The 57,671-nt window shown below is 62.2% G+C and carries 49 protein-coding genes (2 of these 49 cut by a window edge); 34 read left to right on the top strand and 15 right to left on the bottom strand.

The window, feature by feature from the left end; genetic code table 11:
* The 3 genes in view from eutC to doeB are tightly spaced (at most 34 nt apart) and all read left to right on the top strand, a layout consistent with a single transcriptional unit that may run on beyond the window.
* Positions 1–31 carry the 3' end of an ectoine utilization protein EutC gene (gene eutC / locus IB277_RS35115; protein ID WP_192373011.1) on the top strand. The gene continues 962 nt to the left of window position 1, outside the view, so only the last 31 of its 993 coding nucleotides appear in the window; its start codon lies beyond the left edge, outside the window; the stop codon is at positions 29–31.
* Positions 32–65: 34 nt separating this feature from the next.
* Positions 66–1,247, top strand: a complete 1,182-nt coding sequence (doeA, locus tag IB277_RS35120) for an ectoine hydrolase DoeA (protein WP_034794791.1) — start codon at positions 66–68, stop codon at positions 1,245–1,247.
* A gap of 3 nt (positions 1,248–1,250) precedes the next feature.
* Positions 1,251–2,261: a N(2)-acetyl-L-2,4-diaminobutanoate deacetylase DoeB gene (gene doeB / locus IB277_RS35125; RefSeq protein WP_192373013.1), complete on the top strand. Its 1,011-nt coding sequence runs from the start codon at positions 1,251–1,253 to the stop codon at positions 2,259–2,261.
* A gap of 92 nt (positions 2,262–2,353) precedes the next feature.
* Here the strand turns inward: doeB and IB277_RS39065 are convergent, their stop codons facing one another.
* The 3 genes from IB277_RS39065 to IB277_RS35135 all read right to left on the bottom strand — a co-directional run bounded on the left by IB277_RS39065 (position 2,354) and on the right by IB277_RS35135 (position 5,227).
* Positions 2,354–2,653, bottom strand: a complete 300-nt coding sequence (locus IB277_RS39065; protein WP_034794785.1) for a hypothetical protein — start codon at positions 2,651–2,653, stop codon at positions 2,354–2,356.
* Positions 2,654–2,903: 250 nt separating this feature from the next.
* Positions 2,904–3,968, bottom strand: a complete 1,065-nt coding sequence (locus IB277_RS35130) for a LacI family DNA-binding transcriptional regulator (RefSeq protein ID WP_192358054.1) — start codon at positions 3,966–3,968, stop codon at positions 2,904–2,906.
* A gap of 68 nt (positions 3,969–4,036) precedes the next feature.
* A complete protein-coding gene (locus tag IB277_RS35135; RefSeq protein WP_192373015.1) occupies positions 4,037–5,227 on the bottom strand; it encodes a glycoside hydrolase family 88 protein in 1,191 nt (396 codons plus the stop codon).
* A 143-nt stretch (positions 5,228–5,370) separates the two neighbouring features.
* On the opposite strand from IB277_RS35135, the gene IB277_RS35140 reads away from it, so the two are divergent.
* The 7 genes from IB277_RS35140 to kduD all read left to right on the top strand — a co-directional run bounded on the left by IB277_RS35140 (position 5,371) and on the right by kduD (position 13,204).
* Positions 5,371–6,297, top strand: a complete 927-nt coding sequence (locus IB277_RS35140; RefSeq protein WP_034794779.1) for a carbohydrate ABC transporter permease — start codon at positions 5,371–5,373, stop codon at positions 6,295–6,297.
* Positions 6,290–7,183: a carbohydrate ABC transporter permease gene (locus IB277_RS35145; protein WP_034794776.1), complete on the top strand. Its 894-nt coding sequence runs from the start codon at positions 6,290–6,292 to the stop codon at positions 7,181–7,183. The genes IB277_RS35140 and IB277_RS35145 overlap by 8 nt, the downstream gene beginning before the upstream one ends.
* A gap of 34 nt (positions 7,184–7,217) precedes the next feature.
* Positions 7,218–8,300 carry an ABC transporter ATP-binding protein gene (locus IB277_RS35150; protein WP_034794772.1) on the top strand — a complete coding sequence of 361 codons (1,083 nt, stop codon included), beginning with the start codon at positions 7,218–7,220 and terminating at the stop codon, positions 8,298–8,300.
* A gap of 44 nt (positions 8,301–8,344) precedes the next feature.
* The gene (locus tag IB277_RS35155) at positions 8,345–9,628 is read left to right on the top strand and encodes an ABC transporter substrate-binding protein (protein ID WP_063894955.1); all 1,284 of its coding nucleotides are present in this window, start codon (positions 8,345–8,347) and stop codon (positions 9,626–9,628) included.
* Positions 9,629–9,711: 83 nt separating this feature from the next.
* Complete coding sequence (locus IB277_RS35160) at positions 9,712–11,568, top strand: DUF2264 domain-containing protein (protein ID WP_371813761.1); 1,857 nt, start codon at positions 9,712–9,714, stop codon at positions 11,566–11,568.
* Between the two features lie 38 nt (positions 11,569–11,606).
* A complete protein-coding gene (gene kduI / locus IB277_RS35165) occupies positions 11,607–12,443 on the top strand; it encodes a 5-dehydro-4-deoxy-D-glucuronate isomerase (protein WP_192373019.1) in 837 nt (278 codons plus the stop codon).
* Positions 12,440–13,204 (top strand): 2-dehydro-3-deoxy-D-gluconate 5-dehydrogenase KduD, encoded by a 765-nt coding sequence (gene kduD / locus IB277_RS35170; protein WP_034794766.1) that lies wholly within the window; start codon positions 12,440–12,442, stop codon positions 13,202–13,204. The genes kduI and kduD overlap by 4 nt, the downstream gene beginning before the upstream one ends.
* 27 nt (positions 13,205–13,231) lie before the next feature.
* Here kduD and IB277_RS35175 read toward each other — a convergent pair whose 3' ends face one another.
* Positions 13,232–14,107, bottom strand: a complete 876-nt coding sequence (locus tag IB277_RS35175) for a LysR substrate-binding domain-containing protein (RefSeq protein WP_034794762.1) — start codon at positions 14,105–14,107, stop codon at positions 13,232–13,234.
* Between the two features lie 117 nt (positions 14,108–14,224).
* Here IB277_RS35175 and IB277_RS35180 point away from each other — a divergent pair, with 117 nt between their 5' ends.
* The 4 genes from IB277_RS35180 to phnY all read left to right on the top strand — a co-directional run bounded on the left by IB277_RS35180 (position 14,225) and on the right by phnY (position 19,925).
* Positions 14,225–15,877: a Na/Pi cotransporter family protein gene (locus IB277_RS35180; protein WP_034794759.1), complete on the top strand. Its 1,653-nt coding sequence runs from the start codon at positions 14,225–14,227 to the stop codon at positions 15,875–15,877.
* 102 nt (positions 15,878–15,979) lie between these two features.
* Positions 15,980–17,182, top strand: coding sequence for a 2-aminoethylphosphonate--pyruvate transaminase (locus IB277_RS35185; RefSeq protein WP_060516642.1), 1,203 nt, complete (start codon positions 15,980–15,982; stop codon positions 17,180–17,182).
* 15 nt (positions 17,183–17,197) lie between these two features.
* Positions 17,198–18,460, top strand: a complete 1,263-nt coding sequence (phnA, locus tag IB277_RS35190; RefSeq protein WP_034794753.1) for a phosphonoacetate hydrolase — start codon at positions 17,198–17,200, stop codon at positions 18,458–18,460.
* A gap of 10 nt (positions 18,461–18,470) precedes the next feature.
* Positions 18,471–19,925, top strand: coding sequence for a phosphonoacetaldehyde dehydrogenase (gene phnY, locus IB277_RS35195; RefSeq protein WP_034794751.1), 1,455 nt, complete (start codon positions 18,471–18,473; stop codon positions 19,923–19,925).
* Positions 19,926–19,948: 23 nt separating this feature from the next.
* Here phnY and IB277_RS35200 read toward each other — a convergent pair whose 3' ends face one another.
* On the bottom strand, positions 19,949–20,134 hold the full coding sequence (locus tag IB277_RS35200; RefSeq protein ID WP_060516634.1) for a hypothetical protein: 186 nt from the start codon (positions 20,132–20,134) through the stop codon (positions 19,949–19,951).
* Positions 20,135–20,287: 153 nt separating this feature from the next.
* Between IB277_RS35200 and IB277_RS35205 the strand changes: the two genes are divergently transcribed.
* The 3 genes from IB277_RS35205 to IB277_RS35215 all read left to right on the top strand — a co-directional run bounded on the left by IB277_RS35205 (position 20,288) and on the right by IB277_RS35215 (position 24,590).
* On the top strand, positions 20,288–21,310 hold the full coding sequence (locus tag IB277_RS35205) for a putative 2-aminoethylphosphonate ABC transporter substrate-binding protein (RefSeq protein ID WP_034794747.1): 1,023 nt from the start codon (positions 20,288–20,290) through the stop codon (positions 21,308–21,310).
* 86 nt (positions 21,311–21,396) lie between these two features.
* Positions 21,397–22,578, top strand: coding sequence for a putative 2-aminoethylphosphonate ABC transporter ATP-binding protein (locus tag IB277_RS35210; RefSeq protein WP_034794744.1), 1,182 nt, complete (start codon positions 21,397–21,399; stop codon positions 22,576–22,578).
* Positions 22,579–22,580: 2 nt separating this feature from the next.
* Positions 22,581–24,590 (top strand): putative 2-aminoethylphosphonate ABC transporter permease subunit, encoded by a 2,010-nt coding sequence (locus IB277_RS35215; RefSeq protein WP_112984763.1) that lies wholly within the window; start codon positions 22,581–22,583, stop codon positions 24,588–24,590.
* Between the two features lie 73 nt (positions 24,591–24,663).
* On the opposite strand, the gene IB277_RS35220 is transcribed toward IB277_RS35215, so the two are convergent.
* Complete coding sequence (locus tag IB277_RS35220; protein ID WP_034794738.1) at positions 24,664–25,701, bottom strand: GlxA family transcriptional regulator; 1,038 nt, start codon at positions 25,699–25,701, stop codon at positions 24,664–24,666.
* 204 nt (positions 25,702–25,905) lie between these two features.
* On the opposite strand from IB277_RS35220, the gene IB277_RS35225 reads away from it, so the two are divergent.
* Positions 25,906–26,697: a DeoR/GlpR family DNA-binding transcription regulator gene (locus IB277_RS35225; RefSeq protein WP_192373021.1), complete on the top strand. Its 792-nt coding sequence runs from the start codon at positions 25,906–25,908 to the stop codon at positions 26,695–26,697.
* Positions 26,698–26,775: 78 nt separating this feature from the next.
* Positions 26,776–29,226, top strand: a complete 2,451-nt coding sequence (locus IB277_RS35230) for an FAD-dependent oxidoreductase (RefSeq protein ID WP_112975319.1) — start codon at positions 26,776–26,778, stop codon at positions 29,224–29,226.
* Positions 29,227–29,280: 54 nt separating this feature from the next.
* On the opposite strand, the gene IB277_RS35235 is transcribed toward IB277_RS35230, so the two are convergent.
* Positions 29,281–30,222, bottom strand: coding sequence for a LysR family transcriptional regulator (locus tag IB277_RS35235; RefSeq protein WP_192373023.1), 942 nt, complete (start codon positions 30,220–30,222; stop codon positions 29,281–29,283).
* A gap of 204 nt (positions 30,223–30,426) precedes the next feature.
* Between IB277_RS35235 and IB277_RS35240 the strand changes: the two genes are divergently transcribed.
* From IB277_RS35240 to IB277_RS35275, 8 genes are all read left to right on the top strand, one after another.
* Positions 30,427–32,052, top strand: a complete 1,626-nt coding sequence (locus tag IB277_RS35240) for an amidohydrolase (protein WP_112975320.1) — start codon at positions 30,427–30,429, stop codon at positions 32,050–32,052.
* Positions 32,053–32,107: 55 nt separating this feature from the next.
* Positions 32,108–33,700, top strand: a complete 1,593-nt coding sequence (locus IB277_RS35245; RefSeq protein WP_060516616.1) for an ABC transporter substrate-binding protein — start codon at positions 32,108–32,110, stop codon at positions 33,698–33,700.
* A gap of 81 nt (positions 33,701–33,781) precedes the next feature.
* Positions 33,782–34,717 carry an ABC transporter permease gene (locus tag IB277_RS35250; protein ID WP_034794719.1) on the top strand — a complete coding sequence of 312 codons (936 nt, stop codon included), beginning with the start codon at positions 33,782–33,784 and terminating at the stop codon, positions 34,715–34,717.
* Between the two features lie 5 nt (positions 34,718–34,722).
* Complete coding sequence (locus tag IB277_RS35255) at positions 34,723–35,544, top strand: ABC transporter permease (RefSeq protein WP_034794912.1); 822 nt, start codon at positions 34,723–34,725, stop codon at positions 35,542–35,544.
* Positions 35,541–36,452: an ABC transporter ATP-binding protein gene (locus tag IB277_RS35260; RefSeq protein WP_134887035.1), complete on the top strand. Its 912-nt coding sequence runs from the start codon at positions 35,541–35,543 to the stop codon at positions 36,450–36,452. The genes IB277_RS35255 and IB277_RS35260 overlap by 4 nt, the downstream gene beginning before the upstream one ends.
* A complete protein-coding gene (locus IB277_RS35265; RefSeq protein ID WP_110819397.1) occupies positions 36,449–37,411 on the top strand; it encodes an ATP-binding cassette domain-containing protein in 963 nt (320 codons plus the stop codon). Before IB277_RS35260 ends, IB277_RS35265 begins: the two co-directional genes overlap by 4 nt.
* Positions 37,412–37,514: 103 nt before the next feature.
* The gene (locus IB277_RS35270) at positions 37,515–38,219 is read left to right on the top strand and encodes a gamma-glutamyl-gamma-aminobutyrate hydrolase family protein (protein WP_192373025.1); all 705 of its coding nucleotides are present in this window, start codon (positions 37,515–37,517) and stop codon (positions 38,217–38,219) included.
* Positions 38,220–38,349: 130 nt separating this feature from the next.
* A complete protein-coding gene (locus tag IB277_RS35275) occupies positions 38,350–38,583 on the top strand; it encodes a hypothetical protein (RefSeq protein WP_034794697.1) in 234 nt (77 codons plus the stop codon).
* A 228-nt stretch (positions 38,584–38,811) separates the two neighbouring features.
* Here IB277_RS35275 and IB277_RS35280 read toward each other — a convergent pair whose 3' ends face one another.
* The 5 genes from IB277_RS35280 to IB277_RS35300 all read right to left on the bottom strand — a co-directional run bounded on the left by IB277_RS35280 (position 38,812) and on the right by IB277_RS35300 (position 45,255).
* A complete protein-coding gene (locus tag IB277_RS35280) occupies positions 38,812–39,420 on the bottom strand; it encodes a DsbA family protein (RefSeq protein ID WP_192373027.1) in 609 nt (202 codons plus the stop codon).
* 109 nt (positions 39,421–39,529) lie between these two features.
* Positions 39,530–40,354, bottom strand: coding sequence for a TlpA disulfide reductase family protein (locus tag IB277_RS35285; RefSeq protein ID WP_192373029.1), 825 nt, complete (start codon positions 40,352–40,354; stop codon positions 39,530–39,532).
* Entirely contained in the window at positions 40,351–42,159 is a 1,809-nt protein-coding gene (gene dsbD / locus IB277_RS35290) for a protein-disulfide reductase DsbD (RefSeq protein WP_192373031.1), read from the bottom strand. The genes IB277_RS35285 and dsbD overlap by 4 nt, the downstream gene beginning before the upstream one ends.
* 253 nt (positions 42,160–42,412) lie before the next feature.
* Entirely contained in the window at positions 42,413–43,645 is a 1,233-nt protein-coding gene (aztD, locus tag IB277_RS35295) for a zinc metallochaperone AztD (RefSeq protein WP_192373032.1), read from the bottom strand.
* Positions 43,646–44,022: 377 nt separating this feature from the next.
* The gene (locus IB277_RS35300; RefSeq protein WP_060607973.1) at positions 44,023–45,255 is read right to left on the bottom strand and encodes a benzoate/H(+) symporter BenE family transporter; all 1,233 of its coding nucleotides are present in this window, start codon (positions 45,253–45,255) and stop codon (positions 44,023–44,025) included.
* Positions 45,256–45,364: 109 nt separating this feature from the next.
* Between IB277_RS35300 and IB277_RS35305 the strand changes: the two genes are divergently transcribed.
* Complete coding sequence (locus IB277_RS35305; protein ID WP_192373033.1) at positions 45,365–46,855, top strand: PLP-dependent aminotransferase family protein; 1,491 nt, start codon at positions 45,365–45,367, stop codon at positions 46,853–46,855.
* A 31-nt stretch (positions 46,856–46,886) separates the two neighbouring features.
* Here IB277_RS35305 and IB277_RS35310 read toward each other — a convergent pair whose 3' ends face one another.
* The 3 genes from IB277_RS35310 to IB277_RS35320 are packed head-to-tail and all read right to left on the bottom strand — an operon-like array spanning position 46,887 to position 49,949.
* A complete protein-coding gene (locus tag IB277_RS35310) occupies positions 46,887–47,888 on the bottom strand; it encodes an ABC transporter substrate-binding protein (protein WP_192373034.1) in 1,002 nt (333 codons plus the stop codon).
* On the bottom strand, positions 47,885–49,267 hold the full coding sequence (locus IB277_RS35315; protein WP_371813756.1) for a sensor histidine kinase N-terminal domain-containing protein: 1,383 nt from the start codon (positions 49,265–49,267) through the stop codon (positions 47,885–47,887). Before IB277_RS35315 ends, IB277_RS35310 begins: the two co-directional genes overlap by 4 nt.
* A complete protein-coding gene (locus IB277_RS35320; RefSeq protein WP_089045773.1) occupies positions 49,257–49,949 on the bottom strand; it encodes a response regulator transcription factor in 693 nt (230 codons plus the stop codon). Before IB277_RS35320 ends, IB277_RS35315 begins: the two co-directional genes overlap by 11 nt.
* Before the next feature lie 111 nt (positions 49,950–50,060).
* Here IB277_RS35320 and phnD point away from each other — a divergent pair, with 111 nt between their 5' ends.
* The 6 genes from phnD to IB277_RS35350 all read left to right on the top strand — a co-directional run.
* Positions 50,061–51,023, top strand: a complete 963-nt coding sequence (phnD, locus tag IB277_RS35325) for a phosphate/phosphite/phosphonate ABC transporter substrate-binding protein (protein ID WP_112975329.1) — start codon at positions 50,061–50,063, stop codon at positions 51,021–51,023.
* A 133-nt stretch (positions 51,024–51,156) separates the two neighbouring features.
* Positions 51,157–52,953: an iron ABC transporter permease gene (locus IB277_RS35330; protein WP_089045775.1), complete on the top strand. Its 1,797-nt coding sequence runs from the start codon at positions 51,157–51,159 to the stop codon at positions 52,951–52,953.
* Positions 52,953–54,035, top strand: coding sequence for an ABC transporter ATP-binding protein (locus IB277_RS35335; RefSeq protein WP_112975331.1), 1,083 nt, complete (start codon positions 52,953–52,955; stop codon positions 54,033–54,035). Before IB277_RS35330 ends, IB277_RS35335 begins: the two co-directional genes overlap by 1 nt.
* A gap of 49 nt (positions 54,036–54,084) precedes the next feature.
* Positions 54,085–55,251 (top strand): ABC transporter substrate-binding protein, encoded by a 1,167-nt coding sequence (locus IB277_RS35340; RefSeq protein WP_112975332.1) that lies wholly within the window; start codon positions 54,085–54,087, stop codon positions 55,249–55,251.
* A 247-nt stretch (positions 55,252–55,498) separates the two neighbouring features.
* On the top strand, positions 55,499–56,260 hold the full coding sequence (locus IB277_RS35345; RefSeq protein WP_089045778.1) for a GGDEF domain-containing protein: 762 nt from the start codon (positions 55,499–55,501) through the stop codon (positions 56,258–56,260).
* A 448-nt stretch (positions 56,261–56,708) separates the two neighbouring features.
* On the top strand, positions 56,709–57,671 hold the 5' portion of the coding sequence (locus IB277_RS35350; protein ID WP_082566420.1) for a TolC family outer membrane protein. 399 nt of this gene lie beyond the right edge of the window; the window shows 963 of its 1,362 coding nt (coding positions 1–963); it begins with the start codon at positions 56,709–56,711; its stop codon lies beyond the right edge, outside the window.

A 57,671-nucleotide genomic window follows, 5' to 3' on the forward strand; every position in this document is an offset into this window, starting at 1 on the left:
GGCGGGCGCCGGCACGATCTTCGAGAGTTGAGACCGGCTTTTCGCCGGGTATAGAGGAAAAACCGATGAAACAAGCGAACCTGAAGTTCTCGCTTCCGGAGTATGAAACGCGTCTTCAAAAAACGCGAAAAGCGATGGAAGCCAAGGGCATCGACGTGCTGATCGTCAGCGATCCGTCGAACATGAACTGGCTGACCGGCTATGACGGCTGGTCTTTCTACGTGCACCAATGCGTCGTCGTGCCGCCGACGGGCGAGCCCATCTGGTATGGCCGCGGCCAGGATGCCAACGGCGCCAAATTCACCGCCTACCTCAAACACGAGAACATCGTCGGCTATCCGGACCACTATGTGCAGTCCACCGAGCGCCACCCGATGGATTACCTCTCGGCCAAGCTCGCCGAACGGGGCCTCGACAAGCTGACGATCGGCGTGGAGATGGACAATTACTGGTTCTCCGCCGCCGCCTTCGCTTCACTTGTGAAGCACCTGCCGAATGCGCGTTTCATCGATGCGACCGCACTCGTCAACTGGCAGCGCGCGGTCAAGAGCGAGGCCGAAATCCGCTACATGCGCAACGCCGCAAGGATCGTCGAAAAGATGCATGAACGCATCTTCGACAAGATCGCGGTCGGCATGCGCAAATGCGATCTGGTCGCGGAGATTTACGATGCCGGTACCCGAGGGGTCGATGGCATCGGCGGCGATTATCCAGCAATCGTCCCGCTGTTACCTTCGGGCGTGGAGGCTTCCGCGCCGCACCTGACCTGGGACGACCGGCCGATGAAGAGAGGCGAAGGTACGTTCTTCGAGATTGCCGGCTGCTACCACCGTTATCACGTGCCGCTGTCGCGCACCGTCTTTCTCGGCAAGCCGACACAGGCGTTCCTCGATGCCGAGAAGGCGACGCTGGAAGGCATGGAGGCAGGCCTCGAAAAGGCCCGGCCCGGCAATACCTGCGAGGATATCGCAAACGCTTTCTTCGCCGTGCTGAAGAAGTACGGCATCGTGAAGGACAATCGCACAGGCTACGGCATCGGCGTTTCCTATCCGCCGGACTGGGGCGAGCGCACGATGAGCCTGCGTCCAGGTGACCGCAGCGAACTCAAACCCGGCATGACTTTCCACTTCATGACGGGCCTCTGGCTCGAGGACATGGGCTTTGAGACCACGGAAAGCATCCTGATCACCGAGAGCGGTGTCGAGTGCCTCGCCAACGTGCCGCGCAAACTGCTCGTGAAGGATTGAGCCATGCGGGAAATCAACCTTCGTCCTTCGCCGATCAGTTCTACGGTCGATTTTTCGGCCGAGGGCGTTCAGCATGGTTTCCTGCGTCTGCCTCACAGCCGCGACGATTCCGCCTGGGGCTCGGTGATGATCCCGGTGACAGTCGTGAAGAACGGGGAGGGCCCGACGGCCCTTCTCACCGGCGGCAACCACGGCGATGAGTATGAGGGCCCGATTGCGCTCTTCGATCTCGCCCGCACGCTGAAGGCCGATGACGTCACGGGCCGCGTCATCATCGTGCCGGCGATGAACTATCCGGCCTTTTTGGCCGGCACCCGCACCTCGCCGATCGACAAGGGCAACATGAACCGAAGCTTTCCAGGCACGCCGGACGGCACGGTCACCCAGAAGATCGCGGACTATTTCCAGCGCACGCTGTTACCGCTTGCCGAGATCGTGCTCGACTTTCATTCAGGCGGAAAGACGCTCGACTTTCTGCCTTTCTGCGCCGCCCATGTGCTGCCAGACAAGGCACAGGAGGAAAAATCCTTCGAACTCGTCAGGGCCTTCGGCGCCCCATGGTCGATGAAGATGCTGGAGATCGATGCCGTCGGCATGTACGACACGGCGGCGGAGGAGATGGGCAAGGTCTTCATCACCACCGAGCTCGGCGGTGGCGGCACGGCGACGGCCAGGAGCGCGCGTATCGCCAAGGCGGGCGTTTCCAACGTGCTGAAGGCGGCAGGTATCTTGAAAGGGGCAGTCGAAAGCGGTGAAACCACGTGGCTCGACATGCCCGACGGCAACTGCTTTTGCTTTGCCGAGAACGGCGGCCTTGTTGAACCGTTCGTCGATCTCGGCGACCAGGTGAGGAGCGGGGAAATCGTCGCCCGCATCTATCCGATCGGCCGTACAGGCGACGAACCGCTGAACATACGGGCAAAGATGGACGGCATCCTCGTCGCTCGCCATTTCCCCGGGCTCGTCAAATCCGGTGATTGCGTCAGCGTGCTCGCAACTATTGTCGCGGCATAGGGCTTAAGGACCACCGGCGACCGTTGCGTGCGAGCCATCCCCTAACCGAAAGGGGACGCCTCGCTGACGTCAATAAAACAGGGCCAGGATTTCTAACGCGCCCTGCGGAATTGGCTAACGTCAAGGTCGGACAGTTCTCTCCAAGCGTGTTCGAATTTCGAACTCGCAGATTGCCAGGGTGGCATTGCCCTCCTGGCAGTCACGCGGGCCAGAACAACGCCGCCGGCTCGTTCGACAGTCACGATGACGCTACGGTGCCTGTCGTCTTCAGCGATCTTGTCGGCGATCGACCTGCCATTGGTCACCGCCTGACTGTCATTGGCGTGAAACGCTCCATGGTCATCGCGACTGATCCTGCCGGACAGGTGAATATGAAAGAGGTATCGGGGCATGTTGCCACTCGAGCAATGATAACTTTTCTACTTCTTAGCAGTCTCGTTGATCTATTGCGCGTGACAGTTGCGTGACATGGCTTGTGGGGCGTGACGCAGCCATCCATCGATGGCAGGTGAGGTGCGGCCACGCGTGAGAGTGGCCGTGTGGTTGACCGCATCATTTTACGGCTCCGGGCTCCCGACACACGGGTCTCGTCCGTCGAACGTGGTGCGCGCCAGGCAGAGGCGCTTTCGTTCCTGCTACCCCTTACGCTCTTTTCGCGTGAGGGCTGCTCCTTGGTACGGCGACTGTGGAGCGTTCAACCAAGCGGACGCCGAGATTCACCCGGCGCACATTGATTTCGGGGTCGTTGATCCGTTCCAGCAGGAGTTGGATGCCGGCACGGCCAAGCTCACCCCGGTCGATCCGCATCGTCGTCAGCGGCGGGCGGCTGTGCCGGGCGATCGCGATATCGTCGACCCCGATGATCGAGAAGTCTTCCGGAACCGAGTGACTACTCGCTTCGAGAGCTTGCATGACGTTGATCGCGATCAGATCGGTGCTGCAGAAGAACGCGGTTGTGTCGGTGAAACGCCCCTGCTTTATGGCCTGCCGTATCGCCGGAGTGGTGTCGGGCTCTTGCAGGCCCATGCGACCGAGATCAAAGACGTGTCTGTTTTCGTCGAAGGCAATTCCGGCCTCCTCCAGCGCGATCCGGAAGCCTTCAAGGCGCCGGCGTAGCGACAGGCGGTGGGGAATTGTCACGTGCACGATCTCGCGGTGGCCGGCCGCAAGTAATCTTTGTGCAGCGAGCCAGCCGGCAGACCAGTTGTCGGGCAGCACGCATGAGAGCCGCATCGTCCGGTCCATGCCGTTGATGATGACGGCCGGGATGCCGCTATCGACGATCCTGTCGATCATGACGGGATGGTCCATGCCGAGCACGACAAGGGCGCCCGGGCGGATGTCGCGCAGAATGTCAGAGATTTCGCTGATCGCGATCTCCGCATCCAGCGAGACAAGCCTGACGTCGATCCTGAGCGAGCTTGTGCTGGCCTCTGCAAGCACGCCCTGGATCACGTCCTCGTAGAAAGCCGAACTGGCATAAAACTGTGCCGGCATCACCAGCACAGTGCTCTCGACGCCGGCGCGGATCAGCGAGCGGGCCGCCCGGACCTGGTAGCCCAGGCGCTCCGCATGATCGAGGATCTTGCGCCGGCTTTCGTCGCCGACGCCACCGCGATTGTTGAGCACCTTCGATACGGACGCGACCGAAACGCCCGCGGCGTCGGCGATGTCCTTGAGTGTCGGGGCGTTCGATTCGTCATCCATTTCGACGAAGGTTCCTATCTGGCCGGAGTGGGCGAGATTGATCGCGGCTGCATGGTCATGATCGTCCACTACCAGAAGAAGCGCGTGTGCCCAAGCGAACGCATCAGCGCCTCCATGAAATAATAGTCGCCGTAGGGCAGCATCGCATCGGAATAGCCGGCGCTGGCATGGGCTGCGCCATGGGCGAGCAGCCCTTCGGCCTTGGGGTCGCCCGTCAGATCGCAAGTGTCGAGCAGGCCGCCGATCAGGCGATCGCCAAATGCGTACCAGCGTTGTGCCTCCTCCGGTTCACAAAGCCCCGCGAGGATGAAGATGCCGGCCGCCATGATCGCGCCGGCGGAACTGTCGCGGGGCGCTGACTTGGCATCAGGAACCGAATAGTCCCAGACGGGGACGCCGTCGTCGCCCATCAGAGCTTCGGCCTTGGCAGCCAGACGTCTGGCGGCGTCGGCGAAGTGAGGGTTGCCGGTGGTTGCCGCACACTGCGCATAGCCATGGATCAGCCAGGCCTGGCCGCGTGACCAGCAGGAATCGTCCGCATATCCTTGATGGGTCTCCCCGCGCAGGGGCTTACCGCTTGAAGGGTCGAACAGGAAGGTGTGGAAGCTTGTGTCGTCGGCGCGAACCAGGTGCTTCAGGGTTGTTTCGGCGTGGCCATCGGCGGCTTCGGCAAAATCGCCGCGGCCGGTCTCGCGGTGGGCCCAGTGTAGCAGCGCGAGGTTTTGCATCGTATCGACGATGACGCGCCCATTGACGAATTCGGAGCGAATGCCACCGTGGATCGAGCGAGCATTCCAGGCCTGGATATATCGTGCATCCGGGCGATAGCGCTCAAGCAGCCTCGCCGCAGCTTCAAGAGCGAGGTCGCGAGCCTCCCGGTCGCCTGTCAGCAGCCACTCCGCAACGCAGCTCAAAGAAAACTGGAAGCCGAGATCGTGGTCTTGCGCATCGCGATGGCGCAAGATGTCGCGAAAAATGGCGCGGCGGCCCCGGGCGGCGTTCAGGAAGCTGGGATCGCCCGTGAGTTCCAGCGCAAGCCAGAGCTGGCCGGCGTGAAAGCTCACGACCCAGTCAAAGGGCCCGCAATAGCTCCACGTCTGATCCGGCAGGCCAATCTTCGGATTGCGCAGACCGATTGTCGGCATGGTCTGGCGCAATTTGGCAATGCAGCGTTCCAAAGCCTGCTGGTGACGTTCGCGATTGGGGCGATTGCCAACCATTTCGACCGCGTTGAAGTAGCTGTTTCGTTCGATGCGCATGATAAGCCTCACGTTGGTTTCGTGAAGTTTTCGCACAAATACGATAATTTCGTCAACTACGAAACTTTCTGTTGACGGGAAAATTTCTAGCCGCTAGGAGTCGGATGCTCGGGAGGAGCCGGGCATCGCTGGAGAGAGATACAATGTCCACATTAGGGACAACTGAAAGGCCGGCTGCCGGCAGCGGGTTCAGGCTCGCAGAGAGCCTGGCCGGGTACGGCTTTATCACCCCGTGGCTTATTGGCTTTTTTCTGCTGACGCTCGGGCCTGCTGTCGCCTCGTTCTATTTGTCTCTGACCGACTACAGCGGCCTTGGCGCAGCAAACTGGGTTGGCGCGGAGAACTACGTGCGCATCGCGACCGATGATCCGCGCTTCTGGACGGCGATGAACGTGACCTTCACCTTCGTGCTGCTGTCGGTTCCCTTGAAGTTGCTTTTTGCGCTTGCCGTGGCAGTGGCGCTGAACCGGGGGCTTGAAGGCCTGTCGCTCTTTCGTGCGATCTTCTATCTGCCGTCACTGGTCGGCGGCAGCGTCGCCGTGGCGGTCCTGTGGCGACAGGTGTTTGCCGGCGACGGATTACTCAATCAGGCGCTTAACGCGTTGTTCGGTTTCGAAGGGCCAAGCTGGATCTCGAACCCTTCGACGTCGCTTTATACGCTCGTTCTCCTGGCGGTTTGGCAGTTTGGATCCTCGATGATCATCTTTCTTGCCGGTCTGCGTCAGATCCCGCAGGACATGTACGAGGCGGCAAGCATAGATGGCGCCAGCAAGGCCCGGCAGTTCTTCAAGATCACCTTACCGCTTTTGACGCCAGTGATCTTCTTTAATGCCGTGATCCTGACGATCGATGCCTTCAAGGCCTTCACCTCGGCCTTTGTCATCAGCGACGGAACCGGCGGTCCGATCGACTCCACGCTGTTTTACACGCTCTACCTCTACCAGGAGGCCTTCACCAATTTCCGCTTCGGCTATGCCTCGGCGCTGGCCTGGGTCCTGGTGCTCATCATCGCCTTCTTCACCGCCATGTCATTCCTGACAGCCAGGTACTGGGTTCACTACGATGACTGATGCCGCTCTTTCGACGACCACCATCGCTTCGCGCGCCGACGCCGGCGTATCTGGCACATCCCCGTGGAAACGTGCTCTGCTTTATGCGCTGCTCGTCGCGGTCAGCTTTCTCATGCTCTATCCGCTGCTCTGGATGGTCGCGAGCTCGTTCAAGCCGGACAGCGAGATCTTCACCTCGACGGGGCTGATCCCGACTGACCCGACAGTCGATGCCTATCGCCGCGGCTGGACCGGCTTGAGTATCGGCTTTGGCTGGATGTTCTTCAATTCGCTGGTGATTTCGCTGCTCGTCGTCATCGGCAACCTCATTTCCTGCTCGATGGCGGCCTATGCCTTCACGCGCCTGCGTTTCAAGGGGCGCGGTTTCTGGTTCACACTGATGCTCGGCACCTTGATGATGCCGCAGCATGCGGTGCTGATCCCGCAATATGTGATGTTCCTGAAGCTTGGCTGGGTGAACTCCATCCTGCCACTGGTGGTGCCGAAATTCCTGGCGATCGACGCCTTCTTCATCTTCCTGATGGTGCAGTTTTTCCGGGGCATCCCGCGCGAGCTCGACGAGGCGGCCATCATGGATGGTTGCGGCCCGCTGCGCATCTTCCTGAAGGTGATCCTGCCGCTCTCAACGCCGGTGTTGGCGACGGCAGCGGTCTTCTCATTCATCTGGACCTGGGACGATTTCTTTGCGCCGCTCATCTACCTGAATGACATCGAAAAATACACCGCCCAGCTCGGTCTGCGCACCTTCGTCGACTCCACCGGGACGTCGGACTGGGGCTCGCTCTTTGCCATGTCGACGCTGACGGTGCTGCCAATCTTCATCCTCTTCATGCTGTTCCAGCGACTGCTGATCGAAGGCATCGCGACAACCGGCATGAAGCGCTGACACCAACTGGAATTGAGAGATAGGGACGGAAACGATGACGACGCTGGCTTTGAGCAAGATCAAGAAGAGCTTTGGCAATCTCGACATCATCCGCGGCGTCGATCTGGCGATCGGCTCCGGAGAGTTCGTGGTTTTCGTCGGCCCATCGGGGTGCGGCAAGTCGACCCTTTTGCGCATGATTGCGGGGCTCGAGCCGATCAGCGGCGGCGAACTTTCCATCGGCGGCGAGCGCATGAACGAGAAGGAGGCGAGCCAGCGCGGCATCGCCATGGTCTTCCAGTCCTATGCGCTCTACCCGCATATGAGCGTCTACAAGAACATGTCCTTCGGTCTCGAAACGGCAAAGATGCCGAAGCCGGAGATCGACAAGCGGGTCCGCAAGGCCGCCGACATCCTGCAGATTACCCATCTGCTCGACCGCAAGCCGAAGCAACTCTCTGGCGGCCAGCGGCAGCGCGTAGCGATCGGCAGGGCAATCGTGCGCGACCCGAAGATCTTCCTATTCGACGAGCCGCTGTCCAATCTCGATGCGGAGCTTCGCGTCCAGACGCGCGTCGAGATAGCCAAGCTGCACAAGGATATCGGCGCGACGATGATCTACGTCACCCATGACCAGGTGGAGGCAATGACGCTTGCAGACCGCATCGTCGTCTTGCGCGCCGGGGTCATCGAACAGCACGGCACGCCGCTCGAGATCTATAACCGGCCCGCCAACCGCTTCGTCGCCGGCTTCATCGGCTCGCCCAAGATGAATTTCCTCGATGCCGTCGCACGCGACATCCGCGACGGCGGTATCTCGATCGATGTTGCCGGCAGAATTGCGCGGCTCCCGATCGAGGAGCGCATCGCGGTTGGCACAAAGGTCAGCCTCGGCCTGCGGCCCGAACATATCGGTATCGACGCGACCGGCGGGCTCGAACTTGGCGCGCTGACGGTCGTCCATGTCGAGCATCTCGGCGGTCAGACCATCGTTTACGGGCGGCTCACCGACGGGCAGTCGCTGACGGTTGCTCTCGATGGCCAACGCCCGATCACTGCCGGCTCAACGCTGGACGTCCGGATTGCCGCGGAAAACTGCCACCTGTTCGACGGGGCCGGCGACCGCATCGGCCATTGATCGCAAAGAGAGATCTCAAGGAACAAATCATGGAGGAGGAGAACATGATCAACAGACGCCATTTTTTGCGTAACGCCGCGCTTTTCGGGGCCGGCGCCACACTCGCGACGATGCCCGCGTTCCGCGCCTTTGCGGAGGATTCCATGCGCCTTTATTGGTGGGGTACACCCAGCCGCGCCGAGCGCACGCTTGGCGTTGCCAAGCTCTTCGAGGCGGCGCATTCCGGCGCCAAGATCGTCGGCGAAGTGGGCGGGAGCGATTACTGGGCCAAACTGACGACGATGATCGCCGGTGGGAACGCCCCGGACATTTTCCAGCTCGAGCCCAGCCGCTTTGCCGATTATAGCCGCCGGTCCACCAACCTGCCGCTCAACGACTATCTCGGCAAGGTCATCCGCACGGACAAGCTGGTGCCAGGTGTGCTCGATCTTGGAACGGTCGACGGCAAGGTGACCGGTATGCCGTTGTCGCTGAACGCCTTTGCCATGATCTACGACGCTGATGCGGTCACGAAAGCCGGGCTTATCCCGCCTTCGGCCAAAACCACCTGGGACGACTTCGCCAAGTTCTCGATCGACCTTACCAAGGCAATAGGCAAGAAGAACGTCTGGGCGGTTGGAAACGCGTCGCGCTACACATACGCCTTCGAGGCGTTTTTGCATCAGCGCGGCAAGAAGCTCTACACGGAAGCCGGAAAGCTCGGCTATGAGGCCAGCGATGCGGCCGATTGGTTCGGCTATTGGGAGAGCCTCACCAAGAACGGCGGCTGCGTCTCCGCCGAGATACAAGCGCTCGACAAGGTGCTGGTCGACAGCAACCCGCTGGCGACCGGCAACGCGGCCATCGCGATTGCCTTCTCAAACCAGCTCCCTGCCTTCCAGAAGATTTCCAAGAGCACGCTCGATATCACGTCGCTGCCGGTCAGCAGTGCGGATGGTCCCTCCGGACTTTTCTATCGCCCCGGCTTGCACTGGTCGATCGCAAGCACCGCGAAGAACCCGGAACTCGCAGCGCAATTCATCGACTTTTTCGTCAACGACCTGGAGGCCGGCAAGATCCTTCAGGTCGAGCGCGGCGTGCCTGTAAACACCGACGTGCAGACCGCCGTTCTTCCCTCGATCGACGCCACGGCGAAAAAGACGGTCGACTATGTCAACGGCATTGCGGATCGCGTCGGCACCTACCCGCCGGCCGTGCCGCTCGGTGCTGGTGAACTTGACGAGCGCGTCTTCCGGCCGCTCGCCGACAAGGTCGCCTTCGGCCAGCTGACGCCGGCGGAAGCAGGCAACGAACTCGTCTCATCGGCCGACCGCATTCTCAAGGCCTGAGCATCCGCTCCACTTTGCCGGGCCGCGCGGGAAGTCATCCCCCGCGCGGCAATGTTCGAACGGAAACCTTTGGCATGACCGACATGATCTTCCCCGAAACCCTGTTTAAACCGTGGGCGGGCAATCCGCTCAAAAGCCGCGCCGATGTCGAGGCCGCGCTCAAGGCGCTGGTGGAGCCGGTTGAACAATATCGGTCTGCCGGCGGCGCTCGCATCCGGCTGGATGCGCATGCGGCACATTTCGACCAGGCGTCCGCCGACTTGGAGGGCTATTCCCGCCTGCTCTGGGGCCTGGCACCGGCCGAGGTCGGCGGCGCAACGTGGATCGATTGGACGCCGATCGCGCGCGGTCTTGCCAATGGCTGTGATCCGGCCCATCCGGAATACTGGGGCGACCCGTTCGACCGCAGCCAGCGCCTCGTGGAACTCGCAGCGATCGGATTTGCACTGAGGCTCGTTCCAGACAAGCTCTGGGCGCCCCTGTCTACGGCCGAACGGCGAGACGTTGTTGCCTATCTGCTCAAAGGCCATGCCTGCGAATATGGCGACAACAATTGGAAGTTCTTCCGGTTGCTCGTCAGCATGGGTTTGAGACATGTCGGGGTCGATTGTGATCGAGAACTCGACGTCCAGTACCGGCAGGAACTCGACGCGTTCTACCTCGGCGATGGCTGGTATCACGATGGGGATACGCGCCGCGCCGACCACTACATTCCCTTCGCCTTTCACTTCTATGGCCTGATCTTGGCGGCCCTCGATGGCGGCGACTGGACGAAAAGGTATCGGGAGCGGGCCCGACTGATCGCCGGAGACATGGCGAGATGGTTTGCCGATGACGGACCGGCGCTCTGCTTCGGTCGCTCGATGACCTATCGTTTTGCCATTGCCGGCCTCTTCGGCGCCATGGCGCTCGCAGGCGACGAGGAGATCCCCTTCGGACAACAGAAGGGTTACTTCCTGCGTCATCTGCGCTGGTGGGCGAAGCACCCCTTCGCCGCGCGCGATGGCGTGATGCCCGTCGGCTACGCCTATCCCAACCTCATCATGTCGGAACCGTACAATTCCGCGCAATCGCCCTATTGGGCGCTGAAGGCCTTCCTTCCGCTGATGCTGCCGGCGGACCATCCGTTCTGGGCGAGCGATGAGGACGCCTGCCCACAGCGATCCGCCGTCTCCACGCAGCGCCATATCGGATTCCTGATCGCCAATCCGGCAGGGGATGCCATTGCGCTCTCCTGTGGCCAGCACACGAGCGCCGAGAACACCTTCATCCGCTTCGCGCCTGAGAAATACGCGAAGTTCGCCTATTCGGGGCGATACGGCTTCAGCATCGAGAACGATCTCTGGCGGTTCGACAATTCCGTGCTCGAATCCATGATCGGTTTCAGCGATGACGGCGTGCATTTCCGCGTGCGCGAAACCAACGAAGAGGCGCTCGTCGCCGACAACCTTCTCTATGCGCGTTGGCGACCCTTCGCCGATGTCTTGGTCGAGACCTGGCTTTACTGGGACGGCGATTTCCAGGTTCGGCTTCACCGCATCGACACGCCGCGGACGCTCGCCACGATCGAAGGCGGCTTTGCAGTCGGGCGAGACGCCGGCGAAGTTTGCAAACAGGGTGCCGGCCGCGCTGTCGTTGCCACGGCGACGGACCTGTCAGCCATCCTCGACATCGGTTCGACGAACCCTCGTGAGGGCCGTTGCCATATCGCTGCCCCAAACACCAACCTGGTTTCCGCAAAAACCTTGGTTCCGCAATTGCGCGGTACTGTTCCAGTCGGCGTCAGCACGCTCGCCGTCGCCGTGCTTGCGCAGGCCGATGCGACAGAGGGGACAAGGAAACTATCCCGCTTGCCTGCAGCACCCGACGTCGGAGCGCTGCGACGGCGCGTGTCCGAGACGGGGACAACCGTAACGCTGATGCGCGGCGTACCGCTCTGACATCCCTCGATCCTGCCACAACGACCGAAAGACTTGATATGACGATCCCCGATTTTACATCCCGCCACGCGATCGATCCGCTTGCTGCCGCAGCGATGGGAACCGACGAGCTGCGTCACAATTTCCACATTGGCAGTCTGTTTGCGAGCGATCGCGTCAACCTCACCTATACCCATTACGACCGCATGGTGATCGGTGGGGCGATGCCGGTCGAGGCGGAGCTGACGCTCGAAGCCATCAAGCCGATGGGAACGAAGACGTTTCTCGAGCGCCGCGAGCTGATTGCCGTCAACATCGGCGGGCCGGGGCGGGCCGTCGTTTCCGGAAAGAACCATGTGCTCGGTCCCCGTGACATGATCTATGTCGGCATGGGGTCGGACGTGGTGTTCTCGTCGGACGACCGGTCGAAGCCGGCAAAGTTCTATCTGTTGTCAGCCCCCGCGCACCGTACTTACCCGACAGCGCTTTTGACGATCGCGGGCGCGAAACGTCTCAATCTCGGCAGCCTGGAAACATCGAACGAACGATCGATCTTTCAGTTCACCAATGGGATCGAGACCTGCCAGCTGGTCGTCGGAATGACGGAACTGAAAGAAGGGTCGGTGTGGAACACGATGCCGGCGCACATCCATGATCGACGCATGGAGGTCTATCTTTATTTCGACCTTCCGGAGCCGGCGCGGGTTTTCCATTTTCTCGGAGAGCCTTCCGAAACCCGCCATATCGTGATGGCGAACGAAGAGGCGGTGCTGTCGCCGGTGTGGTCTATACATTCCGGTTGCGGCACCTCCAGCTATGCCTTCATCTGGGCGATGGCGGGGGACAATGTCGACTACACCGACGCCGACCCGGTCCCGATGGAGACGTTGCGATGAGCGATCTCTCGGCCTTCAGCCTCGACGGCAAGCGCGTGCTGGTTACGGGTGCCAACACCGGGATCGGCCAAGGCATCGCGGTATCGGTCGCCCGGGCTGGCGGCGAAGTGGTCGCGGTCGGACGCTCGTCCATGGCCGAAACAGTCGAAAAGGTCGAAGCGGCGGGCGGCCGGATCCAGCCGTTTGCCTGCGATCTTAGCGATGGAGAGGCGGTCAAAACGTTGCTTGACCGCGTCTGGGGACAGTGCGGCCCATTGGATGGACTGGTCAACAATGCCGGCATCATTCGTCGGTCGGCCTCCACCGAGCTCTCGGAGGCCGACTGGGATGACGTGATCGACCTCAATCTCAAGGCGGCGTTTCTTCTTTGCCAGGCCTATGGCCGAAAACTCCTGGACGAAAAGCGAGCCGGGCGGATCGTCAATATTGCCTCGTTGTTGTCCTTCCAGGGCGGCATTCGTGTCGCATCCTATACCGCCTCAAAACATGGAGTGCTGGGCATTACCCGCATCCTTGCCAACGAATGGGCAAGCAAGGGCATCAACGTCAATGCGATCGCGCCTGGCTACATCGTCTCCAACAACACCGAGGCGCTGCGCGCGGATGCGAACCGCTCAGCGGCAATCCTTGACCGCATCCCGGCCGGTCGCTGGGGCACGCCCGATGATATCGGCGAGGCTGCCGTTTTTCTCTTGGCGCCGGCATCCCGCTACATGCATGGCGCGGTCGTCCCGGTTGATGGCGGCTGGTTGGCGCGGTGAATTGCGTTGCTGCCGTCCGGGTAGCGATCAGGCCGGCGCAGAGGTTAGCCTGCGGGCAATGTCGAAAAAGGCGCTGACCAGTTTCCCGTTGCTGCGCTCGCGCAAACAGATGAGTGCTTCGTCCATCAGCATCTCGGGCGCTTCGATCTCGATGGGAATGAGGCGGCTGTCCTGCCCGAACTCCGCCGACGAAACGAAGCCGACCCCGCCGCCGGCGGCGACGATCTCGCGCACCGCCTCACGACCTTCGGCTTCGATGAGCGGCGTCAGTTGCACGCCACATTGCTGCGACATCGTTTCGAGCTTTTGGCGGGTCTTGGAGCCTTGCTCGCGCATGACCAAGGGGTGCTTCACGAGTTCAGCGAAAGTCACCTTTTTCTTGCCTTGCAGCGGATAGTCACGGCTCGCAAAGGCTATGATCGGCGTGGAGTTGAGTTTCAGGATGTCGAAGTCGCTCGATTGCGGGATCTCGCCGAGAACGCCGATGTCTGCCTCATAGGCGTGCAGGCTGGTGATGACGGTTTCGGTGTTGCCGGAATCGATCGACACCTGGACGGTCGGATAGGTGCGCCGGAAAGCGGCAAGGATATGCAGCAGGTGATGGGCGGCATCGGCAACGATCCGTAGTTTTCCCGCTCTCAGCGCCCGTGATTCCGACAAAAGATCCAGGGCCTGCTGCTCGACGTCGAACATGCGGCGGGTGACTTCCAGGAGCTGTTGGCCCGCCTGGGTCAGCGTCACCTGCTTCTTGTTCCGGTTGAAGAGGAGGACATCATATTCCTCCTCGAGCTTGCGCACCTGATCCGAGACTGCCGGCTGAGTAAGGAAGAGCGCTTCGGCGGCACGCGAGAAACCGCCGTGGATGGCCACGTTATGAAAGGCGCGGAGCTGGACATAGCGCATGCGTACGACGCCTTCTTGAATAGATTTGAACGATAGTTTGATTAAAACGAACGATTTGATTTATGTAAAGCGGGCGCGGATAGTTTTCGGATTCCACCTCTATCCGGAGCGCGCCTCATGAACCTCCCGGCCGTCGTCCTCGAGCTTGCCGCCGCCACCGTCCTCTTGCTCTACGCCGTCAGCCTCGTGAAGAAAGGTGTTGAGGCGGCGGCAGGCGACATCGTCGCGCGTACCGTCGGTGGCGCCGGTGGACGACCGCGTGCGGCCATCTGCGGCTGCGCGGTTGCCATTGCGCTGCAAAGCTCGACGGCGGTCGCCATGCTTGCCGCCGGTTTTGCCGTCAGCGGCGCGCTGGCGCTTGATACCGGCCTGGCGGTGCTGCTTGGTGCCGATCTCGGCTCGGCGCTTGTCGTCAAGATCCTGTCCTTCGACTTGCATTGGCTGGCGCCGCTTCTGATCGCCGCTGGCGGTCTTGCGCATCTGAAGGCATCGACCCGCAAGTCCGTCGAGACCGGGCGTGCAGTGCTCGGCATCGGTCTGCTGCTGCTCTCGCTGCAGATGATCGGCCATGCGACGCAGCCGCTCTCTCAGAGCCCGATGCTGCCTTCCGTCGTCGCTTTCGTCGGCAAGGATGCCTTGAGCGTGATGATCCTTGCCGCCTTCTTCACTTGGGCGCTGCACTCCAGCGTGGCAGCGATCCTGCTGATCCTGACCTTTGCCGTGAAGGGCATCGTGCCCCTGGACGTCGGCATTCCCCTGGTGCTCGGCGTCAACATCGGCGGCGGGCTCATCGCGCTGTGGCTGACCCGCGGTCTGCCGGTCGAAGGCCGACGCCTGCCGCTTGGTAATCTCCTCTTCCGCGCCCTGTTCGCCGCAGCGATCTTCGGACTCTTTTCGCTGCATTCCCCGTTCGACTGGCTTCCTGGGGAGACTGTGGCCGGCAAGCTGGTCAATCTGCATGTGCTCTTCAACGCTGCCCTGGTTCTCGTCGGGGTGATTTTCTGCGGCCCGATGGCGCGCCTCGTTCGGTTGCTCATGCCGGAGGCCGCCGGTGCCAATGATCGTGCGGCTCATGTCAGCGCGCTTGACCCGGCGCTGATCGACAAACCGGCGCAGGCGCTGGCGGCCGCGGCACGCGAGGTGTTGCACATGGGCAATCTTATCGCCCGGATGCTGGAGCCCGTCATGACCGTCATTCACGCGCCGACACCGCAGGCGGTCAAGGCGCTCAGAAGCATCGATGGCGACATCCACGTGGCCCATAGCGCAATCAAGCTCTACATCGCCGCCGTCAACCGCGGCATCCTGACCGAAGAGCAATCGCGGCGCGGCATCGAACTCACCGAGGCGGCGATCCATCTCGAATATGCCGGAGACGTCGTCGCAAAGAGCCTCCTGCAAATGGCCGAGGAGCGGCTTGCGGGCGCAGGGACCTTCTCGCAGGAGGGATGGCGTGAACTCACCTTGCTGCATGCGGCCGTGTCTTCCAACGTCAGGCTGGCGGCCAATCTTCTCGTCTCCCCGGACCCGGTGATCGCGCGCGAAATGGTTCGGCAGAAGGAACATGTGCGTCGCCTGGTCGAAGAAAGCAGCAAGTGCCATCTGGAGCGGCTTCGGCAGGGCATCGCGACCAGCATCCTGTCGAGCGACATGCATCTCGAGATCGTTCGGGCGCTGAAGGAGGTCAATTCGCTGGTGACGACGATGGCCTATCCGCGCCTGCGCGAGAGCGGGGACCTCCTGGAAAGCCGGCTTGTGCCTGCTGCTTAGATATATAAATTGAAACGATAGATTGATACAAAAGAACGATTTTACAGATAGATGTTTCCGCCCCATTGTCGTTCTCGAACACGCCAACCGCGAGGACGGACAATGCCAAACACCGCTTCTGAAAGAACCATCGCGCCCCTGGAAACACCGAGGCTGGGCGAGCCCTATCTCTTGACGCCCGGCCCGCTAACCACGGCCTATCGGGTTAAGGAAGCCATGCTGCGGGACTGGGGTTCCTGGGATGGCGATTTCCGGGCAATGACCGCCAAGCTTCGCCAGGAACTGCTCGAGATTGCCGGCGATGCCAAGGGCGAGTTCGATTGCGTGCCGATGCAGGGCAGCGGTTCGTTTTCGGTCGAGGCGATGCTCGGCAGCTTCGTCCCGAAGGACGGCCGTGTGCTGGTGCTGATGAACGGCGCCTATGGCAAGCGCATCGCCCAGACGCTTTCCTATCTCGGTCGTGACCATGTGACGATCGACAAGGGCGACTACATGCCGCCACGCGGTCCGGAGGTTGCAGCAGCGCTCGATGCCGACCCTGGAATCACCCATGTCGTGATCGTCCATTGCGAAACGAGCTCCGGCATCCTCAACCCGTTGAAGGAGATTTCCGACACAGTCTATTCCCGCGGTCGCAAGTTGCTCGTCGACTCCATGAGCGCCTTCGGCGCAGTGCCGGCCGGTATCGGCGATTTCCGCTACGAGGCGATCGTTTCTTCCGCCAACAAGTGCATCGAGGGTGTGCCGGGCTTCGGCTTCGTTATCGCCCGCAAGAGCGAACTGGAGGCAGCCAAGGGGCGCAGCCATTCACTCAGCCTCGATGTGCATGCCCAGTGGGACTACATGAACAAGACCGGCCAGTGGCGCTTCACGCCGCCGACCCACGTTGTCGCGGCGTTCCTGGAGGCCTTGCGTCTGCATCGGGAAGAGGGCGGTGTCGCCGGTCGCGGAGCCCGTTATGCCCGCAACCGCGACGTCATGGTCGCGGGCATGCGCGAGGCCGGTTTCGAGACGTTGCTTGCCGACCAGTGGCTGTCGCCGATCATCGTCACCTTCTTCAGCCCGGCCCACCCGGCCTTCGCCTTCGACCGCTTCTACGACCTGATGAAGGACAAAGGCTTCATAATCTACCCGGGTAAGCTGACGGTGGTCGACAGTTTCCGCGTCGGCTGCATCGGTCGCATGGACGAGCATGTCATGCGCCGCGTGGTCGAGGCCGCCCGCAACTCACTCTCCGAAATGGGCGTCGACAGCGCCGCTCCCCCGGCCGTCGCCCTTGAAGAACGTCGCCGTCTCGCTGCCTGAACTGAGGAAATTACGATGAACAAGATGTCCAAGATCACCGTTACCGCCAACCGTCGCACCTATCCCTGGCCGAATGTCCCGGCCATCGCCATCTGCCTCGACGGCTGCGAGCCGGCCTATCTCGACGAAGCCATCAAGGCCGGGCTGATGCCGACGCTCGAGCGCATCCGCAAGACCGGGACGGAGCGCACCGCGCTCAGCGTTATCCCGAGCTTCACCAATCCGAACAACCTTTCCATCGCTACCGGCCGGCCGCCGGCGATCCACGGCATCTGCGGCAACTATCTCTACGAACCGCAGACGGGTAACGAAGTGATGATGAACGATCCACGCTTCCTGCGCGCCCCGACCATCTTCAAGGCATTCTACGATGCGGGTGCGAAGGTCGCCGTGGTGACGGCGAAGGACAAGCTCAGGGCGCTGCTCGGCCACGGGCTGAAGTATGACGAGGGCAGGGCCATCTGCTTCTCGTCTGAAAAGGCGGACAAGACGACCGAGGCGGAAAACGGCCTCGACAATGCCTCGGCCTGGCTCGGTCGCGCTGTACCGGAAGTCTATTCGGCCGATCTCTCCGAATTCGTCTTTGCCGCCGGCGTCAAGCTGCTCAAGGAATTTCGGCCGGATGTCATGTACCTGACGACCACCGACTATGTGCAGCACAAATATGCGCCGGGCGTACCCCAGGCGAACGCCTTCTATGAGATGTTCGACAAGTATCTGACCGAACTCGACGCGCTCGGCGCGGCCATCATCGTCACGGCCGACCACGGTATGAAGCCGAAGCACAAGGCGGACGGTTCGCCGGATGTCATCTACGTGCAGGACCTGCTCGACCAATGGCTCGGCAAGGACGCCGCGCGCGTCATCCTGCCGATCACCGACCCCTATGTCGTGCATCACGGCGCGCTCGGCTCGTTTGCCACGGCCTATCTGCCCGAAAGTGCGGACAAGGAGGAGATCATCGAGCGGCTGCAGGCGATCGAAGGCATCGACGTCGTGCTCTCCCGCCCGGAAGCCTGCGTACGCTTCGAGCTGCCCGACGATCGGATCGGCGATCTCGTGCTGATCTCCTCGGAAAACAAGACGCTCGGCACCAGCGAACATCGCCATGATCTGGCGGCGCTGAACGAACCGCTGCGCTCGCATGGCGGCCTGACCGAACAGGCGGTGCCTTTCATCGCCAACCGCAAACTGCCCGAATTGCTGACATCCGCGTCGTTGCGCAATTTCGATGCGTTCTACTACGCGCTCGTCGCAGCCGCCCAGACAACGCACTAGGGAGGGAGCGATGACCAAGGTGGAAACAGCATTTGCAATTCGCCACGAGCCCATGCGGATCGCCGGCAAGACAGTCGATACCGAAGGGCGCATCGAGGTGCGCTACCCTTTCAACGATGCGGTGATCGGCACGGTGCCTGCGGGCAGCGCCGAGCATGCGCGCAAGGCCTTCGAGATCGCGGCCGCCTACCAGCCGAAGCTGACGCGTTACGAGCGTCAGCGCATCCTGCTCAAGGCTGCGGACCTGCTCGTTGCCCGCAAGGAGGAGATCTCTGATCTGATCACGCTGGAGCTCGGGATCTCCAAGCAGGACTCGCTCTACGAGGTCGGCCGCGCCTTCGACGTGCTGACGCTCTCGGGCCAGATGTGCATTCATGACGACGGCGAGATCTTCTCCTGCGACCTCACACCACACGGCAAGGCGCGCAAGATCTTCACCACGCGCGAACCGCTCAACGCCATTTCGGCGATCACGCCGTTCAACCATCCGCTCAACATGGTGGCACACAAGGTCGCGCCGGCGGTTGCGACGAACAATTGCGTTGTGCTCAAGCCGACAGAACTGACGCCGATGACGGCGCTTATCTTCGCCGACATTCTCTATGAGGCCGGCCTGCCGCCGGAAATGCTCTCGGTCGTGACCGGCTGGCCCGCCGATATTGGCATGGAGATGATCACCAATCCGAACTTCGACCTCATCACCTTTACCGGCAGCGTTCCAGTCGGCAAGCTGATCGCGGCCCACGCCCACTACAAGCGGCAGATCCTGGAGCTCGGCGGCAACGACCCGCTGATCATCCTCAACGATCTGTCGGACGACGATCTCGCAAGAGCCGCGGATCTGGCCGTTGCCGGCGCGACGAAGAACTCCGGCCAGCGTTGCACCGCTGTGAAACGCATCCTCTGCCAGGAGAGCGTTGCCGACCGCTTCGTGCCGCTGGTGCTCGAGCGAGCGAAAAAGCTGAGGTTCGGCGATCCGATGGACCGGGCGACGGACCTTGGCACGGTCGTCCATGCCAAGGCGGCGGAAGTCTTCGAGCGGCGGGTGCACCGGGCAGCGGAAGAAGGGGCGGAGATCCTCTACGATCCCGGCCGTAAAGGCGCCCTCTTGCCGCCAATCGTTGTCGACCGCGTTAAGCATTCGAGCGAACTGGTGATGGAAGAAACCTTCGCGCCGATCATACCGATCGTGCGCGCGCCCGATGATGACGACGCGCTGATCGCGCTCTCGAACTCAACCGCCTTCGGCCTTTCTTCCGGCGTCTGCACCAATGACTTCCGGCGAATGCAGAAATACATCGCCGGGCTGAAGGTCGGCACGGTCAACATCTGGGAAGTGCCGGGTTACCGGATCGAGATGAGCCCCTTCGGCGGCATCAAGGATTCCGGCAACGGCTACAAGGAAGGCGTCATCGAGGCGATGAAGAGCTTTACCAACGTCAAGACATTCTCCTTGCCATGGTGATTTCAAGCGTTTCCCCCGCTGATTCACCCCTCTGGGAGCCGCCATGGCGGCTCCCTTTTTATTTGCTCCCGCAGCGTCGCGGGGCTCTGCGCGACGCGCAATCTTAGATCTGCTCCTTCATCCGGCAGATTGTGCGAAATCGTATCGAAACCTGCCGCCGCCTTGGTCAAGCGCGGTTTCCATGCCCAGTTCTGCGGCAGAACATCCATAGTTTTTTTCTTCTAATCGATAAGAATAATAAATTTTACTTACAGGAAACCGCTGCGCAGAATGTTTCCCGAAGCCGATCACAACAGGGCAACGACAAGATTGTCCGCCGCGCTTCCCCGGTTTTACCAGGACCTCAGAGGAGAACTTCAATCATGAACAGACGCATGCTCTTTGTGCTTGCCGGCGCCGTTTCCGCTGTGCTTCCTGCCATCGCTGCCGCTGAAACGCAGCTCACCGTCTACACCGCCGTCGAAGCCGTCGACCTCGACCGCTACAAGGCGACCTTCGAAAAGGCCCACCCGGACATCAAGATCAACTGGGTGCGCGATTCCACAGGCGTCATGACCGCCAAGCTGCTTGCAGAAAAGGACAATCCGCAGGCCGATGTCGTCTGGGGGCTCGCTGCAACCTCGCTGCTTCTCTTGAAGACCGAAGGCATGCTGGAACCTTACCAGCCCAAGGGCGTCGAGACGCTCGACCCGAAATTCGTCGACAAGGACACGCCGCCGAGCTGGGTCGGCATGGACGCCTATGTCGCGGCTCTTTGCTACAACACGGTCGAGGGCGAAAAGCTCGGCCTCAAGCCGCCGACGAGTTGGAAAGACCTGACGAACCCCGAATACAAGGGCCACGTGGTGATGCCGAACCCGGCATCCTCGGGCACCGGTTTCCTCGACGTCTCCGGCTGGATGCAGATGTGGGGCGAGGAGAAGGCCTGGGACTACATGGACAAGCTCCACGAGAACATCTCCGCCTACACCCATTCCGGCTCCAAGCCGTGCAAGATGGCAGGCGCCGGTGAAGCCGTCATCGGCGTGTCCTTCGAGTTTCCGGGCGCCAAGGCCAAGAGTGCCGGTGCACCGATCGACATCATCTTCCCCGCCGAGGGTTCGGGCTGGGAGGCCGAGGCAACCGCAATCATCGCTGGCACGGCAAACCTCGAAGCCGCAAAGACGCTCGTCGACTGGTCGGTCACCAAGGAAGCGAACGAAATGTACAATGCCGGCTATGCCGTCGTTGCCTATCCGGGCGTCGCCAAGCAGGTCGAGCACCTGCCCGACGACATCGCTTCCCGGATGATCGTCAACGACTTCGAGTGGGCCGCAAACAACCGCTCTGACATCCTCAAGGAATGGCAGAAGCGTTACGACGCCAAGTCTGAACCGAAGAGCTGAGCCTGATCGGCTGGGCGCAGCGCCTTTGCGCTGCGCCCGATCGCATTTCTCGGAAAGAAAATCCCTCAAGCCAGCGGAGCTTGCAGATGAGGCATGCCCTGTCGATCGAACCGACGCCCACCAGCCGTCAGCACTTCGCCGATGACGCGGCCGCGGAGCCGGCCCCCTACTTGCAGATCTCGGATCTCTGGAAGACCTATGGCGATTTCGTCGCGCTTCGCGACATTTCGCTGTCGATTGCCAGGGGCGAGTTCGTCTGTTTTCTCGGCCCGTCCGGCTGCGGCAAGACGACGTTGCTGCGAGCCATCGCCGGTCTCGACCTGCAGACGCAAGGCACCATCCTGCAAGACGGCCGCAATATCTCGACGCTGCCGGCTTCCCGCCGCGACTATGGCATCGTCTTCCAGTCTTATGCGCTCTTTCCCAATCTGACGATCGAGCAGAACATCGCCTTTGGCCTGGAAAACACCGGCCGATCGAAGGCGGGGGTCGCATCCCGGGTCGCTGAACTCTTGGAAACGGTCGGCCTTTCGGCGCACGGCAAGAAGTATCCGGCCCAGCTTTCCGGTGGCCAGCAACAGCGCATCGCGCTTGCCCGCGCCATCGCCATCTCGCCGGGGCTATTGTTGCTCGACGAGCCGCTGTCGGCACTCGACGCCAAGGTTCGCGTGCACCTTCGCCATGAGATCAAGGCGCTGCAGAGAAAGCTCGGTGTGACGACCATCATGGTGACGCACGACCAGGAGGAGGCCCTCGCCATGGCCGACCGGATCGTCGTCATGAACCACGGCGTCATCGAGCAGGTCGGCTCGCCGACCGAAATCTACCGTCATCCCGAAACGCTGTTCGTCGCCGACTTCATCGGCGAGACCAATCAGTTCGAAGCCCGGGTTCTTGGAGATGACGAAGTCGAGATCGGCCACTCCGCCTTTTGCTGTTCGACGGAGGATTTTTCCGCCGGCCATGCGGCAACGGCGGTCGTCCGCCCGGTCGACATCATTCCCCACGGAGCCGATGCCCATGCCGTCAACGCCAGCGACCGGCCGGCCACACCGCAGAACCTGATCGATGCCGAGGTGCGCGAGATGGAGTTCCTCGGCATGTTCTGGCGCACGCGCCTGACGGCCCCGCGTCTCGGCGAGCGCACGCTGGTTGCCGACTTCTCCGTCAACGCGGTGAGACGCCTCCGGATCGAAACCGGCGGCGCCATCCAGGTGGAGATCCCGCGCGAACGCCTGCTGCTCTATCCGAGGGGGGCTGGACGATGAACATGGTTCTGGAAGCACCCCACCTTCCCCTGATCGGCAAGCGGCTGCGCCAGGAATCCTCCAAAGACGACCGCATCAAGCTCGGCTTCATGGCAGTCATCGGGCTATATCTGGTCGTCGCGCTTGGCGCGCCGCTCTTCGTCATGCTGTCGAAGTCGCTGTCGACCTACCGGTTCGAGCTTTCGGCTTTCGAGTTCCAGGTGAGCGACGAGACGGGGGCGAACTGGGGGCCGGTCGTCACCGCCGAAGACCTGAACCGGGAACTCGGGGCGGTGACGGAAGCCGAGCTTTCCAGCAGTTCCGACGGACGGCTCGCGGCCACAAAATTATTCCCGGATTTCAAGTTCCGCAGCCCCGTTCACTACCGTATTCGCGGCACGAACGACGATGCCGCCTTCCTGGTCGGCTCCACCCTCGAAAAGGGGACTGAGTGGCGGGACTATGATTCCGGTACCTTCCGGCGCGTCGTGCTGCGACCCGCGCGCGCTCTGGGTTTTACGAACTTCACGACCTATTTCTCGACGCCGGCGCTTGCGCAGTCGATCTACAATTCCGTGCTGATGGCGGTGATCAGCACGGTGTTCACGATCTCGGTCGCCTTTGCGCTTGCCTACGGCCTGACGCGCAGCTGCATGCCGCTCAAAGGGCTTTTCCGCGGCATCCTGACGATCCCGATCCTGGTGCCGTCACTCTTGCCGGGCATTGCACTCGTCTATCTCTTCGGCAATCAGGGCATCTTCAGGGATTGGCTTTTTGGCTATTCGATCTACGGGCCGATCGGCATCGTCATAGGCTCTGTTTTCTTCACCCTGCCGCATGCCTTCCTGATCATCCTGACGGCGCTCTCGATTGCCGATGCTCGCCACTATGAGGCGGCCGCATCGCTCAAAGCCAGCAAATGGCGGACCTTCACGACCGTCACGGTGCCCGGCGCGCGCTTCGGCATCGTCTCTGCGGCCTTCGTCGTCTTCACGCTTGTCATCACCGATTTTGGCCTGCCCAAGGTGATCGGCGGACAATACGGCATGCTCGCCGTCGACATTTACAAGCAGGTGATCGGCCAGCAGAACTTCGAGATGGGCGCGGTCGTTTCCGTCATCCTGCTGGTGCCGGCGGTGCTTGCCTTTTACGTCGACCGGCACATGCAGAAGCGGCAGGTAGCGCTTCTGTCGGCGCGCGCCGTGCCCTATCAGCCGAAGCCCAATGCCCGCATGGACGGTCTGTGCTTCACCTTTGCCTGCTTCGTCAGCCTCTTCATCCTCGGCATGATCGCCATGTGCCAGATCGCAGCGGTGGTGAAGTTCTGGCCCTATGACCTGACGCTGACAGCCAAGAATTTTGCCTTCGACCTGATGGACGGTGGCGGCTGGGCCGCCTATGGCAACTCGATCCGGCTCGCGCTTTTGACGGCACTCCTCGGTTCGATCGTCGTCTTTGCCGGCGCCTACATGGTGGAGAAGGCCGATGGCTTCCGCTTCGGCCGTGGCCTCTTTCACTTCCTGGCGATGATGCCGATGGCGGTGCCCGGCATGGTGCTCGGCCTTGCCTATATCTTCTTCTTCAACAACCCGGCCAATCCGCTGCACCCGATCTACGGCACGATGACGATCCTCGTCGTCTCGACCGTGACGCACTTTTATACCGTCGCGCACCTGACCGCGCTGACGGCGCTGAAGCAGATGGACCCGGAGTTCGAATCCGTCGCCGCGTCGCTGAAACAGCCCTTCCACCGGCTGTTCTTTCGGGTCACGGTGCCGGTCTGCCTGCCGGCGATCCTCAACATCGCTATCTATCTCTTCGTCAATGCGATGACGACCGTCTCGGCGGTGGTGTTTCTCTACTCGACCGACACCAAGCTCGCGTCAGTCGCCGTGCTAAACATGGACGACGCCGGCGATATAGCGCCGGCCGCGGCCATGGGCATGATGATCTTTTACACTAATGTTGCGGCCAAACTTGTCCACGCGCTGATCGCGCGCGGTCTGCTCGCGCGCACCCAGGCTTGGCGCTAACCCGCAACCAGCCCTTCGCAAAGCGCCGCCGTCCTTCGTTCTGAAGGACGGCGGCGCTTTTGTCCGCGTCACTCTACGCCACCCGGAGCTCCGCCATCACCACTTTGCGGTCGTTTCCTGCGCGCAGGCGCTCCATCTCGTTGAGACGCGAACGCTGCGGCGTAAGGCCGTAGCGTTCGCGGTAGGTGCGGGAAAAGTGCGAGGCGGTGGAAAAGCCGCAGGCGACCGCGATTTCGATGACCTGAAGCGACGAGGTTATGAGCAGCAGGTGAGCGCGCTCGAGCCTGAGGTCGAGATAGTAGCGCGCCGGCGTGCGCCCCATTTCTCTTCGAAACAGGCGCTCGATCTGGCGCCGGGAAAGTCCGGTCGAGGGCCACATGTCGGCGAGCTTCAATGGCTCGGCAAGATTTGCCTCCATCTTTTCGATGACACGGATCAATAGAGGGTTGTCGATGCCGAGACGTGCCTGCAACGGTAATCGCTGGCGCTCGCCGGTCTCACGCAGCCGCTCGCAGAGTGCCGCCTCGCAGATACGGGTGGCCACGTCCCGACCAAGGTCCTCTTCGATGATGTGCAGGAACATGTCGAAGGGCGCGTTGCCGCCGGCGCAGGTATAGATCCCGCCGTCGATCTCAAAGGCGGTCTGGCGCGGGTCCGCGATGAAGAACCGCTCGGAGAAGTCTGGAAAGTGTTCCCAGTGAACGGCGCAGCGACGCTCATCGAGCAGCCCCGCGCGCGCTAGGCAGTAGACGCCGCCGCCAAGCCCGGCGAGGCGCGCGTTGCTGCGAGCGCCTGATCGCAGCCAGGCCTCCAGGGCCCTGTCGGCCGATGGCTTCTTGCGGCCGCCACAGATGACGATGAAGCCCGGATCTGCATCGCGGCCAAACCGGTTGCGTTCGGCCGAGAGCGGCGCCGCTACCGGAATGCCCGTGCCGCAGGATGAAACGGCGGGTGCTCCATCCGCCGCTACAAGGTGCCACCCGTATACCGGGCGGCCGGCCACGTCATTGGCGAGGCGTAGCGCTTCGATCGCCGCGGAGAAGCCATGGAGGGTAAATCCATCGAGCAGGTAGAAGGTGAAGTGGCGAGCCTGCGTACATGGCTGTTGCATTGTCTCTTCCTGAGGGCGTCGAAGTGGTGCGCGGAAAGAATAGTTACATTATGCAACATATTGGACCGTTGCCAATCCCGTTAGAACGAGGATCCGAAGAAATCCGCTCGAAATCCGTGCGGGTGAGGGGCCACTACGCGTGCGCTGCGGCGTGGACAGCCGTTGCAGCTTGTCAAATGGACAAAAATGGACACAGATAGTCACATGTCAGAACAACAAAACGCCCGCGCTCTTGCTCCACGCCGTCACGGCGAGATTCTCAGGCGGCTTGCAGCCGACGGTACCGTTGGTATCACCGAGCTTGCGGATTTCTTCGATGTTTCGCGTCAGACCATCAGGCGCGATCTGAAGCTTCTTGCCGATCGCGGCCAGCTCGATCTTGTCCATGGCGGCGCCACCCTGTTCGAGCCGACGGAAGCGGCCTTCGTCGAGCGGCGGGAGGAGAATGCCGGGCCAAAAGCGCTGATCGGTCGTGCAGCAGCAGGTCTCGTGCGCGACGGCATGGTGCTCTTCCTTGATTCCGGCACGACGACGCTTGCTGTGGCCCATGCCCTGACTGGGCGAAAAAACTTAACGATTTGCACGACTTCGCTATCGATCGCCTTGCTGATGTGCCGACAGCCCCAGGTGCGCGTTCATATGCTCGGCGGCGAAATCGATCCGGATGAAGAAGCGGCCATCGGTATCGATGCGCTCGAGGCGATCAGCCATTTCCGCGTCGACGTCGCGTTCTTAGGCGGCGGGGGCCTGTCGCCCGATGGAGAGGTGACCGACTTTACCCGCAGCGGCGCCGAGCAGCGCTCGCGCATGGTGGCAACGGCGGCCAAAGCCTATTTCGTACTCGACAGTTCCAAGTTCGGACGGCTGACGCCGCTTCGCATTCCCCGCTTCGAAGCCGCCGCCGGAGTGATTGTTGATCGACATCCGCCGGAGGCGATCCGCGAGGCGCTCGAGCGCAAAGGTCCAGCCCTGGTCGTTGCAGAACAACATATGTAATCTTTTGTAACTTTTTGTCTTGTTCTTTGTCCGCGTTTTGTTACCGTGCGGCCTTCCATGGGTTCGGGAGGTCGTTTCATGGCGCAGGAATTTCCAACACAGGCACAGGTCGTCATCGTCGGCGGCGGTATTATAGGCTGCTCGGTCGCGTATCACTTAACCAAGCTCGGCTGGAACGACGTCGTTTTGCTGGAGCAGGGGCAGTTAAGCGGCGGCACCACCTGGCATGCGGCCGGTCTCGTCGGTCAGTTGCGCAGCCACGCCAACATGACGGGCCTCATCAAATATTCGACCAAGCTCTATAGCGAGCTTGAGTCCGAGACCGGCCTTGCCACGGGCTGGAAGAATTGCGGCTCGCTCTCGGTTGCCCGCACGCAAGACCGCATGACCGTGTTGAAGCGCACGGCGGCCTCTGCTCGCGCCCAAGGCGTCGCGATCGAGGTGATCTCGCCGAAGCAAGCGCAGGAGCTCTGGCCGGTCATGGCGATCGACGATCTCGTCGGCGCCGTCTGGCTGCCGGGCGACGGCAAGGCCAATCCAACAGACCTCACGCAGTCGCTCGCCAAAGGCGCCCGCAATCGCGGCGCCCGCGTGATCGAGCGCGTCCGGGTCACAGGCATTTCGACCAAAAACGGCGTCGTCACCGGCGTCGAAACCGATCGGGGGGGCATTGCCGCGGAGATCGTCGTCAACTGTGCCGGTCAATGGGCACGCAAGGTCGGCCAGATGTGCGGCGTCACCGTGCCGCTGCACTCGGCCGAGCACATGTATATCGTCACCGGCCGCATCGAGGGCGTACATCCTGACCTGCCGGTCATGCGCGATCCGGACGGCTACATCTATTTCAAGGAGGAAGTCGGCGGGCTCGTCATGGGTGGCTTCGAGCCGGAAGCCAAGCCCTGGGGCATGGCAGGCATTCCCGACGATTTCGAGTTCGCCCTCTTACCTGACGATTGGGATCAGTTCGAAATCCTGATGCACAATGCGCTGCAGCGCGTGCCGCAGCTTGAAACATCCGAGGTGAAGAAGTTTTACAACGGCCCGGAGAGTTTTACCCCGGACAACAATTTCATTCTCGGCGAGGCGCCCGAACTGAAGAACTTCTTTGTCGGCGCAGGCTTCAACTCCATGGGGATTGCCAGCGCCGGCGGGGCAGGTCGAGCCCTTGCCGAGTGGATCGTAAACCGCGCGCCGACCATGGATCTTTGGCCGGTCGATATCCGTCGCTTCGCGGGCTTCAACAACAATCCGCGCTGGCTTCACGATCGCGTCAAGGAAACGCTCGGTCTGCACTATGCGATGCCTTGGCCGAACCGGGAGCTGGATACGGCACGCCCCTTCCGCCGTTCGCCTCTCTACGATCGGCTTGCCGCCAAGGGCGCGTGCTTCGGTTCGAAAATGGGATGGGAACGGGCCAATTGGTTTGCTGCGGAAGGCGAGCGCCCCGTCACCGAGTATTCCTTCGGTCGGCAGAACTGGCATGAAGCGGTCAAGCGCGAGATGAAGGCAACGCGCGAGGCCGCCGGCATTTTCGACCAGACCTCCTTCGCCAAGCTGCTTGTGCAGGGGCGGGATGCGGCAGCAGCGCTTAACCGCATCTGCGCTGCCGACATCGACGGCGAGATCGGTCGTTCTGTCTATACCGGACTCTTGAACGCGCGGGGCGGCTACGAGAGCGACCTGACCGTCATGCGACTTGCGGCCGATCGCTTCATGCTGATCACAGGTTCGGCCCAAGCGGTGCATGATGCGGACTGGATCCGCAAGAACCTTGCCGCGGACGCCCACGTGACTTTGACCGACGTGACGTCGTCCTATGCAGTCCTGGCGCTGATGGGACCGAAATCGCGCGACATCCTCTCGAAGCTTACCTCGGCGGACATCTCGAACGAGGGCTTTCCCTTCGCGACTATCCGCGAGATCGATATCGGTTACGCCACGGCCTTTGCCAACCGCATGACCTATGTCGGCGAACTCGGCTGGGAACTGATCGTGCCGACAGAATTCGCTGTCGGTGTTTACGAGGCGCTGCACGAGGTCGGTCGCGCCTTCGGCCTGACGGATTGCGGCTACTATGCGCTTGAGGCTTTGCGGCTGGAGAAGGGCTACCGCGCCTGGAGCCGGGAACTGACGCCCGACATCAACCCCTACGAGGCTGGTCTTGGCTTTGCGGTTGCTCTGGGAAAACCCGGCGGCTTTGTCGGCCACGATGCGCTCGTGGCCGCAAAGACCAAGGGCCTGCCCTCGCGCCGCATCGTTCAGTTTACCCTGGACGATCCCTTGCCCATGCTTTGGGGCGGCGAACTGATCCTGCGTGCGGGAAAACCGGTCGGCGAGGTCCGCTCCGCCGCCTACGGTCACACGCTTGGGCGTTCGGTCGCACTCGGCCTGCTTGAAAACCCTGAAGGCGTGGACAAAACGTTCCTCGAGGGGGAGCGCTTCGAGATCGATCTTGCAGGCATTCGCTATGCCGCGACGGTGCATCTGGCACCGGCATATGATCCGCGTGCGCTGAGGGTCAAGATTTAGATCATCTTTTCGCGATGCGACGAATTGCGCGTGTTGATCTTCCCGCGAGCCCGTCTAGGCGGGCTCGCGTTCCAGCAAGAGCTTTGCCGTTTGCCAGAGGTCCTCGACCCTGCGGCTGCGCGTCGCGGCGTGACGGTAAAGCCGAATTTCGAGGTCGAGATTCCAGCCCTTATCCGTAGAGGCGGGTACGAGGCCACCGGCATCGATCGCGTCACGGGCAAGGCTTTCGGGCAACCAGCAGACGCCGGCACCCGACATCGCCATGTTCATCAGCCCGGCACTGATCGTGTTTTCATGCGTCGTGCGGCGCCGGAAGGGCGGGCGCCGCAGCATGAGACGCGAAAGGGCGACCCCGAAGAACGAATTGAACCCGTAGCTCAGATAGGGAATAGCGAGCCGCGGCTGCGCCACAGCCCGGTCGAGAATATTCAGCCCCGGTAGCGTACCATCGGGGATAGAGACGTTTGCGGCGGCGAGCGGGATCAGCCGATCATGGGCGATCGTCAGCGACGAGAATTGTGCGCGGTCGAGATGGAATGGCACCTCCGAATGCGCATAAGTCAGGAAGAAATCCGCCTCGTCACCGATGAGGGCGTCAAGATTGGCCTCGATGCCGCCGCGGTCGGGCATCAGCGAGGTGCTGAAAGCGCCAGCTGCGTTTTCGAGCAGTTTGAGCCAGCCAGGGAAGATCGTTACCGTCAGCGTATGGAGCGCGGCAAAGCGGATGAGGCCTTCTTCGTGAGACGGGCGTAGCGATTCGCGCGCTGCATAGAAGGTTCGGATTGCCTCCTGCGCTATGGGCAGGAAATTGCGACCTGCCGGCGTCAGTTCCGCCGGCATGGTGGCGCGGTTGATCAGCGTTGCCCCGAGCCAACGCTCCAACTGTTTGATGCGGCGGCTGAACGCCGGCTGAGTCACGTTGCGCAACTCGGCAGCGCGCGAAAAACTCCACGTGTCGGCGAGGGTCACGAAGTCCTCCAGCCACTTGATCTCCATGCCCAGATCTCCCCTGCGTTGCAGCTGAGGGGATCATAAGTCGTTGGAAAGAAATCGCTATGCCGATATTGCATCAGCCTTTGCTAAAAGCGAATTAGCCAAACCCCGACAAACCTTCCACGTTGCGCCCAAGGCAAACAGTTCTGATTTCGAGGCAGCGAGGAGGCTCACGAAATCAGGCTGATAACAAAAGGGGGATTGTTAATGGCCTTCCAGCTTCACGCTGATCTTATTCTGCACAACGGCCGAATCTGGCGAGGCAGGGAGGAGGGGATCAGCGAGGCCGTTGCCATTTGGCAGGGCAAGGTTCTGGCCACCGGCAGCGATGCCGAGATGGCGAGCCTCAAGGGGCCCCATACCAAGGTGATCGATCTCGAAGGCCGTTTTGCCAGCCCCGGTCTTATCGACAATCACCTTCACCTGATCTCCACCGGCATCACCATGGGCTGGGTCGACGCGACCCCTGCCGCTGCGCCGACGCTTGCCGCCCTTATGGAGAAACTTGCCGAACGCGCGGCCGTCACGCCGAAGGGCGCATGGGTGCGGGCACGGGGCTATGACCAGGTCAAGCTCGATGTCGGCCGGCATCCGACCCGCGAGGAACTCGACCGCGCCGTACCGGATCATCCCGTGCTGCTGACGCGCGCCTGCGGCCATGTGGCCATCGCGAATTCGCTGGCGCTGAGCCTGGCGGATGTCACCGAGGCGACGCCGGTGCCGGACGGCGGCGTAATCGGCACCACGGACGGGCGCCTCAACGGGTTCCTGGCGGAAAACGCGCAGAACCTCATCAAGACGGCTATTCCCGACGTGACGACGGAGGAGTTGATCGACGGCATCGAGCGGGCAGGGCGCTATCTTCTGTCGCTCGGCATTACGAGCTGCATGGATGCGGCGGTCGGCCAACTTGCCGGCTTTGCGGAAATCCAGGCTTATGAGATGGCCAAGCTTTCCGGCCGCCTGCCGGTGCGCGTCTGGCTGACACTGCTCGGCGATCCCGGCGTCTCGATCGTAGAGGATTCCTGGCGTGCCGGGCTCATTTCCGGTGCGGGCGACGACATGTTGCGCGTCGGGGCCGTGAAGATCTTCCTCGACGGCTCGGCCGGCGGGCGCACCGCATGGATGTCGAAGCCCTATCTTGGTGAGCCCGACAATATCGGCGTACAGATGCTGCCGGATGCCGACGTCGAGGCGATCGTCAAATCCTGCCACGACCGGGGCTATCAGATGGCTTGCCACGCCATCGGCGACGGTGCGATCGAGCAGCTGATCACGGCCTACGAAAAGGCGCTGGCCGGTAATCCCGATCCGGATCGGCGCCATCGCATCGAGCATTGCGGCTTCTCGAGCCCGGAGCAAGATCGGCGCATGAAGGCGGCAGGCATCCTGCCGGCGCCGCAGATGGCCTTCATCCACGATTTCGGCGACAGCTACGTTTCCGTGCTTGGTGAGGAACGGGGCAAGGCCTCCTACCAGATCGGCACCTGGATGCGCATGGGTCTCAAGCCCTCGACCGGCTCGGATTCGCCCGTCTGCTCGCCCGATCCCTTCCCGAACCTTCACGCCATGATCACGCGCAAGACCGGCAAGGGTACCGTGATGGTGGAGGCGGAAAAGCTGAGCCGCGAGGAAGCGTTGCAGGCCTACACGGAATACGGCGCCTATTCTCAGAAGGCCGAAGACGTGAAGGGCAGGCTTGTGCCGGGACAATGGGCCGACATCGCCGTCTTCGACAACGACCTCTTGGAGGCACCGGCCGATACCATTCTCTCAGGCACACGCTGCCTGATGACCCTGCTTGCAGGCCGCGTCGTGCACGACGCACGCTGACGACCTGAAAGACCAATCAACACAAAGCCGAAAACGGCACGAGAGGGAAAACAGCATGCTGAAAAGATTGACATTGGCCGCAATGCTCGGCCTCGGGGTGGCAACCGGAGCGCTGGCTGCCGGCGAACGCCACGGCGGAACGCTCGTCTTTACCGCACCCTATGGCTCGAGCTTCGCCACGCTCGACGTTCAGGCAAGCCCGAACACCCAGGAGGAATTCATCACCCAGGCGATCCACCGCGCGCTCTACAGCTGGGATTCGATCCAGAACAAGCCGGTCCTGGAACTCGCTAGCTCGGAAGAGGTGTCCGAGGATGGTACGGTGCACACCTATCGCCTGCGCGAAAATGCCGTCTTCCACAACGGCAAGCCACTGACGGCCGACGACATCATCTACAGCTACAAGCGCATCGCCAACCCGAAGAACGCCTTCCCGGGCGCAAGCTACATTGCCGTCATCAAGGGTGCGGATGCGTTCATCGCCGGCAAGGCTGAGGAGATTTCCGGTCTCAAGAAAATCGACGACCACACGCTGGAGATCACCTATACCGGACCGATCAACCCCGGCTTCCCGCTGATGCAGAACACGACGGTGATTTATCCGTCTGATGTCAAGGATGAATCGAGCTTCGCCAAGACCCCCGTTGGCCTCGGCGCCTTCGTCTTCAAGGAGCACGTGCCGGGATCGCAGGTCGTTGTCGAAAAGTTCGACAAGTACTACGAAGAGGGCAAGCCCTATCTCGACCGCATCAACATCGTGCTGATGGCCGAGGACGCCGCGCGCGACGTCGCGTTCCGAAACAAGGAAATCGATGTCTCGATCCTTGGCCCGACCCAATACCAGGCCTATCAGGGTGAAGACGCCTTGAAGGATCACCTGCTCGAAGTTGCCGAGGTCTATACGCGCAACATCGGCTTCAACCCGGCCTTCGAACCCTTCAAGGACAAGCGGGTCCGCCAGGCGATCAACCATGCGATCAATGCGCCGCTGATCATTGAACGGCTCGTCAAGAACAAGGCCTACCCCGCCTCCGGCTGGCTGCCGCTGTCTTCGCCGGCCTTCGACAAGGACAAGGTGCCCTACGCCTTCGATCCAGAGAAAGCGAAAGCACTCCTGGCGGAAGCAGGCTATGCCGATGGCTTCGAGTTCGAAGTCACGGCGAGCCCGAACGAAAGCTGGGGCGTGCCGATCGTTGAAGCCATCCTGCCGATGCTGAAGAAGGTCGGCGTCACCGTGAAGCCGAAGCCGGTCGAAAGCTCGGCGCTTGGCGATGCCGTGACGTCGAACAACTTCCAGGCCTTCATCTGGTCGAACCTGTCCGGTCCCGACCCGCTCAATGCACTGCGTTGCTTCTATTCCAAGACGGCGCAGTCCGCCTGCAACTACGCGAGCTATGCGAGCCCGGATTTCGACAAACTCTATGAGGCGGCCCAGCAGGAACGCGACCCTGCCAAGCAGAGCGATCTGCTGCGCCAGGCCAACAACATCGTGCAGGACGATGCGCCGGTCTGGTTCTTCAACTACAACAAGGCGGTCATGGCCTACCAGCCCTGGATCCACGGCCTTGTCCCGAACGCCACGGAACTGGCGGTCCAGCCCTATGACGAGATCTGGATCGACGACACGGCTCCGGACGCACGCAAGTAAGCCCTGAGAGGTTCGGGGCGGTTTCGGCCGCCCCACACATCAGTTGTCCCACCCATCCGGGTGGCCAAAATGGAACCGCTCATGCTTCGTTTTACCCTGCGCCGCATTCTGCAGGTCGTCCCGACGATCGTCGTGGTGGCGCTGCTGATCTTCGTTATCTTCTCCGTCGTCCCCGGTACCTTCGCGGCCAGCCTCTTTGCCGACGGAAAGCGTGCCGCCGATCCGCAAATGATCGCTCGCCTCAATGAGGAGTTCGGTCTGAACAAGCCGCTGATGGAGCGCTTCGTGACCTATGTTACGGATCTCGCCCAGTTCGATCTCGGCACCAGTTTCCGCACCCGCCAGCCGGTCATTGACCTCATCAACGACCGGCTGGGCGCCTCGCTTCAGCTGGCCGTCGCCGCCATGGTCTTCGCCATCGTCGTCGGCGTGCCGCTCGGCTTTCTTGCAGCACTCAGGCCCGGTTCGATCCTCGATACCGTGACGATGATCGGCGCGGTTTCGGGCCTCTCCATGCCGCAATTCTGGCTCGGCCTTCTGATGATGTATCTCTTCGCCCTGCAACTGAACTGGCTGCCCAGTTTCGGTTACGGCGACGGCTCGTTTCGAAACCTCATCCTGCCGGCCGTGACCCTCGGCGTCACGCCGCTCGCGCTGCTGGCGCGCACCACCCGGGCCGGCGTGCTCGACGTTTTGAACGCCGACTTCATTCGCACCGCCCATTCCAAAGGCATGAGCGAGGCGAAGGTGGTGCGCTGGCACGTGGCGCGCAATGCGCTGGTGCTGATCGTCACCACGGTCGGCCTGCAGTTCGGCTCGCTGATCGGCCAGGCCGTCGTCATCGAAAAGCTGTTCGCCTGGCCGGGCATCGGCTCGCTGCTGGTCGATAGTGTGGCGATCCGCGACATTCCCGTGGTGCAGGGCACGATCCTCGTCATCGTGCTGTGGTTCCTGATCATCAACACCGCCGTCGATCTGGTCTATGCCGCGATCGACCCGCGCATCAAGCAGGAGTGACGACCGTGCGCCTCGGCTTCAACTTCTGGCTCGGTGCGACGCTGACTGCGCTCGTCATCTTCGCCGGTGTCCTTGCCCATTGGATCGCGCCCTTTGACCCCGTGCTCGATGCGGACTTGATGAACTCCGAACTGCCGCCGGACGCCACCTTCTGGTTCGGCACGGACGGGCAGGGACGGGACGTCTATACCCGCATTCTTTACGGCGCGCAGATCTCGCTGACTGTTGGCATCGTGTCGCAGGTGATCAACTCGATCATCGGCGTCACGCTCGGCATGACGGCCGGCTATTGGGGCGGCTGGTGGGACGATCTGGTCAACGGCCTGACCAACGTCATGCTCGCCATCCCCTCGTTGATCTTCGCGCTTGCCGTCATGGCGGTGCTTGGCCCCGGCCTGCCGTCGCTCTTGATCGCGCTTGGCCTCACCAACTGGAGCTGGACCTGCCGCATCGCTCGCTCCTCGACTCTCTCCTTGAAATCGCAAGGCTACGTGCAGGCGGCCCAGACGCTGGGCTATGGCGACCTGCGCATCATGTTCACGCAGATTCTGCCGAACATGATGGGGCCGATCCTCGTCATGGCAACGCTCGGCATGGGGTCGGCGGTGCTGTCTGAAGCGGCGCTCTCCTTCCTCGGCCTCGGCATCCAGCCGCCATTCCCGAGCTGGGGTTCGATGTTGACCGATGCCCGCCAACTCATCCAGCTCGCCCCCTGGGCGGCGCTCTTCCCTGGCCTTGCCATCTTCCTTTCGGTGCTTGGCTTCAATCTGCTCGGCGATGGTCTGCGTGACAGCCTCGATCCGCATATGAGGACGCGCAAGCCATGACCGCGCCGCTTCTCGACATCAAGAACCTGCAGCTTGGCGTTTCGCTCGGCCGTTCCAGCTACCATCCACTGCTCAAGGGCGTCTCGTTCCAGATCATGCCCGGCGAGGCCTATGGCCTCGTCGGCGAATCCGGCTCCGGAAAATCGGTCACATCGCTTGCCGTCATGGGCCTTTTGAAACGGCCGCTTGCCGTTACCAGTGGCGAGATATTGTTCAAGGGGCAGAACCTGCTGGCGTTGCCGAAACGCGAGATGCGGCGCCTGCGCGGCAATCGCATCGCCATGATCTTCCAGGAGCCGATGACAGCGCTGAACCCGCTTTCAACGGTCGGGCGACAGATCGCCGAGATGTTCGTGCTACATCAGGGAAAAAGCTGGGCGGAAGCCGAAAAGCTCGCCGTCGAAGCGCTCGGGAATGTCCGCGTGCCCAACCCTGATCGCCGTGCCAGGAACTATCCGCACCAGATGTCCGGCGGGCTGCGCCAGCGGGTGATGATCGCGATGGCGCTTGCCTGCAGCCCGGACCTGTTGATCGCCGATGAGCCGACGACGGCACTCGACGTGACCGTACAGGCCGAGGTGTTGCGCCTCATCAAGGAACTTTGCGCGGCGCGCGGGACGGCGGTCCTCTTCATCAGCCACGACCTTGGCGTCATCGCCAGCATCTGCCAGCGCGTCGGCGTGATGTATTCGGGCTGCCTCGTCGAGGAGAACGAGACGCGGGCACTCTTTGAAAGTCCTCGGCATGAATATACCCGCGGCCTGCTCGGCGCGCTGCCACGCCTTGGCAGCCGCAGCGAACATGGGCGGCAGCGGCTCGTCGATATCGACAGCATCATCGCCGACCGCTCGAGGCTGACGGAAAGCCGCTTCATCGCGCCACGCGAACGGGAAGGGAGCCAGCCATGACCGCGCCGCTGCTTCAGGTGGACGATCTCCATGTCCGTTTCCCCATTTCCGGCGGCGGCCTGCTCGGCAAAGGACGGCGTACGCTTCACGCCGTCAACGGCATCAGCTTCGAGCTTGCCAAGGGCGAGTGCCTGTCGATCGTCGGCGAGTCGGGCTGCGGCAAGTCGACGACGGCGCTTTCCATCCTCGGCCTGCAGGAACCGACCGAGGGCATGATCCGCTATCGCGGTCAGCCGCTCGCGGGGCCCGGCGCGCCGCACCGGATGGACCGGGCGAAAGCGGTGCAGATGGTGTTCCAGGATCCTTATGCATCGCTCAACCCCCGCCAGTCCGTGCGCACCTCGCTCGCAGCACCGCTGCGGCTGCACGGCATTACCGCTGCCTCGGAAATCGAGGGCCGCATCGAGGCGATGCTCAAGAATGTCGGCCTGACGCCCGAACAGGCCGAACGCTATCCGCACGAGTTCTCCGGCGGTCAGCGCCAGCGTATCGGCATCGCCCGCGCGCTGATCCTCGAGCCTGAGATCGTCGTGCTCGACGAGCCGGTCTCGGCCCTCGACGTCTCGATCCGCGCGCAGATCATCAATCTCCTGCTCGACCTTCAGGAAAAACTCGGCCTCTCCTATCTGATGATCAGCCACGATCTGAGCGTGGTGGAACACATGAGCGACCGGGTGCTGGTGATGTATTTCGGCGAAGTCGTGGAAGAGGGCGGCTGGCGCGAGATTTTCGAAGCCCCCACCCATCCCTACACGCGCCGCCTGATCGCCGCCATTCCCGATCCGGATGCGGCGCTGAACCCGGCGGAAAGGCAGGCGAGCGACGCCACCGTGCCGCAACTTGCCGGCCGCAGCTTCGTTTCCGATGGCAGCACCGCGCCGGATGTTTTTACCGCGCCTGTTCGATCCGAACTGATCGAGATCGGCGGGAACCATAGGGTTCGGATGGCTTTGGCCTAACCGATGGAATGCGCTGAGCGAAGCCCCGTTCCGCGCCGCTGCAAAGATAAGCTAGGTTGCTCAACGTCCGAACTTGGAATCATTGAAATCTAGGATGAACCCGATGAAACGCATGCCGAAGATCGCCGTGATCATGGATGAAAACACCAGTGCGGGCGGTGGACGCTATGACGTCTCGCGAAATTACTTTTCCGCCCTGCGCCGCGCCGGCGCCTTTGCCTTCGGCATCCCCTATGTTCCCGATCTCGTCGACCAGGTCGTCGAAGATTTTGATGGGTTCTTAAGCGTCGGCGGCCGCATCAACTTCCCGAAAAGCTGGTATGTCGAAGGAGACCAATCCCAGTATCCGCCCTCGGATCGGCTAGCCGTCGACATGGCATTGATGGAAAGTTTCCTTGCGCGCGACAAGCCTGTGCTCGGCATCTGCAACGGCATGCAGATGCTCGGCTGCCTCAACGCTTGCCGGATGGTTTCCGATGTCCATTCGTCGTGGCCCGACGCGCTCAATCACGACCAGGCCAATTTCTCGCATGACGTCAGCGTTGTCCCCGGCACCAGAATGGCCGACATCCTCGGCATCGAAACATTCACCGTGAACACGTTTCACCGCGAGGCGATCGTGGAGGTATCGGGCGCGGTGACCGTTACGGCCCGAGCCCCGGATGGTGTCGTTGAAGCGATCGAGATCGGCTCGCAGACCTTTGCCATGGGCCTTCAATGGCACCCCGAAATGCTGGATGCCGACAGCCATCCGGGCGCTCGCGTCTTCGACGCCTTCGTCGAGGCGTCAAGCCGACACCTTCGATAACCTGTTCCAAGGCCCTGCTGCGTTCTGTCGGAAGCACATTCTGCCCTCTCCCGATTGACGTTGGCGGCTCCAGCAAATAGGGCCAAGCCGACAGGCGTGCCAAACGCCAACAAGACAGCAACAGGAGTGTATAGTGAGCGAACCGACCGTAGCAGAGGCAACAGATCGCATTTACGCATCGCTGCAGGCAGACAATGCCGACATCGATCTTCATATCGCAACCCTCAAGGCAGCATTGATGCGGGCAGGTTTGAAAGAGGCCGTATTCGACCCGACCAGGCTCGTGCAAAACAACCGTTCCGGACGGAAGCTGATGCAGGCGTACTTTCGGCAGCGCGGCGTAACGGTGAAATTCTCGGCCTAGCAAGGTCGTTCAATGATGCCAGAAAGGCCGCAGTCGGGTGGCCGAATGGGTGCCTGCCTGGTCGGACTGGGGTGGCTCACCAGGCTCAGCGAGCCCGGTTTCCGCTCGTCGGCTGGCTGCCAAGGTGAACCTCTCGGCGCGCGACCCTTTCAACCGGTCAGGTCGCGCGCAAATGGGCTCTGGCCGCGTTTCGAAGCGGCAGTCCGGTAAGCTCACCAAGTTCGTGTTTCAACTCCGCGCTTTGGCGATGGCGTCCTTCAGTCCTTTTTCATCCAGAACGCCGGGAATGATCGCCGAACCGATGACGAAGGATGGCGTGCCGGCGAAATTGAAGGCGAGTGCCTGACTGTAGTTGCGGTCGAGCAGCCCGGAAATCTTGGCATTGTGCGTGTTCACGGCTGCGGTCAGCTCCTTCATCGAAAGACCCGCCCCGGTCAGCGCCTTCTCGATGTCGTCCTGCCACAGCCTCGCCTTGGTTTTCATCAGCGCCTCCATCGCCGGCTGGTATTTGCCGATCTGGGCGGCTCCAAGCACTGCCTGTGCGGCGAAGACGGAGGCTTCGCCCAAGATCGGCCAGTCCTTCAGCACGAGCCGCACGTTGCCGTCGGCCTTGACCACCTTCTCGACCGTCGGATGCACTTTCTTGCAGTAAGGGCACTGATAGTCGAAGAACTCGACGATGGTGACATCGCCCTTCGGATTGCCAAGGACGGGCGCGTCCTTGTCGAAAAACACCTCCTCCTTGGTCAATTGCTGGGCGAAGGATGATCGGCCTCCGACAAGCACGGCGGCGGCGGTCGCGACCGTGGCCGTCAGAACGGTTCTGCGGGTGAACATCAGATTTCTCCTTGTGCGAATGGATTGGGGCCGAGAGCGACGGCGCGTGCGGCGATTTCGAGGATCATGCCGCGCAGGCAAACGACGAAAGTCGGAAAGGCCGGGGCTGTCATTCTGCCTGCTTCCTGTCCTCAGATGCAAAGGCGGCGAGCCGTTCGGCGATTGCCTCGCGGGAGATTTCGCCGAGATGGGTGGCGGCGAGCGTACCGTCCGGGTTGATGAAAAGTGTGGCAGGAAGGCCGATCGCGCCGTAGTGCCGGGATAGGCCCGAGAAAGGGTCGAGAAGGATGGTTTCCAGGTCGACGCCTGTTTGGCGCAGATAGGATTCTATCGCCGCGCGGCTTTCGCCCTGGTTGGCGAAGAGAAAGTCGACCTCAGGATTCCTTTCGGTCATCTCCGCCATCATCGGCATTTCCCGCCGGCAGGGCGGACACCAGCTTGCCCAGAGATTGAGAACCGCCGGGCGGCCCTTGCGCTCGGCGATGGCGAGGCTCTCGTTCCGTGCGAGAACGGCATAGGACGTTTCCGGGGCACGGGGTGCAGCGCCGCTATCGGTGAGGGTTGTGGCGACGACCCAGACGAAGAGGCCGGCCGCAAGCGGCAGGATCGCCCAAGGAGCGGCTTTCGGTGCGTTTCGCCAGAGCATCACTGCGGCGAGGAAAACACCGAGGAATCCGCCCGTCGGGGAAAAGCCGCCCTGCCAGATGGCGAGAACTCGCAACGGCTCCTGCAGGAAGCTCTCGGCATGGATGAGCACATGCCCGGCGCGCGCGCCGACAACGCCGAAAAGTGTGGCAGCCGTCGTAAAGGTGCCAAGCCGGTTGTGGATGCGGGCGGCAAGGAGCGAGCCGACAAGCATGAAGACGATCAACCCGGCGATGACCGAAAAGCGATCGGCGGAAATAGCGAAGGGACCTATTGCGACGGCGTTCATTGCGCGCTGCCCTTGGCCATCCGTGCCGCCTCCGCAAGCGAGCCGGCCGTGATTTCTCCGACGAGGCGCGTACCGGGGGCCTCCTCTTTGCTGCGGTTGAAGAAGATCATAGTCGGCGGGCCAACGACGGCAAGTGATCGCATCAGTGCGCCATTCTCCGCATCGAGGGTGCTGACGTCGAGGCTGACCAAGCGGATCCCGTCAAGGCTCGCCGCGACATCAGGCTTTGTCAGAACGGACCGCTCGATCGTGCGGCAGGTGACGCACCAGCCGGCGGTGACATAGACGAGGGTGGGTTGCCTCCCGGAGGCTGCGGTGTCGAGAAGGCGGGAGAGTGCGCCGGCCGAGCCGACCTTGGTAAAATCCGACTTCTGGATGGCGGCTGTTTGGTCAGCACTCGCCGCCCCCTTGAGCGGGCCGAGCGGAGTGAGCAGATCGCTGGCTCCAAGGCCGAAGCCCACCAGCAGCAGACTACCCCAAATGAGCGAGACGACGGCGGTCAAGCGCGTCAGTACGCCGTAGCCGCCTGTGGACCGCAGCCCGTCGGGAGCGACCGCGTAGATGCCGAAGGCAAGGGAAAACACGGCCCAGGGCAGGAGGACGAAGCGCTCCGGCACAAGCGGCGTCGCAAGCCAAATCGCCGTTCCCAGGAATGCGAAGCCGAAGACGTGCCGGACACGTTCCATCCACGCGCCGGCGCGTGGAAGCGCCTTGCCGCCGATTGTCGCCATGATGATGAGCGGGATGCCCTTGCCAAGGCCAAGTGCAAAAAGGGCGAGTGCGCCGACCGCAATGTCACCGGTCCGGGCGATGTAGAGGAGGGCGCCGGCAAGCGGCGCGGTTACGCAGGGGCCGATGAGGAAGGCGGAGGAAAGACCGGCCAGGGCGGCGGCGGCGACCGAGCCGCCCTTCTGCCGGCCGCTGCTCAGGCGGTTGCCGATCACTGCCGGCAGCTTGATGTGGAAGAGCCCGAAGCTGGAGAGCGCCAGCAGGACGAACAGTGCCGCGACCACGCCGACAGCGACGGGCGATTGCATCACGATCTGCAGGTTTTGCCCCGACCAAGCGGCCACGATGCCAAGGAGACCGAAGGCGGACGCAAGGGCCAGCACATAAGCGGAGGCGAGCATGAAACCGCGTCGTGCCGTCAGCCCCTCTCCCTCGCGCGTGAGCATGGCCGCGACGATCGGATACATCGGGAAAACGCAAGGCGTGAAGGCGAGCAGCAGTCCGAAGCCGAGGAAGCCTGCAAGAAGAAGCGCAAACCCGCCACCTGTCATGAGCCGGTCGACCGCCGTTTCTCCGCCGTCAGCTGCGATGGAAAAACCCGTGTCCGGCGCTTCCACGGGCCGTGCGTCCTTGGCAGGCGCAAAGGTAAAACCACCGACCGGTTTGCTGATGGTCATCGCGGCGGTATCGATCGTCCGCGTTGTCGGCGGATAACAAAGCCCGCCATCCTGGCAGCCCTGATAGGTGAGGCGAATGAACGGAGGCGCATTCGCGATCCGGGCGGAAGCCTTTTGGTAATAGACCTCGGTTGTGCCGAAGCCCGGATCGTCCTTGACTGTCCCCGGTTCGGTTTGCAGGGTGATCGGCCGGTTACCCTCATCTTCTGCTGCCAGGAAGTCCCTGTAGAGATAGTAGCCGTCAGCAATCGTCCATGTGATCGCCAGCCGGCCGTCGTCTTGCCTGGCGATCCCAGGTACGAAGGCCTCGTCCATCGGCAGGGGCGCCTCGAGCGCCCGGGCTGGCAGGATGGCCGCAATCAAAACCCAAACCAGCGCCAGCAGACTTGCTTTCCGCATCGTTCTTGCGTCCTCGTCTTCAATCGAGGGCGGAGCGATCAGGCCGCTACCTTAAGGCAACCTTAAAATGATTGACCAAGGCGAAGGATAGAAACGGGCCGCGCAAGTTAATCCGCTAAGACCTTGGTGCTGGCTCTCGGTGTAATTCCAGAAGAAAAGGCCGAACGATGGTCGGGCAACCGGTGCTACCGGGTTCACCTGCTTATGGACACCGGCCCTTTGGCCGGCGTCCAGACTTCATTGCCTGTGTTGCCTAGTGGGTTGCGCCCGACCCACCGGCTGCGACGATTGCGAAGGGTTGTCCCTCGACCGCGATCGTGCGGGTCTCCTTCAGTGTTTCCGTGTCGATCACGCGTACCAGGCTTTGGCGCGGATCAGTGATGGCGAGGTGATTGCCGGCGACGGCGAGGCGGGGCCTTGCGTCGCGCCAGTGGCCATCTTTGCTGTAGGGCTCCGTGACGATTTCCGATTTGGTGATCACGCCATCCACGACGTCAAGGAGGTGAAGCTTGCCGTCCTCCGTCAGGATATAGGCGTTGCGTGACTTTGCCGGATCGAGGATGAAGTCCACCCGCCGCAGCGGCAGTTCGACGAGGCGGTAGGGTTCCTTCGCGTCGGCGTCGATCAGTACGACCTTGTCTTCTCCGTAGTTCCCAAGGAAGAACTGCATAGAAGTGCCGCCGAGCAGTGTGGATACCTTGCCTTCCGGCAGCTTGTCGCCATAGGCGAGCATCTCGAGCTTGGGGCCATCGAGCCCACCTGGGCGTGCGACCAGGACGCCCTCGGCGCAACCGAAGGCGGCCAGGCGGGCGGACGTCGCTTCACCGTGGAGCCCCGTGCAGGTTGCGACATCGCCGACCTGCTTGCCCTCCTTGTCGAGAACACGCAGACCCAGGCGGGGAGGAAGCTCACCTTCCTTTACCGTCGCTTCGAGGTTCGGGACCGAAACGAGAAGATGGTTGCCGGTCGAAACCGCGACGCCATGGTGTGCGGCGGTAGTATCGTAAGCCTTGAGCTCCGCCTTGCCGTCCAGAAGCGCGCTTTCGCCAAGCAGATCGAACTTGCCACCGCGATCGTAGAAGATGGCGAGATCGTCACCATGGGCAACCACGTGGCCGGGCTTTTGTCCGCGAATGGTTGTCTCAAGCAGCCTCGGCTCCTTGACCTCGATGTCCCGGTGCTCTCCGTGATCGGAAAGCGCTATGCCGGTGTCGATGGCATGGATCAGGTTCTCTTCGCCCTGGACGGCAAAGACCGTTCGTCCGGTGTCGCTCAGAGAAAGGGCGGCGAAGCCTTCAAGGTCAAAACGGCCGATTTCCTTGTCCGTTTCCAAATCGATGGCGCGGACCACGGGCTGGGTGTGGTCGGCAATGAACAAACGCCAGGTCTCGCGCTGCTGTTCTTCCTCGGCATGAGAGGTCAACGGAAAGGCGAGGGTCGCGAGAATGGTGGTGGCGAAAAGCGCGGGCAAACCGGAGCGGGACATGAAATCTCCTATAATGTAATAACGTTACATATGTTGTGTTATAGCGTTACATTCGCCTTGTCCAGCGGCAACAAGCTGACGTTTGCACATGCGTCAACGACGCCGTCACAGGCGGCCCGCGACGGCGGCCTACGTGGCTCGCTGGCGTTAAGGAGTGTGAGGCTCGGTCCTGACGGACCGATTGGCATTCCGCGACTTCGCCTGGAGCGGCGGATGGCGGCATGTGTTGCCGCCACCCTTTGAAATGCTCGGTTCTCCGTTGGTGGGCTTCGCCGATTTTCAGGGCTGGGGGGCTTTGGGCGAGATGGACCAAAACCCGCCATAGGGCCTTCATCAGCGACGAAGGCCGTCAAACGCGGCGGGACCCGGTCATCCTGCTACTTCGCTGTGCCTTCGTTCAGGGGCAGCTTGCTCCCGCGACGCTGCGGTAGGCGGCCGTTCAGAACGATGTAGGCGAGAAGGCCGATCACCAGGCCCCAGAAGGCCCCGCCGATCCCGAGCAGCTTGATGTTGGCGGCGGAGGCCAGGAACGTGATGAGCGCCGCTTCGCGGCAGGCCGGGTCGGCTGTTGCTGCAGCAAGGCTGCCACCAATGGTACCGAGAAGGGCGAGGCCCGCTAGCGTGGCGATGAAGGTCGCAGGAAACGCCATGAACACGGCCGCAAGCGTAACGCCGAACACGCCGACGAGCACGTAGAAAAAGCCCGCGGCGATACCCGCGATCCAGCGCCTGGAGGGGTCTTCGTGGGCCTCCTTGCCGGTTGCGATCGCCGCCGTGATTGCCGCGATATTGAAGGCGTGCGAGCCGAAAGGCGCCATGATCAGCGAACCGAAGCCAGTCGTCGTGACGATCGGGTTGGCGCTGGTCTTGAAGCCGTCATTCCGCAGCACCAGCATTCCCGGCATGTATTGGCCGGTCAGCGTGATGAGAAACAGCGGCAGTGCGACCGAAAGCAGCGCGTTCAGCGAGAACAACGGCATGGTGAAAATGGGCGCCGCGAACTCCAACTTCAGACCCGACAGGTCGACCCGGCCCTCCGCGAGCAGGAACAGGAGCCCGAGAACGAGGATGCCGACCACGGCATAGCGGGCGGAGAAGCGCTTCAGGACGACGTAGGCGATAATCAGCAGGCCGACGAGCAACGGATCGACGCTTGCGCCGCCGAACGCGCCGATGCCGAACTGCAGCAGGATACCGGCGAGCAGGCCCGCGGCGATGCCTGGCGGGATCAGCCGGATGACCTTCTCGAAATAGCCCGAAAGCCCGAGTGCGACGAAGGCTAGAGCCGAGATCATGTAGGCGCCGATGGCCTCGGCATAGGGCGTGGTCGCAAGCGCAGTGACGAGAAAGGCTGCGGCCGGCGTCGACCAGGCGGTGATGATAGGCTCGCGATAGCGCCAGCTCAGCCAAAGCCCCGTCATTCCCACGCCGATCGAGACCGACCAGACCCAGGAAGCCGTCAACTCGGGGCTGAGCCCAGCCACTTTCGCGGCTTGAAAGACCAGGATGAAGGTGCCGCCATAGTTGACGATGACGGAGATCAGACCCGCGACAATGGGATGGGCAAGGTCGTTGAAGCGAAGGGATGACGGGAAAACATGTGATGACATGATCTATCGGGGCTCCTGAAATTTCGGGGAGGACTGGCAAGCCGCGTTGACAAATAGCCAGTCATTGGCCCGATATGCCCATCCATTTTTCTGAAGATGATCAGACCATTTGTTCAAGCATTCCCAACTCGAGTCCGTGAAGGCATGGATTGCCCAGCCCGCCCAGGCTGGGATGCCGCTTCATGCGCGCATCCAGCGGGCGATCCGGCAGTTGATCCTCGACGGTGCGCTTGGGCCGGGAAAGCCGCTTCCAGCTTCGCGCGTGCTCGCCAAATCCCTCGGCGTATCGCGCGATACGATCGAAGCGGCCTATGGCCAGCTTCATGCCGAAGGCTTCATCGACCGTCGCGTCGGGAGCGGCAGTTTCGTGGCCGAGGTGAAGGAGTTTGCACCCGGCAGGCGCCTGTCTCCAAGGCGCGCGCAGTCGCCCAACCAGGCAGCGGCTTTGAGCAGGCGGGGCAATGCCATGTTCGGCAGCGGCGGCGTCAGTGAACAGCTGTTGCCCCGCCCCTTCGCCCATGGCGTGCCGGAGACGCGCACTTTTCCGCTCGCGCTGTGGGAGCGCCTCGGACGGCAGGTCTTGCGCGAAACCGGCAGAAGGGCGCTGCTTCACGGCGACCCGCAAGGGATCGAGGAGCTGCGCCGTGCCATTGCCGACTATGTGAACCTAGAACGCGGCGCCCGTACCACGGCCGAACGGGTGCTGATCCTCACCAGCTCGCAGCAGGCGCTGACATTGTGCGCAAACATGCTGCTCGATCCCGGTGACCGCATCTTCATCGAGGATCCGGCCTATTACGGCGCGCGCAAGGCGTTCGATGCGGCGGGGCTCGAATGCGTCCCCATCCGCGTCGACCGCCATGGCATCGCCGTCAACCAGATCAAGGCGGAGACGCGCAAGGTCAAGGCCGTATTCCTGACGCCCTCGCATCAGTTCCCGGCCGGCGCCACGCTGACGCTCGATCGCCGCCTTGCGCTGATCGAATGGGCGAGCCGCCATCAGGCCTGGATCCTCGAGGACGACTACGACAGCGAATTCCACTATGCCGGCAAACCAACGGCCTGCCTTCAGGGCCTCGATCCGCACGACCGGACGATCTACATCGGCACCTTCACCAAATCGCTCTTTCCAGGGCTTCGGATCGGCTATGCAGTTCTGCCGCCTGAGCTGGTCAAGCCGATGACCGTCGCGCGTACTCTGCTTGACGGGCACTCCGCTCCGATGGCGCAAATGACACTCGCGCGCTTCATGGAAGGCGGGCATTTCGGCGCCCATGTGCGCACAATGCGCAGCATCTACGCCGACCGGCTCGACCTTTTGGCGACGCTTGTCGGAAAACATCTGCCGCATTTCCTTGAAGCGCGGGTGCCCGATGGCGGCCTGCAGATGCCGTGCGCGCTGACAGGTGCGATCTCGGAGGCCGCGGCCGTCGATGCGGCACGACGTGTCGGGATCGAGATCATGGGATTGTCCGCGCTTCACGCCGGCGGCAAGCCCGAGCCCGGGTTCCTCATGGGGTTTGCCGCTTATACGCCAAGCGAGATCGAGGGGGCGGTGCGGAAGCTGGCTGGTGCCTTCCGGGCCGCGGCGAAGTCATAGGTCGTCCAAGCGCCGCCCCAACGTTTCGGTATTAGTCCTGGATCACGAGCTGGAACCACGTGTCGAGAAATCTGCTGCGCTTGACGGCGTCGAGATAGACGAGCAGCTCCGGTCCCAGTTCGATGAACTGGACGTTTTTCATCGTGTCGAGATCCCGCGACCGGGTCAGGCCGACCTCTTCAAGCGCGCGGTCGGCGCGACCGGAAAGCAGGAAGTCGACCACGTCGCCGGCGGTCGAGCGATTGCGCGCCTTCTCCGGGATCAATGCCGTCCAGGGCAGCGCCAGCACATAGTCCTCAGGGATCACCATCTCGATGGATGCGGTCTTGCTCATCCATTTGCGCACGGCGGACAAGGGCACATTGTAGCCAATGTCGATGCGGCCTTCCGCCATCGCTTGCAGCAGTTCCTCGTTGCTGTCGAATATGCGCGCCTGCGACGCACCGACGGCTCGGGATATGCGCCAGAAGAGCGGCGATCGAAGCGCCTCCTGCGAGGCGAAGGCATAGCTGACATTGTCGATGCCGATGTTGACCAACCCGACCCGTCGTAGCAGGCGCGCGCGGTTCTGCTCCAGCGTGCGCGCAAGCTCCGTCCGCGTGCGCGGGACGTCGAACGGCGCCATCGCGCCCTTGCGCACGACAAAGACCGCCGGATCGTAGCCGATGCTGAAGACTTCGCTGCGCCAGTGAACCTGTTGCTGCGGCCCGTGCTTGACCGCCGAAGCGCGATGCTGCGCGACACTGCCTTCGTTGGCCAGGTAAACGGCGAGGTCCGGCGTCGGCAGCACGAGCACATCGATCGGGTCGGTGTCGTCGACGCCTGCCAGCAGCCGCGAAATGATCTGGCTCGGCCGGGCCTGCCTGTACTGGCCCTTTGTGTGTGGCATGTCGGCTTGAAGGGCGTCGAGCAATGGCTGCATCGTCGGCTGCGCGTCGACCCCGACGATGGTGAGCCGCTCCGGAGTGGCTCGCGCCGGCGTCGATGCGGCAAAGAGCGCGGCGAGAAGCATGAGCGTGAACCGAGCGATCATGCCGGGGTTCCGCCTTTGGGCAGGCAAACCACGACCGACAACCCGCCTCCATCCCGATCGTCGAGGCTGATGCTGCCGCCCATGGCTTCCGCAACGGTTCTGGCAATGGCGAGCCCAAGTCCGGAACCCGGTTTACTGCTGTCGGCCCGCGAAAAGCGTTCGAACATTTGCTTGCGCATATCCCTCGGGATTCCAGGCCCCCGGTCGGAAACAACGAAGCGGACCAAGCGATTCACCTCTGTCACGGTGATGTCGATAGACCCTGGAGCGTGCACGAGCGCATTTTCGATGATGTTGCGTATCATCTCGCGCAGGCTCACGGCCTCCGCCTCGATCTCGACAGCGTTGCTGGGCAGGTTGAGCGTGAACATGTCGGCGGCGGCGGGATAGGAGCCTTCCGCCTGCAGGCGACGGATGGCTTCCCGCACGACTAGGCGCATGTCGAGGGTCTCGCGCAGGCGCGATTCAATGCCGTGCAGCGTGCTTGCATCCGACAGAAGCTGGTTTGCGAGAACGCTGGCATTGACCGAGTTGGCGTGGATGCGGCCGAGAATGTCACGCAGCCTGCCGGCCGGCGCTTCGTCGATCGAAAGTTCTGCAAGCGCGCGCAAGGCGGTCAGGGGCGTACGCAACTGATGGGCAGCGTCGGCCGTCACGCTCTTCAGGCCGACGAGCACGGAATCGAGCCGACCCATGAAATCGTTGAGCGCCGAGATCAGCGCGCTCACCTCCCTTGGCACCGGGCCGGAGACCGGGCTGAGATCAGAGGAGGCACGGTGGCGCAGATCGGCCTCGACGGTTCTCAGCGGTGCAAAAGCCTGGCGGACCGCAAGCCAGATCAGCAGGAACGCCAGCACGGACACGGCGATTGCGGGAAGGGCGGCATTGAAGGTCAGATGCAACCCAAGTTGATCGCGCGCTTCGCGCGTTTCGCCGACGAGAACGTCGACCCAGCCGCCGCCGGCGGCATCGGTGCTGTAGCGGGCGACGGCGGCGATGCGGATCCGTTCACCCCTGTAGGTGCTGTCGGCCAGCCGCAACTGCGGTCCCGTCCCGTGCGGGATCTCCAGGCCGAGGATCGGCGAGCCGGTAATGATCGTCCCGTCGGGAGCCGCCACCCGGTAGAAGATGCGATTGAGCCGGGACGTGCCGAGGATGGCGAAGGCGGAATGCGGCAGGTCGACGCTTGCGGTGCCGTCCTCGATCGACACCGTATCGGCAATCGAAAGTGCCGCCGCGCCAAGCACCCGGTCAAAAGCTTCTTCGGCCGCGTTGTGCGCATTCCAGCGCACCATCCAGAACAGGAAAAGCCCGATGATGATGAGCAGGGCAGCGCCGCTGGAAAGGATGCGGCGCTCGATCGAGTAATCAGAGCGCACCGCTTGCACCGCTCCCGGAGCGCTGGCGCAGCATGTAGCCTACGCCGCGATGCGTGACGATCTCGATGTCGCAGTCCTCCAGCTTCCGGCGCACCCGGGAAACCAGAAGCTCCACGGCATTCGGCGTGCCCGTGTCCTCGTAGCCGAAGAGTTTCACGACTAGCTGCTCCTTGTTGACCGTCGTGCCGGCACGGGTCGCGAGCGCCTCCAGCACGTCGAATTCGCGGCGGCCGAGGTCGAGCGGGCGGCCTTCGAGCATCACCGCGCGGGCCGAAAGGTCGATGGAAATCGAGCCCAAACGCAGAACCGATTGCGCCGCACCCAGGTGCCGGCGGGAGACGGCCCGGATGCGCGCGACGAGCTCGTGCAGGTCGAACGGTTTGACCAAATAATCGTCAGCGCCTAATTCGAGCAGATCGACCTTGTCGGCCACCTGGTTGCGGGCGGTGATGACGATGACGGGACGCGTCAACCCACCCTGGCGCATGGAACTCAGGATGGCGAAGCCGTCCCGCTTCGGCAGGTTGATGTCGAGGATCACCAGATCGTGCGAGGCGTTGAGGGCGAGCCGCTCTCCTTCCGCGCCGTCGAACGCGGTCGTGACCTCGTAGCCTTCCTTTTCCAGGCGCATGGAAATGGCAAAGGCGATGTCGGGGGTGTCTTCGATCAGGAGAATGCGCATCGCGTTTCCAGGTGACAGGATTGTGACAGTGATACTCCCATACACAGATGGAAAGCAGATGAGAACTATGAAGCTTTCGCCGGGAGAGCGGAGCTTCGGGGAGGGGTGGACATGAACGCGCACAGGCTGTTTCTAGCCGGCCTCGCATTGGCGTGCGTGCTGCTGTTGCCCGTAGCGACAACGGCGAAAGCCGGTTGCGGGACAAGCCCTGATCTCGACGAGCGATATTGCGACGCGGACAAGGACCACGTTGCCGATGCGCCGGCAGACCCTTCGAATTGGCGGGATCCGCAGACGCTCGTCTGGGCCTATGCTCCGATCGAGGAACCGGCCATCTATGCGAGCCTGTTCAAGGATTTCACCACCCATCTCGGTGCCTGTCTCGGCCGCCAGATCGTCTATTACCCGGTGCAATCGAGCAAGGCCGAGATCGAAGCCATGCGGTCCGGACGACTACATTTCGCGGGCTTCTCGACTGGACCGACGGTCGAGGCCGTCAACCGTGCCGGTGCCGTTCCCTTCGCCGCAAAAGGCATCGACAATGCGGTGCGCGGCTACAATCTGATTGCCATCGTTCGCGCCGACTCTCCGTTCAAGACCCTGTCCGATCTAAAGGGGCGGCGCGTGGCGCACGCGTCCGCGTTCTCGAACTCCGGGCACCTGGCGCCACGCGCGCTGTTCCCGGGCGAAGGCCTGAGCCCGGGGGAAGACTACGCGCCGATCATGTCCGGCGGCCATGACAAGTCCATTCTCGGCGTGATCTCGGGCGACTACGACATGGCGGCGGTCGCGTCGGACGTGCTGGAACGTCTGATTGAGCGGCGCATGGTCAAGCGCGAAGACCTGCGCGTCATATTCACCAGCGGCATCTTTCCGACGTCGTCCTTTGCCTATGCGCATGATCTCGCCCCACCGCTGGTCGCGGCGATGAAGCGGTGCTTCTTCGACTTTGAATTCACCCCGGAAATGAAGAGCGAGTTTCACGGCGACGAGCGCTTCCTTCCGATCCGCTACGATCGGGATTGGGCAAGCGTGCGCGAGGTCATCGACAAGGCCGGCGCTTCCACCTTCTGACCTCATCCCACAGCCCGACAGGATGCCGATGCGCCGTGTGCGCAGGCCCTGTCGCGCGCCTACCACAAACGTCACCGCAGGCCGGGCGAACCCGCCCGAGACTGCTGTGCGGCTTCCAACCCACGGGATTGCTATGCGAAACTTTGGCAAAGCCATTTACAATTACAGGGTCCACAACCAGGACCCCACCACGATGGTGGGCGTCGGTCTGGTCGTGCTGTTCGCCTATCTGATTGCCGCGCCCATCCTGCTTCTGCTTAAGGACGCGTTCTTCGTGCAGTTCGCCGACCAGGCCCGCTCCGGCCAATCGATGGGCGAGCTGACGCTTTACTATTTCAACCGCGTCTTCCTGTCGGTGATCGCCACCGACGTGTTCTGGCGGCCACTGCTCCATACCGCAACTATTGCCTTCGGCGCGATAGTGGTTGCGCTGGTGGTCGGGATCCCGATGGCCTGGCTGATCAGCCGCACGGACATGCCCGGAAAGAAGTGGTTCGCCACCGTTCTGATCATCCCCTACATGCTGCCGTCCTGGACATTTGCTCTTGCGTGGCAGACGCTCTTCAAGAACAGGACCACCGGCGGACAGCCGAGCTGGATGGAAGCGCTCGGCTTTGCCCCGCCGGACTGGCTCGCCTATGGAGCCTTGCCGATCACCCTTATCCTGGCGTTGCACTATACGCCCTTCGTCATCCTGCTGTTCGGCAATGCGTTGCGGCAGTTCGATTCGACGCTTGAGGATTCCGCCCGCGTCATCGGCGCCGGCAACGGCGTCATCGCCCGCAAGATCATTCTGCCTCTGATGCTGCCGTCGCTGGTTTCGGCCTGCACGCTGATCTTCGCCAAATGTCTCGGTGATTTCGGCGTCGCCTATATCCTTGGTGTTCCCGTCGGCTACGACGTGTTGGCGACCTCGCTGTTTCGCGCCATCTCCACCAGTCAGACCGGAATGGGGGCGATCCTTGCGCTCACCATCGTCGTGCTCGGCACCATCTCGATTACGCTCGACATGTACCTGTTGAAGGAAGCACGCCGTTTCGTGGTCATCGGCTCGAAGGGTTCGATGAACCGCACGACGTCGCTTCGCGGGTACCGGCTGCCCGCAGCGGGGCTCGCCACGCTGGTCTTCCTGATCAGCGCCGTCGTTCCGTTGCTGGCGCTCGCCATGACCACGGTGATGAAGGTACCCGGCGTTTTTGCGCTCGACAACTTCACGCTCGCCTACTGGCTGGGCTCCGATCTCGGCACCACGGCGCTCAAACAGGGCATTCTCCTGACGCCCGAATTCTGGCAGGCAACTTGGAACACGCTCTGGATCGTCGGTTCGGCCGCCGCTGGCGCCGGCTTCCTCGGCCTGCTCGTCGGTTATGCCGTTACCCGCACATCCTCGACGATGATCGCCGCCTTCCTGCGGCAAGTGACGTTCCTGCCCTATCTCGTGCCGGGAATAGCCTTTGCCGCCGCCTATCTTTCGATGTTCGCGGTTCAAAGAGGGCCTGTGCCTGCACTTTACGGTACGCCGATCATTCTGGTGCTGGCGATCCTTGCCGACCAGATGCCCTTCGCCTCGCGTGCCGGCATCTCGGCCATGATGCAGCTCGGGCGCGACCCGGAAGAAGCGGCCCGGATTGCCGGTGCCGGCTGGTTCCGGCGGCTGGCATCGGTCGTCGTGCCGATCCAGAAGGGCGCGCTCGTCACAGGAATCCTGCTGCCCTTCATTTCCGGCATCAAGGGACTGAGCCTCGTCGTGGTGCTCGCCGTCCCCGGGACCGACGTGCTGACGACCTATGCGCTGCGGCTGGTCGACTACGGCTACGGCCAGGCGGCCAACGCCGTGGTGCTGATGATCTGCATCATTGCCTTCGGCGGCACGCTGATCGTCCAGAAACTCACAAAAAGCAAATTGTCCGACGGTTTGGGAGGCAAGTAATGTCAAACATCAGCATCCGCGATGTCAGAAAAAGCTACGGCAACACGGCACAGGCAGCTGTCGAGCGGCTGAGCATCGAGATACCGAAATCAGATTTCCTCTGCCTTCTCGGCCCGTCCGGCTGCGGCAAGACGACAACGCTACGCATGATCGCCGGCCTCGAGCACCCGACCGCAGGCCAGATTCACTTGGGTGACCGCACAATCGTGTCGGTCGACGAAGGCATCTACGTGCCGGCGGAAAAACGCGGCCTGGGCCTGGTCTTCCAAAACTATGCGCTGTGGCCGCACATGACGGTCGAACAGAACATCGAGTTCGGGCTGAAGCTGCGCAAGGTCGCCAAGGCTGAACGCGACGCGATCATCGGCGAGGTCCTGGAAAAACTCGCTATCGACCGTTACCGCACACGCCTGCCATCGCAGCTTTCCGGCGGCCAGCAGCAGCGCGTGGCGCTCGCCCGCATGCTGGCGCTCAAGCCCGACATCATCCTGCTCGACGAACCGCTGTCCAATCTCGACGCCAAGCTGCGCCTGGAAATGCGGGCGGAACTCAAGCGGATCCATCAGGAGCTCGGGTCCACCATCGTCTTCGTGACCCATGACCAGTGGGAGGCGATGACGCTTGCAACCACCATCGCCGTCATGAGCGAGGGCGAACTGCAGCAGCTCGGCACGCCTGACGACATCTACGAGCGCCCGGCCAACCGCTTCGTCGCCGAATTCGTCGGCAACCTGCCGATCAACATCATCGAACTCAGCAGCGAGCGATCCGGCGCGCTGGTCGCCTGGATGCAGGCCCACCTGGCCTCAAGGACATTGCCGCAGCCGGCGGCCTCCGTCGGCATCCGCCCGGAATCGGTTCGCCTGGCGCGCACCAAGGTGGAAGGCGCAAAGGAGGGCAAGGTCGTCGAAGTGGTGCCGACCGGCGGAAGCTGGATCGTCGAGCTCTCGGTCGACGGCGAACAGTTCTTTGCAATCGCGGGCGAGCTGCCCGAGGCGGCCCGGGGCGACACCGTGTTCTTCCATGTCGAGCCCCAGCACCTTCACATTTTCGATAACGCGGGTCGGCGTATCGCCGCCTGAAACGAAGCAATCCCATACCGACAGAGCAATTGACCGTAAGGAGGATAAAATGCTGTCAATACAAAAAGGAAGACTGCCAAGGTCCGTTCGCCGCGCCATTCTGGCCGGTGTGTCGCTGGTGGCGCTGGCCGCACCGGCGGCGGCGCAGGACGCAGCCGAGCTCGGCATTTCCGATGCCGACTACACCCTGGAAGCGCTGATCGAGGCGGCAAAAAAGGAAGGGCCGATCACCGTCGTTGATGCGACCGGCAAGATCGTTTCCATGGCCGAAAACTTCACGGCGAAGTACGGCATTCAGGCGACGGGCGTGAAGCTGAGCGGCCAGGATCAGCAGCAGGTCATCCTGCGCGAAGCCGTCGCAGGCAGCGTTCGCTCCGACGTCTTCAACATGAGCAACCTTCCGTCGGTCACCACGGAAATCATTGCGCAGGGCGCAGGTGTAAGCTGGATGCCGCCGGACCTCAAGGAGGTTGTGCCGGCCCAATACCAGACGCCCGCGATCACCAGCCTCAACCCGTGGGTTTGGGCGTACAACACCGACGTCCATGGCGACAAATGCCCGATCGACAACGTCTGGGCGCTGACGACGGAAGACTGGAAGGGCCGTGTCGCCATTCCCGATCCGCTGCTGCGCAACGAGACGATGTTCTGGTTCAACCAGATCGAAACCCACGATGACGACGCGATGCGCAAGGCCTATGAGGCCTTCTTCGGCAAGCCGCTCGAAACGAAAGAGGCAAGCGCAACGGCCGAATGGGTCAAGCGCCTTGCCAGGAACAAGCCGAGCGTGACCCGCAGCGATACGGATGTCGGCCCGATCATTGGTGCGGCCGGGCAGGAAAAACCCTTCATGGGCTTCCTCAGCTCCGCCATCTTCCGTGACGCGAAGAAGAACGGCTACGGCATGGGCATCTGCGCCGGCCTGAAGCCTTGGGTCGGCCAGCTGACCCCGCGCGTGGCGGTGATCGCTTCGGGCTCGAAGCATCCGAACGCAGCCAAGCTCTTCGTTCACTTCATGATGACGGAAGAGGGCATGGCGCCGCAGCTCGCCGACGGCAAGATCTCCTCCAACCAGGAAGCGAAAATTCCGAAGGAAGAGGCCTCGGGCGTCATCGACGTCGTGCATGAACTGCACGTCCCGCATTCCGAGACGTCGGAGGCCGACTTTGCCAAGCTGCAGGATTGGCAGGACTTCTGGATCGTCAATTCGCGATAAGCAAACCAACGTCGAACCTCGCCGGGGATTATTTTCCGTCCCCGGCGAAGTATTGCATGAAGGGAGAAACCCCTCGCGTCGGATGACCAGAGCGCGCATCACCCGGGCAGACGCCGGAGAACGTTTCCCGTTTTGGTGCATTTTTTGCGGAGAACCGGCGCACTGCATAAAGTTGTAGGTACCATCGAAATGGAAAATCCATAAACTCGCGCTAGACCGATCGTCATTCGTGAATCGGGAGCGAGGCATGCAAAGAGACGTGCAGTTCAACGGGCAGAAAGATTGGCGGATCGCGCGATATGCCATCGGCGGCATTGTTGGATTCGCCGTGCTCGCCCAGCTCCTGGTCTATCTCAGCCTGGTCGCCCTGGTCGACCAGCCTTATGCGGCTGCCATGGTCGGTGCCGCGCTAATCTCCCTGCTGATGGGCGTGCCACTGATCGTCGTGGCAGCGACGCAGTTTCGCCGGGCGCAGCGCCTGCGCAACCAGATCAATCATGTTGTCGCCCATGATGCCACGACGGGCTGCGTGACCGGTCGCGGGCTCGTACAGCAGGTCAATGGCCTCGAACGCCGCCGCCAAAGCGCCGGCGAGGAGCTGCATGGCGCGCTCATTCATCTGCGTATCAACAATCTCGATGACGTCGGCGCTGCTTTCGGCCCGGCCTGGAGCGAGGAGCTGCTGCAATTCGTCGCTTCGACGATCAGCACGTCCGTGCGTCGCGACGATATCGTCGCCCGGACGGGCCCAGCCAGTTTCGACGTCCTGCTCGTCGGCGCAACGGAGACGGATGCGGAACATGTCTCAAACCGCCTGACGACGGCGCTGTCGTCCGCCCATTTCTCTGCCGATGGCAGCAAGGTCGACCTCGAACTCAGCGTCGGCGGAGCTTTGTTCGATGGCAGTGTCGATCTGGAACGCTTGCGCCGGGCAGCTGCCTCCGAGACGGTCATGGTTGCCAGCGAGGGCACCCGGCCTGTCGATTTCGTCCGCCTGCCTTCGGCGTGAATGACTGGCGGTAACGTTGCTTGTGCCGGAGTCGTATGCAACGATCGCTCGCGGCGGCTGAGGGCCAGTTCGTTTGTCGCTTTAGGGTTGTGTTGCGCTGGGCCCCACTGTTGCAAAGGGTTGCCTGTCATCTGCAGTACTGTCGTGGAGCTTATTTCAATTCAATAGGTTACTGGAATCTTTCGGCGCAACACCGTTGTTCCATTTTTGCAACATAGCCGTGCGAAAGCTTGGGCCTATCAGGGACCACCCCAAAATTGGTCCCTGCTTTATATTACCTCTGTATTATCTGTCGATAAATAAGGCAGTTGCGACGTACGTTTGGATTAACCAGCATGTCGTACTGATTGCGAGGGGGATAGAGTTGAAAGTGGGGAAATTTATTGGAGGCGGGCTGCTTTCTATTCTGCTCGCGTCGACGGTGTTTGCGGGTGGTGCTGCGGAAGCGATGACGCTGAGGGAAGCGCTTCAGATTGCGATGGAATCGAATCCGGAAATCGGTCAGTCGATCGAAAACCGTGAGGCAATCGAATTCGAACTGCGGCAGGCGCGCGGTCTCTATCTGCCGAGCGTCGACGTCGAAGCATCGACTGGTGTGCGCCACCTCGAAGACAGCAGCCGTCGCCTTGCCTCGATCGAGAACGATCCGCTCTATCCTTCCGACGTCGGGCTGACCATCACGCAGAAGCTCTTTGATGGTGGTGGCCGTCGCGCCGAACTCGAGCGTCAAGCAGCGCGCGTCGATAGCGCCTCCTTCCGGGTGCTGGAGCGTTCCGAGACGATCGGCTTGCAGATCGTTCGCGAGTATTTCGAATATATTCTCCAGCAGCAGATCGTTGCGGAAGCGCGCAAGAACGTCGGCGTGCACCAGTCGATCTTGTCGGATATCAGTTCGTTGATTTCGGGCGGCGCTCTCACCGAGGCAGACCGTCAGCAGGCAAGCGAACGGCTGCTGGCGGCCAAGGCCCGCCTGCAGGAAGCGGAAGAGGCCTTCGATACGGTCAAGATCAGCTTCAACCGCCTGGTCGGACAGCCCCTCACCAATCCATCCATGCCGAAGTCGGTCGCCGGCGCGCTGCCGAAGACACTGGAGACGGCGATCGGCATTGCGCGCACCAACAATCCGCGGATCAAGGCTGCCGACTCCGACATCAATGTCGCGGACTCGCAGGTCAAGGCGGCACGCTCGAACATGCTGCCCGAAGTCTTCGCCGAGGGCCGCGTGCGCTCAGGCAACGATATCGACGGCTCGACCGGCAACACCTGGGACGCACAGGGCCGGATCGTCGCGAAGTGGAATCTCTATCGTGGCGGCATCGATGTCGCCAACGAGCAGGAGCAGATGCGCCGCGCAAGCGAACAGCGCCTGGTCTTCCATCAGGCGCACCGCGAGGTCGAGGAAGCCGTGCGC

The organism is Ensifer sp. ENS07, assembly GCF_014852185.1.
GTDB lineage: Bacteria > Pseudomonadota > Alphaproteobacteria > Rhizobiales > Rhizobiaceae > Ensifer > Ensifer adhaerens.

Excerpts from the sequence above, each read along its gene's own strand:
- doeA (WP_034794791.1), top strand. The coding sequence starts at position 66 with ATGAAACAAGCGAACCTGAAGTTCTCGCTTCCGGAGTATGAAACGCGT.
- doeB (WP_192373013.1), top strand. The coding sequence starts at position 1,251 with ATGCGGGAAATCAACCTTCGTCCTTCGCCGATCAGTTCTACGGTCGAT.
- IB277_RS39065 (WP_034794785.1), bottom strand. The coding sequence starts at position 2,653 with ATGCCCCGATACCTCTTTCATATTCACCTGTCCGGCAGGATCAGTCGC.
- IB277_RS35130 (WP_192358054.1), bottom strand. The coding sequence starts at position 3,968 with ATGGATGACGAATCGAACGCCCCGACACTCAAGGACATCGCCGACGCC.
- IB277_RS35135 (WP_192373015.1), bottom strand. The coding sequence starts at position 5,227 with ATGCGCATCGAACGAAACAGCTACTTCAACGCGGTCGAAATGGTTGGC.
- IB277_RS35140 (WP_034794779.1), top strand. The coding sequence starts at position 5,371 with ATGTCCACATTAGGGACAACTGAAAGGCCGGCTGCCGGCAGCGGGTTC.
- IB277_RS35145 (WP_034794776.1), top strand. The coding sequence starts at position 6,290 with ATGACTGATGCCGCTCTTTCGACGACCACCATCGCTTCGCGCGCCGAC.
- IB277_RS35150 (WP_034794772.1), top strand. The coding sequence starts at position 7,218 with ATGACGACGCTGGCTTTGAGCAAGATCAAGAAGAGCTTTGGCAATCTC.
- IB277_RS35155 (WP_063894955.1), top strand. The coding sequence starts at position 8,345 with ATGATCAACAGACGCCATTTTTTGCGTAACGCCGCGCTTTTCGGGGCC.
- IB277_RS35160 (WP_371813761.1), top strand. The coding sequence starts at position 9,712 with ATGATCTTCCCCGAAACCCTGTTTAAACCGTGGGCGGGCAATCCGCTC.
- kduI (WP_192373019.1), top strand. The coding sequence starts at position 11,607 with ATGACGATCCCCGATTTTACATCCCGCCACGCGATCGATCCGCTTGCT.
- kduD (WP_034794766.1), top strand. The coding sequence starts at position 12,440 with ATGAGCGATCTCTCGGCCTTCAGCCTCGACGGCAAGCGCGTGCTGGTT.
- IB277_RS35175 (WP_034794762.1), bottom strand. The coding sequence starts at position 14,107 with ATGCGCTATGTCCAGCTCCGCGCCTTTCATAACGTGGCCATCCACGGC.
- IB277_RS35180 (WP_034794759.1), top strand. The coding sequence starts at position 14,225 with ATGAACCTCCCGGCCGTCGTCCTCGAGCTTGCCGCCGCCACCGTCCTC.
- IB277_RS35185 (WP_060516642.1), top strand. The coding sequence starts at position 15,980 with ATGCCAAACACCGCTTCTGAAAGAACCATCGCGCCCCTGGAAACACCG.
- phnA (WP_034794753.1), top strand. The coding sequence starts at position 17,198 with ATGAACAAGATGTCCAAGATCACCGTTACCGCCAACCGTCGCACCTAT.
- phnY (WP_034794751.1), top strand. The coding sequence starts at position 18,471 with ATGACCAAGGTGGAAACAGCATTTGCAATTCGCCACGAGCCCATGCGG.
- IB277_RS35200 (WP_060516634.1), bottom strand. The coding sequence starts at position 20,134 with ATGGATGTTCTGCCGCAGAACTGGGCATGGAAACCGCGCTTGACCAAG.
- IB277_RS35205 (WP_034794747.1), top strand. The coding sequence starts at position 20,288 with ATGAACAGACGCATGCTCTTTGTGCTTGCCGGCGCCGTTTCCGCTGTG.
- IB277_RS35210 (WP_034794744.1), top strand. The coding sequence starts at position 21,397 with ATGAGGCATGCCCTGTCGATCGAACCGACGCCCACCAGCCGTCAGCAC.
- IB277_RS35215 (WP_112984763.1), top strand. The coding sequence starts at position 22,581 with ATGGTTCTGGAAGCACCCCACCTTCCCCTGATCGGCAAGCGGCTGCGC.
- IB277_RS35220 (WP_034794738.1), bottom strand. The coding sequence starts at position 25,701 with ATGCAACAGCCATGTACGCAGGCTCGCCACTTCACCTTCTACCTGCTC.
- IB277_RS35225 (WP_192373021.1), top strand. The coding sequence starts at position 25,906 with ATGTCAGAACAACAAAACGCCCGCGCTCTTGCTCCACGCCGTCACGGC.
- IB277_RS35230 (WP_112975319.1), top strand. The coding sequence starts at position 26,776 with ATGGCGCAGGAATTTCCAACACAGGCACAGGTCGTCATCGTCGGCGGC.
- IB277_RS35235 (WP_192373023.1), bottom strand. The coding sequence starts at position 30,222 with ATGGAGATCAAGTGGCTGGAGGACTTCGTGACCCTCGCCGACACGTGG.
- IB277_RS35240 (WP_112975320.1), top strand. The coding sequence starts at position 30,427 with ATGGCCTTCCAGCTTCACGCTGATCTTATTCTGCACAACGGCCGAATC.
- IB277_RS35245 (WP_060516616.1), top strand. The coding sequence starts at position 32,108 with ATGCTGAAAAGATTGACATTGGCCGCAATGCTCGGCCTCGGGGTGGCA.
- IB277_RS35250 (WP_034794719.1), top strand. The coding sequence starts at position 33,782 with ATGCTTCGTTTTACCCTGCGCCGCATTCTGCAGGTCGTCCCGACGATC.
- IB277_RS35260 (WP_134887035.1), top strand. The coding sequence starts at position 35,541 with ATGACCGCGCCGCTTCTCGACATCAAGAACCTGCAGCTTGGCGTTTCG.
- IB277_RS35265 (WP_110819397.1), top strand. The coding sequence starts at position 36,449 with ATGACCGCGCCGCTGCTTCAGGTGGACGATCTCCATGTCCGTTTCCCC.
- IB277_RS35270 (WP_192373025.1), top strand. The coding sequence starts at position 37,515 with ATGAAACGCATGCCGAAGATCGCCGTGATCATGGATGAAAACACCAGT.
- IB277_RS35280 (WP_192373027.1), bottom strand. The coding sequence starts at position 39,420 with ATGTTCACCCGCAGAACCGTTCTGACGGCCACGGTCGCGACCGCCGCC.
- IB277_RS35285 (WP_192373029.1), bottom strand. The coding sequence starts at position 40,354 with ATGAACGCCGTCGCAATAGGTCCCTTCGCTATTTCCGCCGATCGCTTT.
- dsbD (WP_192373031.1), bottom strand. The coding sequence starts at position 42,159 with ATGCGGAAAGCAAGTCTGCTGGCGCTGGTTTGGGTTTTGATTGCGGCC.
- aztD (WP_192373032.1), bottom strand. The coding sequence starts at position 43,645 with ATGTCCCGCTCCGGTTTGCCCGCGCTTTTCGCCACCACCATTCTCGCG.
- IB277_RS35300 (WP_060607973.1), bottom strand. The coding sequence starts at position 45,255 with ATGTCATCACATGTTTTCCCGTCATCCCTTCGCTTCAACGACCTTGCC.
- IB277_RS35310 (WP_192373034.1), bottom strand. The coding sequence starts at position 47,888 with ATGATCGCTCGGTTCACGCTCATGCTTCTCGCCGCGCTCTTTGCCGCA.
- IB277_RS35320 (WP_089045773.1), bottom strand. The coding sequence starts at position 49,949 with ATGCGCATTCTCCTGATCGAAGACACCCCCGACATCGCCTTTGCCATT.
- phnD (WP_112975329.1), top strand. The coding sequence starts at position 50,061 with ATGAACGCGCACAGGCTGTTTCTAGCCGGCCTCGCATTGGCGTGCGTG.
- IB277_RS35330 (WP_089045775.1), top strand. The coding sequence starts at position 51,157 with ATGCGAAACTTTGGCAAAGCCATTTACAATTACAGGGTCCACAACCAG.
- IB277_RS35335 (WP_112975331.1), top strand. The coding sequence starts at position 52,953 with ATGTCAAACATCAGCATCCGCGATGTCAGAAAAAGCTACGGCAACACG.
- IB277_RS35340 (WP_112975332.1), top strand. The coding sequence starts at position 54,085 with ATGCTGTCAATACAAAAAGGAAGACTGCCAAGGTCCGTTCGCCGCGCC.
- IB277_RS35345 (WP_089045778.1), top strand. The coding sequence starts at position 55,499 with ATGCAAAGAGACGTGCAGTTCAACGGGCAGAAAGATTGGCGGATCGCG.